Genomic DNA, 57,671 nt, shown 5'->3' on the forward strand with positions numbered 1-57,671 from the left:
AATTAGATAGCGATAATTCTGCTTCTCCTCAACCAGAGATAGTAGAAAATGACTATTCACGAACTGAGATAAATGAACAAGCGATCGCACCTTCTCATACTGGTACAGAATCAAACATTATTCAACCGAAAATAGATAGCGATAATTCTGCTTCTTCTCAACCAGAGATAGTAGAAAATGACTATTCACGAACTGAGATAAATGAACAAGCGATCGTACCTTCTAATAATGCTACAGAACCAAATATTATTCAAGCAAAAATAAATCACAGTGATTCTGGGTCTACTCAACCAAAGATAGAAGAAAGTGAAAACTCACGAACTGCGTTAAGTGAAAAAGCGATCGTACCTTCTAATAATGCTACAGAACCAAGTATTATTCAAGCAAAAATAAATAACAGTAATTCTGGTTCTACTCAACCAAAAATAGCAGAACTTGACCACTCGCTAAGTGTGTCAAATGAAGAAGCGATCGCAGCAAAAACAGACAGTGCTAATTCTGCGTCTCCTCAAACAGAAATACCAGAACTTGACCATTCACTAACTGAGTTAAGTGAAAAAGCCATCACACCTTCTAATACTTTTACAGCATCAACAGTTATTCAAACAAAAACAGATAGTGATAATTCTGCGTCTCCTCAAACAGAGATAGTAGAAATTGACTATTCACGAACTGAGTTAAACCCAACACCGATCGCAGCATCTAAAACTGGTACACCATCAAATATTATTCAACCAAAATTAGATAGTGATAATTCTGCTTCTCATCAAACAGAGATGGTAGAAATCGAACATTCTCAAACTACTTCAAATGAAAAGGCAATTTTACCACATAATCTTGTTACACAATCACCAGGTATTCAAGCCAAAATTGGCAATGATTCTGTCTATCATCAATCAGATAAAGTAGAAATTGAACATTTACAAACTAAGTTAAAACAACCAGCGATTGCACCATCTAATATTGATACACAATCAGTGATTATTCAATCAAAAATCAAGAGTGATAATTCTGTTTATCATCAACCAGAGATAGTAGAAACTGACGACTCACACATTGAGTTAAGTGAAGCAGCGATCGCACTACCTAATACTGCTACAAAATCAGACATTATTCAACCAAAAATAGATAGTAATAATTCTGTCTCTCCTCAACCAGAGGTAGTTGAAATTGACAACTCACAAACTGCGTTAAATGAAGAAGCGATCGCACCTTCTCATACTGCTACAGAATCAAACATTATTCAACCGAAAACAGCTAGTAATAATTATGCTTCTCCTCAACCAGAGATAGTAGAAATTGACCACTCACGAACTGAGTTAAATAAAAAAGCGATCGCACCTTCTAATGGTGTGTTAAGTGAAAAAGCGATCATACCTTCTAATACTGGTACAACATCACCAATTATTCAAGCAAAAATAGATAGTGATAATTCCGCTTTTCCTCAACCAAATAGTCAGGAAGCGATCGCACTATCTAATACTGGTATACAACCAAACATTATTCAAGCAAATTTAGGTAGTAGTAATTCTGTTTATCCTCAACCAGAGATAGTAGAAATTGACTACTCACGAAATGAGTTAAATGAAAAAGCGATCGCACCTTCCAATACTGGTACAGAATCAGAAATTATTCAATCGAAATTAGATAGCGATGATTCTGTCTCTCCTCAACCAAAGATGGTAGAAACTGACGAATCACACACTGCGTTAAATAAAAAAGCGATCATACCTTCTAATGGTGTTACAGAATCACCAGTTATTCAACCAAAATTAGATAGTAATAGTTCTGCTTCTTCTCAACCAGCGATAGTAGAAATTGACCACTCACGAACTGAGTTCAATGAAAAAGCGATCGCACCACCTAACAAAGTTACAGAATCAGATATTATTCAACCAAAATTAGATAGTAATAGTTCTGCTTCTTCTCAACCAGCGATAGTAGAAATTGACCACTCACGAACTGAGTTCAATGAAAAAGCGATCTCACCACCTAACAAGGTTACAGAATCAGAGATTATTCAAGCAAAATTAGATAGTAATAGTTCTGCTTCTTCTCAACCAGAGGTAACAGAAATTGACAACTCACGAACTGCGTTAAGTGAAAAAGCGATCGTACCTTTCAACAATGCTAAAGAATCATTAATTATTCAAGCAAAATTAGATAGTGATAATTCTGCTTCTTCTCAACCAGAGATATTAGAAACTGACCATTCACGAACTGAGTTCAATGAAAAAGCGATCGCACCTTCTAATACTGATACAGAATCAGATATTATTCAAGCAAAAATAGATAGTGATAATTCTGCTTATTCTCAACCAGATATAGTAGAAATTGACCACTCACAAACTGCATTAAATGAAAAAGCGATCGCACCTTTCAATACTGCTACAGAATCACCAGTTATTCAACCAAAATTATATAGTGATCATTCTGTCTCTTCTCAACCAGAGATAGCAGAAATTGATCATTCACTCACTGAGTTAAACGAAAAAGCGATCGCACCTTTCAATACTGCTACAGAATCACTAATTATTCAACCAAAAACAGATAGTGATAATTCGATATCTTCTCAATCAGTTGTCGAGGAAATTGAACACTCACTAACTGCATCAAATCAAAAACAGATTGCACCTGCAAATACTAGTACAGATTCAGAAATTATTCAGCCAAAAATAGATAGTAACTTAACAAATGATAATCTAAAAATTACATCGGCATCAGCAGAAAATATATTAAGTAAAACAGAAATTTCTCAATTGCCTAAAGCTTTAAAAAATATCTCAATTTTTTCTCCACTTTCTCAAATATCGAAATCTACATCATCTACGGCAAAGGATAAAACAAATTCACCAAAAGTTACTCAGACTCTTGCTCAATCTCATAATCCTACTTACAATATTCAAAGAAAATTAGCACAAGATATACCAAACTCATGGTCAAATATTGCTGAGTTATTTGATGAAATTCAAGTTAATAGTATTAGTCCACAAACTATTATACAAACGCTCAGAGAAAATAACCAATCTTACAATAAGCCAAAAGCTGTAAAACAAATTAGAAGTGTAGGTAATGATTTTCCTAACAATGAAAATTCTATGCAATTTATCCAAGCCAGTTATGAAACATTCAACTCAGCCGATTCTGTTCAACAAGATAATAGTAATTCATTAACTAACGAAGATTCTACTTCAGAAGATGAATCGAAAAACTTAGATACTCTTGCACACGAAATATACAAGATGCTGAAACAGCGTTTGGATATAGAAAGGGAACGCCGAGGAAATAATTATTCCGGGCGTTTACCTTGGTAAATTTATCTCATATCAGGAATCAATGTTTAATTCATAATGCTGACAAAGAGTTTTGAGTTTTTGCTTGAGGCGATCGCGCATCGGTTCAGGTGAGATAATTACACATTCATCCCAATAGCGTGCAACTTCCCGAATTAGCCAAAACTCGTTGACAACCCGCCGCACTACCTGACGCACATCTCCAATGATTTCATCTTCTAAGTCATCTTCTCTAAGCTGATAAGATTTTACCATCCAACCTCTAAAGTGTAAGTACACTTTTATGTAATCTAATCCCTCTTCTCGCCAATCACCGCTTGCGGGTACAATTGAACGGATTCTATCGAAGGTTAAATTACGGTTGTGCCAAAGTTCTGGCAAATCTGGAATCAAATTTTCTACATCCTCTGTTTCTTCACACCAAATCATCAAATAAAAGCGTCTATCAAAGAAGCGTGGTTCTGCGTAACGTACTGTATACAGTAGCTCTAGCCCTTGAGAATTTTCATAAAGCAGGTGAAAGGGCTGTTGATTTTGCCTGTATTCATTTATTCGCTCTTGCCATGCTTGCAAAAGTTTACTAGCCTGCTTCAATAAAGACTGGCGGATTGCTGGATCTAAATTTCCACGTTCTATCAAAAGTGCAATTACAGTTTGAGCTTCACCAATGCGACCAGCATCACTGAGGGCTTTGATGGCTTGTTGTAAGGCATTCGCTTGATTAGAGTCTAGCGTGAAAGGCTTTCCGAGTTCTACGGATTGTTGAGCGATCGCTACTATTAAGCCAGAAATACTAGGGTCTTTACCCCAATATATGTTGAGATTGCGAGCGATCGCTTCTAGTTTTTCCTTGGTTCCAGGCGGAATTGACAGTGTAATCGTTTCTTTTTTTCTCGGCATTCTCAAAAATGTACTTGCACTTTTAAAAGATTTGTGCCATATTGTTATTTGTAATTGTAAATCAGGATTTTACTCTAAAGTGCATAGACACAGCCAAAGTAACGATACTTATCACATGAAACTGTATTGACATTTCTGTGATGCTCTATCAATTTAGTTGTCGAAAACATGAAAAAAGCCAGAGTAAATCTCTGGCTGATCATCCCTGATAGGGATTAGTTGATGAAAATAAACCAACCCCTATGTATATATGTCACTATTTGCAATCCCTGTTAGGGATTAAGCAATTTTTGGGGCGTTATACAAGTATAACCCAAGATGACCCCAAACTGGAGGTTGGAAAATAAACATCAATGTTTATATGACACTAAACAAAAAAAATAAGCCTATACTTAGAGCAGGTAGATTTCGTTCAATCTGCAAAAGGCTATGGGTTATGAACTACTCAGTGGAATATATCGCTCACAAGATTGCTGAATGTCTGGTTCTGATTGACAAATATCAACGTGAAATCTGTCGATTAAGAAAGGTAATCGCAGATTTGAAATGTCAACCAGTAACTAACGACGAAGGCGAAGTTATAAGTTATAACGACTTTGAAAGCTAAATCTAGGTAGCAGTTAGCATTATATGATCAAGCGCAATAGGCTTTTAAACCGCCCTCCCAAAAGCCTGGAGGAGCGTTATTTCAGCGAAATCCGCCCCCAGCTATACGAAAATCACGCACATCATGATCAGTATGGGGTTAGGAAGGGAACAACCCTTGCAGAACATCTTGACTCCGCGTGTCAATTTATTTTGACAGTCAGTCAAATAGCAGGAGTAGCAGAAGATAAAAGACCTTTGCTATTAGCTGCGACGGCTGTTCATGACCTGAATAAATTAGATCCTCAAGAACGAAAAGTAAAAACTCTGGCTAGAGACAAGGACTTTTTAAGAGAACAGCTAGAAAAAGCTTGTGTATTAACTTTCGTGCAGACAGACGATGATTTTGAGTTAGTCAGAAAGCTAATTGAACGTCATTCTGGTCATAATGTCAGCGATGGAGCAAGATTTCTACCAGAAGATCCGAATATTGAACGTTGGGCGGCGATGCTGACTGCTGCTGACTTGTTTGATTTGGGTATTCCCGATGAAAAACGCTTTCGCAAACTGGAAACAGAATTAACCGTTGCTTTTGATAGAAGTTGCAAACTTTTCAGAGTAGGCCTTTCTGAAGATAAAGGTTATATTACAGCTTTATTACTGGGTGCGTGCGAAGAAGTTTTACAAAAGCATGGCTTACATTGTTTAGCTATCTTCCCTGATGGGGCATTATTTGAAGGCGAAGTTTTACCAAATGCAGATTTAACAAAAGAGATAGCTGCTGTTTGGCAAAGTAAAATTAACCAAGTTTTTGGTAATAACATAGAAAGACTTGTCAGACCTACAAAAGATGGTATTAAAGTTACTCAACAAGCTATCCAGCAAAATATTGATGAAGTGCTGGTAAATATAGAGGCTCTTTTAGAGAAGAAAAAAGCTGGTTATAAATCAGACAAGATTGCTAAAGATGTAACTAAGTGGGGTGAGGCTGCTGGTGCAGAAGCAATAAAACAAGCGGCTGAACTTGGTTTAATTCCCGTAAGTAATGACGAAGAATTTGCTATATCAGAAGGATTAAAAGCTGCTTATTTGAGCTACCGTGAGGCTGGATTAAGCCCTAAAGAAGTTTGGGATAAAATTGCTCATCATACTGGTATTTCTGAACATCAGCGCAGTGCAATTGAGCCATTGAATGGCCAATATGGACGACCTTTATTTGCTGCTAAGGCTGCTGTTAAAGGAATTGAGGGTATTAAAGAAGCTTTAAAAGAATCTTTCCAGTTAAGACAAACAAGTACACAAACCTCAGAGGAAGTAGAAATATCTGAGGAAATGGTTGCAGCCGTTAACAGAATGGTAAATTTACCTTTTGCTATTCAGTTAAATGGAGTCAATGATTTAAATGCTTATATAGAAGCTAATCCTAAACAAAGATGCTCTTTAGGTTATACATCTACTGATATAGATGAGCTAATTTCAGATAATATGCCTCCTGGGACAAAAGTACAAGCTTTTTCTAACCGCTTACCAGGTGGGATTAGTGCAGAACCTAAAAGACAAGCAGATTCAATTGCAGCTTTAGCTTATCAATTGATTACGGTTGGTGCAAATTTTCCGGCTGTTAAAAAACAAGATCCACTTTATTTACATTTCTCATTACCTAAAGGTTCTACACCAGAATTATTAAGGATTTGGCGTGAACTTCTGCAACAAATTGCTGCAACAAATGGTGAGGGTGGCACTGTCACCGTTGATGAATTGAAACTATATCGAGATAACAATCTTGAATTTAAAGCCAATAAAGTAGTTGGTGCAGCATTACCTAAACGTCCAGATTTTGTACATACAACAGTTATTATTCCTTTAGTTTGGGGAGATATTAATGCTTCGTTAGCTCTACTAAAATCGCTGAGACTAGGTTTAGAAATATCCTTATCTTTAGATATTGGCTTTCCCTTTACTCTGAGTAGCAACTTAGAAGTTGAGTTATTTGATGATGTTTATGGACGAGTAGAGGGAATACCTGCTGCACTACAAACTTTGCTCGGAAGTGGACAATATCAGCAGAGTGGAGATGCAGAAAAAATTCTAGAGAGACTGCGCTGCATTGGCGAATTAGCAATAACTGTTGCGAGTATTCAAAAAGCTGATGATTGTTTATATGATTTGGCGCGTGCTTGCGTTAGACCAATTGAAATTTATTTTGTTTTGCTACGTTGGATTTTACGAGAACAAGATGAACCAAATATAAGCATGATTTGGAGTCGGATTTGTGAGCCACTAAATACTTTATTGGAGAGCTTTATGCCAAATGAAAATTCGTTATTAACCAAGTATCTCAAAGAAGCTGCTCAAATTGCAGCAGAAGGAAAAATTTGGGGTAGTTCTTTTAAGAGAACTGCTCAAACAGAACCTTTCACAGCTTTTATAGCTGCAATTCGTTCTCAAAAATCTCATTTAGATTTAGAGATTATTTTCGCTGCTTTAGTACAGCAATATCATACTCGATTAGACCGTATTCGTGAACACGGTGTAGGTGCAACAAAGTTAGAACAAGTCAAGCGTTACTACGATGTTTTGCGAAAGCTATATGAGGAGATTTATTCAGCACGTCCTGAGAAGTTATTATCTGACCAAAAAACTTTAGAAGCTGCTTATTTATTCTTTCTTGAAGATGCACGTAAGCAACAAAAAAGCCAATCTGAAGATAATTCAAGCGAAACAACTACAACTGTGTAATTAATTAGGAGTTCATTATGTCAATTCAAAAGCTTTCCTCAGTTCTTGCAACTACTTATGAGAATTTCCCAAAAGGGCGTTTTGTTACCTTAGTTGTTTTAAGAACAACTCATTCTGAAACTATCTTTCGCACAGAAGGTTCTGGTGAACCGATGTGTAGTGAGTTTGTGCAAGCTGGTGTTACTAATGACAATATTATTCAACGTTTGGTAATGACTAAGCGTAAACAAATAGCACCGGAAAGACGCTACGGAAGAGAACATTTAAGAGCGCACGAGCTTTTATACACTAATATTAAAGATGGTTCTCTGTGTTCGTTAAATACTAATTCACCATGCGAAATGTGTGTAGATTGTTTTCTCTACGGTTTCGCTGCTGGTGGAGGTGGCGCACAAAAAAGCCGCATTTGGACTGAAGATGCTTTTAGTATTTTACCTGCTAGTGATGTTGTAGGCGATCGCACTATTAACGCCATCTATGAAAATGGCACAATGCGCGATGAAAAAGGTAATGCTTCCACCGCTTTAAATACTAGCGAATATATCAAACCAGGTGTACATTTTCTTGATGTTGTCACTTTAAAAGATGTCACGGCTGATGAACTGCGATACATCATCGGTAATATTCTGTTCACCAGTCGCTATGGTGCAGTTTCCAGCCGTGTGGGACGTATGGAAAACCAAATATTAGGCATATTTGGCAGTATTACAGAACTTCCTAGTTCTTTGGAACTTGTGCAAGCTACATACGATGTTTTAGGTAAGCCTTTAGAACACCCTCTGAATACTAACCAATTAATTACAGCCAGTAGACAAGTAATAGCTAATTGGCAAAACAAGAGAGGCGTATCTGTGTATTTATCTGAAGCAGAATTAGCAAACTTAATTACTGATGTAGAAACTCATTGGTCAGAAGCAGAACGTGATAATTTCCTGAAACGTTTAAGCCAATCTTATGAACCTTTCCGCCAAGTTGCGGCTGAGAAGAAAAAAGCTAAAGGTAAAGGCAAAAATACACCAGTTGAAGTAGAGAGTTAGATTATGTCAACAATTCCTTTTCAGCAGGCAAAACTTGTTGAATTACACTGTCTTGAACCAGTCTTTTTTGCCTCTAGGGAGTTGTCTGATACCTATTACACTGAGGGGTTAATTGGGAATTATGCTCTTACCTATGCTTTAGGTTTAGTTAATTCCCCCTATCGCCTCCAAGGTCAGGCTACAGGACGACCAACCTACAAAGAAGATTTACAACCAATAGCACAGAATGTTTATATTTTACCAGCTTCACCTATAGGTAGAGTAACATTCAGATTTGAACGTTTCAATGCTCTTTCTGATGCTTATTGGTATGCAATGACTAATAACCGAGTTGCTACGGCGCGAGAAGATTTACCGTTACAACGCCAAGGGAAAAAACCAAATTCATTTCGACCAAGTAATTTCCCGCAAACTGGAAGACTGCGAATGATTGAACGAGGGAATAAATTCCAAACTTTGGTATTTGGAAATCTTCAATTACCTGCTTATATTCGTCTTGGTAAATTCATGAGTAAAGTCAAAGTAAATGTACTCAATGAATTACCAGTAACTTTACTACCAGAAGGTGAATATCAAACGCAACATTATCTAAATGTTGCTGATATACCACAGCAAATAGAGACATTAGCTTTCGATTTAATTTCTATTCCTCCTGCACCTATTATTAAAAATCTGCGTTTTCGCGGTGCTGCTTGGCAGGTTGGAGAAATGATTGTACCAGCAGGATTACATTTTTGCGGTAGAGCAAGTAGCAATGAGTAATCAAAAATTAGTTATCAGGTTAGAACCTCGTAGTATTTCAGCTTGTGCATCACCAGATAAAATATCTTTTATTAGTAATGCACTTCAACATCAAATAGATGTATTTGAGCAATCTAAGGATGCTGACATTATCCTGGATTTAGCACCAACTGGCACAGGTAAAACTAAAGCTGGATTAGCAGTATTAAAACATCAGCCTAATAAAAGTGCTGTTTATATTGCTCCAACTAATGCTTTAATTGAACAACAAACAGAAGCAGCAAAACAGTTTGTACGAGATGCTAATTTACCTCATGTTGTGAAAGCGGCTTCAGCTAAAGATGTGAAAAACTGGACTAACGATAAAGTTGGCAGACGTTCAGGAGAAAAACTATATAATATTTTGCGAAATCCGGCGACAGTTTTTGATGATGTGGGAGCAAATACACCAATTATCTTAGTGACAAATCCTGATACTTTCTACTATGCAACTTTCTTTGCATATAACAAGCTAGATAGAGGAAATATTGCTGCTGGCTTTTACACAAAATTTTCTACAGTCATTTTTGATGAGTTTCATCTCTACGATGCGAAACAGCTTGTAGGATTACTGTTTTATCTTGCCTATTCTCATGTTTTTCGCTTTTTTCAAAATGGACGCAAGGTTGTATTACTGACAGCAACACCAGAGTCAGCTTGTGAATTAGCATTGAAAAATTTAAAACAGGCTGGTGTGAAAATAGCAATAATTAATGGAGAATCAGGTAATACCAATCTGTTGCCATCACAAACAGCAGTTAATTTAGAATTAAGACCAAAACCAGAAAGTAAAGAAGATTGGTTAGCAGAATTAGCAGCAGAAGTTGTAAATCGTTTCCGAGAAAGACCAAGTGAAAATGGTGCTGTAATTTTAGATTCTCTCGATAATATTAATCGTCTATCAGATTTGCTGCGACAGCAAGGACTCGGTGATGATATAGGACGGATAACTGGCCCTGCACCTAAAAAAGATAGACAAAGGGCTATGCAGCGTCAAATAATTTTAGCAACTAGCACTGTAGATGTCGGATTTAACTTTGAAAGACATCCTCAACCGACGCGACAAAATTTAGATTGGTTGATTTTTTCAGCACGCGATCGCGCCGCATTTTGGCAGAGAATTGGTAGAGTTGGGCGTGTTTTAGGTAAATCTGAAACTAACATTGATTCAGAGGCTATTGCTTACTTACCTGCTGATGCTTGGAAGGAAGGTTTAATTAATCTTGATACTACTGGAGGACGTACAGCATTGAAAGAAATGCTGGATAACCTTTCCTGTTTGGATAAACCTTTTTTAACAGCTTACTGGCGTTCAGAAGCTTCTCTAGAAATTGCGCGTCCTTTGTTAGAACTGGAAGAAGTATTTGAAAATTTACCAGATGCAGAATTAATTCCCAAACTGTTTAATACTTTAAAATCTGTTTTGGATACTAAACGTAGTTGGGAAGATTATCGGCATAGAATGAAAGTTTTACGAGGTGCGGAAAACATTGCTAAAGAATCTTTGGATAAGTTAAAGACAGGCTGGAAATTTCTTAAAGGTGGTCAAGCTTTTGTCAAAACTTTTATCAAGGTAACATCCCCTGAAGAGTGGGATGATTTACAAGCTGGACGCACGAAATTAGACGCATACGAGAAGGTTTTTAAAGAACATAATGATTTAGTGGCTGACCTAAAAGAATTTGCTGAGGTTTTTAGTACAAGCTATGCACCATTATTTAGTTTTCGTTACAGTTTGTTTGAAAGTCTTCCCATTCGTGACCCTTATAATTTAGTCACAGATGAATCTGAAGAAACTCAATTAGATCCCTTTCATCTGTTGCGCTATTACGAATTTGCTCAAAATGGTGATTTAATCGAAATCAAAAGTCGTGCTACTGAAACCTATAAACTGAGTTTTAGAATGCGCTATTGTGGTAGCCGACAGGAGTTTGCTAGTACAGAGATAAATAAGTTAACGGCTTTTAAAAATTGTACCGTTGTCCGCAGTATTGGCGAAGCAATACGACCTACACCTGAATTACAAGCATTATCAAAACATCTGTTACCAGGAGTTATTATTTGTCCTCGAACTAATGCTACTGCTCTTTTTCAATTACGAAAACAAGGAATTGTTTCTTATCCTATAAATATTGTTGGTCATGATGGTGAAAGACTATACGAGTTTCTAGCAGGCTTATCAGGAATTTTAACAATGGCTATGAAGTATAAACAGCTACGTCTCCCAGATGATGAAGTTTTTATTGCGTGATAGGTAATGAAATTCTTGCGCCAATGGTGCGAGAATTTATCGGAAGTTAATTTATAAGTATTATTTCTCTCACACACCTGTGAAACACTACCAACAACAACCAAACGCCTTCCCCAGCGAATACCTCAATAACTTGTGGGGAGAAATTCACGCTTGTCCTTATTTTGCTGTCAACAACCTCAACCGCGATTTTGTCGGTACTAAGGGATTTTCTGTAGTGTTTAGGCGATCGCACATCTCCACAGTAGAGCAAAAATTCCCCTATTTCAAACCTTACCTCGATTTAGCTCTCCAGCCTAACTGTAACGCTTTTTACCTCAACCCCTTACTCCTCAAAGAAGGTTCTCGCGTCGATCCGCATATAGATCGTTCTCTGCGTTCCTACTGCAAAACCGTTGAACCGCCTACCTTTGTTAGCGTTCTCTATGTGCGTATACCAGAAAATATGGAAGGTGGTGAACTGGTACTCAAATCACACAAACGCCAACTCGGACAAATTAAGCCGCAGATGAATACGTTACTTTACTTTCAAGGTGATTTGACTCATTCTGTCAATGCTGTGAAAACTTCTGGAAGTCGCCTCAGTTTAGTGTGCGAACAGTATACTTTAAGCGATGCTGAACTCGTAGACATACCAGAGTTTACAGTAGAGTCTAGAGTTGCTCAAAATACAACAAAGAAACGCAAGTAAGCTTTTTGACTTTTGACTTTTAAAGTATGCCGCACAGCCTAGTTCTTAACCTACTACCTCAGTCGCCGATTCCATCGCAATATCTCACCGGGAGACATTTACACGCTTTATTTTTAACCCTGGTTAGTTCTGTAGATCGCACATTAGGCGATCGCTTACATGATTCTACCGCAGACAAAGCCTTTACCCTCTCTCCTCTCCAAATTAGTAATGCTAATTCCCCCCTTTTGAAGGCGGGTAAGGGGGGATCTAAACTGCGCTGGGAACATCAACAAGCAATTTCCGCCGGAACTCCCTGCTGGTGGCGCGTTTCCTTGTTAGATGACACCCTATTTAGTCAACTAACGCAACTATGGCTAAATCTCAATCCTAGTCACCCTTGGCATCTTGGCCCGGCTGACTTGTATATTACCAGCATTCAAGGCACACCCCAATCAACGCAACCTTGGGCAAATGCTTGCACCTACACTCAATTGTATGAGGAAGCCAGTGATAGCGATCGCTCTCTTAATTTGAGCTTTGCCACACCTACCGCCTTCCGTCAAGGACATTTCGATACTACCCTTCCTACCAGAGAATGTGTTTTTAATTCCCTACTTTCGCGGTGGAATAAATATAGTGGAATAGAATTATCTGGAATTTCTCTGGAGTCAATATTTCCTTCTTTTATTAATATCCACACAGAAATATTAGCCGACTCCCGCAGTAAATTTATTGGCGTTATTGGTGAAATTAATTATCGCATATTAGGCGAAGCTGAACCAATTCAAATTAAACAACTTAACACCTTGGCTAACTTTGCTTTATATGCAGGTGTGGGACGGAAAACAACAATGGGAATGGGGATGGTAAGAAGGTTATAGGTTATAGGTAACAGGTTACAGGGGATAGGGGATAGGTTATGGGTTACAGGGGATAGGAGATATAAGAAGGGAAGAAGAGATAGCTGAAGGTCACGGACGCAGTAGTAGCAAACATGATTATGCTCATTTTCTTGCAATATCTAAAGGCTCATTAATGGAAACAAAAACTTTATTGATGTTAACAATAAAGCTCAATTATCTTTCTTCTGAAGAAGCTAATTCAACATTATCTTTGATTACAGAAATCAGCAAAATGCTCACCACTCTTCGCCACCGTATATTAAAAAGCTAATGAATAATCAAAACATCACTAATATTCTTTCATCTGAAACCTCCAATCTGTCACCTGTCACCTATCACCTGTCACCTGATGAATATATTCCGATCGCAGCATTAAATCAATATGCCTACTGTTCGCATCGCTGCTGGCGGATGTTTTGTGCGGGGGAATTTGTTGACAACCAATACACAATTGAAGGTACGACATTACACGATCGCGTCCATACTGTAGGAGAAGGACAACGTGAAGAAATTTGGCAGATACGAGCCATTTGGTTGAAGTCTGATCAGTACAAGCTGATTGGCAAAGCAGATTTAATTGAATTAGAAAATGGCGAATACTATCCCATCGAATATAAACGTGGACGCAAAGGTGAATGGGATAACGATGAATTACAAGTTTGCGCTCAAGCTTTGTGTTTAGAAGAAATGACGGGTAAATCTATCAACACTGGCTATATTTATTATGCCCATTCCCACCAACGCCAATTAGTGGAGATTTCTGAAGAGTTAAGGCAAAGTGCGATCGCCACAATTGAAGCTGTGCAAATGCTATTATTTACAGGCGCAATGCCTAAAGCTATCAAAACAAAACGCTGTGATGGATGCAGTTTATCTCCTCAATGTTTGCCTCAAACTGCTGACAAAGTAAAACGTTATCAGGAAGCAGCATAAATAATTTGGTGTTGCTGAGAATATTTTTGAAAAGCTCACGCAAAGGCGCAAAGGCGCAAAGAAGAAGAGATACATTAATCTGCGTTACAAAAATAAGCTCTCTTAAATAAAGGAAACAATCATGGGTACAGTTTACATTTCCCAGGAAGATGCTTTCATTGGCAAAATTGATGAACGTCTTAGCGTCAAGTTTGAGAAAAAGATAATTTTAGATGTCCCACTCATCAAAATAGAAGGTGTAGTAGTTTTAGGACGTGCTACTGTTTCGCCGGCTGTGATTTCGGAACTTTTAGAACGCAGTATTCCTCTCACATTCCTCACGGAAAATGGTCGTTATTTAGGACGCATAGAACCAGAGGTGACTAAAAATATATTTGTTAGGAAAGCTCAATGGCAAGCCGCCGGAGAATCACCCCAAGCAATTCATGTTGTACAAGGATTTGTGCGTGGTAAATTGAAAAATTATCGCCAAATTCTTACCCGTCGTCAGCGCGAATCTTCAGATATAGATTTATCTAAAAAGATAACCCAATTGGAACAAGCGATCGCACCAATCGACACCACACACAATATCAACTCACTGCGCGGTTTAGAAGGTGCGGGTAGTGCAGCTTATTTTGGTTGTTTTAATCAACTAATTCGCAATGCAGAATTTCAATTTTCTCACCGCCTACGCCGTCCGCCAACAGATCCGGTAAATTCTTTACTCAGTTTTGGTTACTCGTTATTACGTCATGATGTGCAGGGGGCGATTAATATAGTTGGTTTTGATCCATATTTAGGATATCTGCATTGCGATCGCTATGGTAGACCTTCTCTCGCATTAGACTTAATGGAGGAATTTCGCCCCCTGGTGGTAGACGCGGTTGTGTTATCTACCTTAAACAAGCAACTGCTAACACCCGCAGATTTTATCACCGAACCCTTAAGCGGTGCAGTTTCCCTCACACCAGAAGGACGCAAAACATTCTTGCGCTTATACGCACAGAAAAAACAATCGGAATTTAAGCATCCGGTTATGGGGCGCAAATGCACTTATCAAGAAGCCTTTGAACTCCAAGCGCGACTGTTAGCGAAATACCTCATGGGTGAAACGGAGAAGTATCCGCCATTGGTTTTGAAATAGGTGACAGGTGAGAGGTTACAGGTGACAGAGGGAGATGTTTGAGTGAAAGACGAATTAAAAAAGAAAGTGGTTGTATCTTACGATGTTCCAGAAGATAAACGCCGTACCAAAATCCATAAAATTTTAAAGTCTTATGGACAGTGGGTGCAGTACAGTGTGTTTGAGTGCCAGTTGACTGAGACTCAATATGCCAAATTGCGATCGCGTTTGCACAAACTCATTAAACCAGATACCGACAGCATCCGCTTTTACTTTCTCTGCGCCTGCTGTTTTGATAAAATCGAACGCATCGGTGGCGAACAACCCCGCGACGAAAGCATTTTCTTTGCCTAATGCGCGGATGGGTAGGTGTAAAAAATTAGCCTTGAGGAAAAATGGCTGTCTCCCTTTCAGCACAAGCTTTTGCCGAAAAATTCAATTAAAATCACCCGCGCACCTTATACAGCAACGGTTTCAGCCATTTTCCTCAAATCAACTGACTTTTGATACTGTTATAATCAACCCATCCGCGAAACAGAACCTTGAAAACCACATATATATTAGCTTTCCGGCTTCCGCAGTTGAAATTTCAATTAATCCCTATTAGGGATTGAAACCTAAAATATATTGAGCATAGTAAATTTTTAAAGGGGTTGAAATTTCAATTAATCCCTATTAGGGATTGAAACGGAATGGGATGAATGGGAAGCAGCAAACTCAGACGTTGAAATTTCAATTAATCCCTATTAGGGATTGAAACAATCAAGCAATGGTTCATTACTGGGGCAACCAGCGTAGTTGAAATTTCAATTAATCCCTATTAGGGATTGAAACAGGGATTGGGTAATCTGCGCCGAGGTTTAACTTTGTTGAAATTTCAATTAATCCCTATTAGGGATTGAAACACGTCGAATTGCGCCGTTACCGTGGCGGTAAAAATTGTTGAAATTTCAATTAATCCCTATTAGGGATTGAAACCACAGGTGCTTGGGGTAGTGTTGCGCTACAGACTTACGTTGAAATTTCAATTAATCCCTATTAGGGATTGAAACACTCTTGCCCCCGGTTGGTATTATCAAGACAATGTTCTTTAGTTGAAATTTCAATTAATCCCTATTAGGGATTGAAACTACGTATTCAATAAACCTTAAATCTTTTAATCTAGGGTTGAAATTTCAATTAATCCCTATTAGGGATTGAAACCTGTGGGATAGATGCACCGGAGATTAAACATGGCAAGTTGAAATTTCAATTAATCCCTATTAGGGATTGAAACCATGAGTCCTGCCCAAAATTTTGGGAACAAAGTTGAAATTTGTTGAAATTTCAATTAATCCCTATTAGGGATTGAAACAGCTCTTCTGTTAAAGCTAGTGGTGGATTCTGCTGCACGTTGAAATTTCAATTAATCCCTATTAGGGATTTAAAACATTGCATTGTTGATGTACAGATAATAAAGTACATTCCCAAACTAAACGCGGTTGGGCATAAACTAAAAGTGCCTTACGTGCTTGTTCTAGCTGATTAATAATTCCTGGTTGATGCCATTTTTGCCAATAAGAATGTTGCAGGTAATCAATTAACCATAGTTGTGATTCTGTATCTAAATCTTTATCAATTGTTTTAGCTAATTCTAAAGCGTGGCGGGCAGATTTTGGGGCTGCGGTGAGGTGTGTGAGTAACTCAGAGGGGATAACTTGTAATTGTTCATAACAGGCGATCGCATTTCCCGGACTGCCCGCCGCTATACTCAACACAGCCGGATGCTGCAAAATTTCTGGATGATTGGTTTGCTGCAATACTTGAGTTAAAGCTGCACTATCCAAGCAATAAAAAGGAATCTTTTGACAGCGCGAAACCAGAGTTGGCAAAACCGACTCCGGCGCAGGTGCAATTAAAATAATCGTTGCTTGTCCTGGTTCTTCTAAAGTTTTGAGTAGTGCATTTGCGGCTGGTTCAGCCATTGTTTGTGCTTCTTCCAACACCACCACATTTCTTGGTGCTTCCAAAGCCGGACGACTGAGAAACTCTGTAATTTCCCGAATTTGTTCTAACCGAATTAAAGGCGGTGCTTTGCGCTTGAGTTTCTTTTCGGCTGCTTCGGCGGCTGTTAATCTTTGCCCTTGATATTGATATGTTGGCTGTACCCACAACAAATCAGGATGATTCCCTTGACGCACCCGATTCTGCACAGATGCAACCAAATGTGTTTCCACAACACTAGAAAATAATAACTCGACAAAACACCGAGCCGCTAAACTTCTGCCTACACCATCTGTTCCCACAAACAAATAAGCTGGTGCAACTCGATTTTGTCTCACAGCCTCAGTCAATAATTCTATAGCTTGCTGTTGTCCAACAAGTTGTGCAAATGGATTGTTAGTCATGAGTCAATTGTAGATTGAGCCAGCTTGCTGTGATGGACACACCAAAACCTTTCAACCCCACCCCCACAAAGCTGTGCTTCGTCTCTCCTCCTCGTGAACCTACGGTGTACAAACAAATCTGGGTTGAGTCCCACCTCAAAATTTATTCCGAGTCTCATAGCGCAAGTCCTCTAAAGAGGACTCAAAAAGAAGTTCATTCCAGTCCACTTGAGTGGACTTTAGCTATGAGCCTGGAACTAAAGTTCCAGGCGGGATGAGGTTTAATACAGCAAATTTTCGACTTGTGTGTATCTGGTAAGGTCACGAAAAGAGGTTGAAGTTCAATAATTTGGGCTATTTTTCTGTAATGGGGTGTGGGTGTGCATCACCTGTTTAAACTTGCAAACGCTGACGCAAAATTTCTTGAATAAAACTGCTAACAGTTTCTTTACTCAAACTACCATCAACACGCACAATACGGGACGGGTGCGCCGCAGCTAACTGGCTATATCCTTGTTGAACGCGGCGATGAAAAGCGATGGTTTCTTGTTCAATGCGGTCTAAACCTGCTGCGTCTTTGTGTTTACGGCTAAATCCCACTTCAACATCCACATCTAACCAAATCGTCAAATCACTAGTTAAGCCAGATGTGGCAATATCATTGAGTTTTTCAATTAAACTCATATTCAAACCCCGACCGTAACCTTGATAAGCAACGGTAGAATCAGTGTAGCGATCGCACAATATATATTTTCCGGAGGCTAAATTGGGTTTGAGTTCTTGTTCAACATGCTGGGCGCGATCGGCGGCGTATAATAATAATTCAGTAACATCTGCAACTGGTTTATCCTCCGACTTCTCCAACAATAAACGCCGCAAATGTACACCCAACTCTGTTCCCCCAGGTTCACGAGTGACAATGACTGAAATACCCAAACTTTCTAACCACTGACAACAAAGCTGCATTTGCGTCGTTTTACCGCAGCCTTCTACCCCTTCAAATACAATTAATTTGCCACTCATATTAGTTTACCGAAAATATGGGTTTAAGGTTCCTCGCCCTTTCAAGGCCACTTTGTTTAATTTAGGGGAAATCTGGGAATTTTAGCCTTGAATTTTTTTGTAAAAGGAGACATACTTCCACCGAACTGTACTAGTAAAAAAATTGCCCATCTCAAGAGTTGATGTCCACTCTCATAAAGTTCACTTAGGAGTGCATTATGCCGCGCAAATTCGGAGAAATTGCTTTTACACCAGAAGTTCAAGCCGCACAGCTACAAAGAGGTTCACGGCAAACTTACGAACGCTACATTGCCAATGGCCCAGCTAATGATTCAATTACCCCACAAATTGCAGAATTTATTGCTCATCTTGATGGATTTTATTTAGGAACAGTCAGTTCTAATGGCTATCCATATATCCAGTTTCGTGGCGGAGCGCCTGGCTTTCTCAAACTTATAAATGACAAAACCTTGGGCTTTGCTGACTTTTCTGGAAACGTGCAGTATATCACAGTCGGTAACTTATCAGGAGAGTCCAAAGCATTTCTATTTTTAATGGATTACCGCCATCGAAAACGCATTAAAATCTGGGGAACAGCCGAATATATTGAAGATGATGCTGTTTTAATTGAGCAACTCCGAATCCCCGACTACCCCGCAGAAATTGAAAGAGCAATTTTGTTTCATGTCGAAGCCATCAGTGAGAATTGTCCCCAGCATATTCCCATTCGCTATTCTATGACTGAAGTTGAAGCAATGATGGCTCCTTTACAAGCGCGAATTTCCGAATTAGAGCAGTTGTTAAAGGAAAAGAATTCTCCATCCGATTGACGAAGAAACTCTCAGAAGTTGTTTGAAAAGTGATTGCCTTCTGCTATAGCAGTCCTAAATCATTTGTTAAATTTCTGGGTGCTTATCTTGGCGCTCTTGGCGACTTGGCGGTTCGATATTTTTTAACAAACCGCAAAGAGCGCATAGACGCGATAGCGGCTTCCCGCAGGGTAGGACACAAAGAAAGAGAAAGAGGAAAAGAAAGAGAATTTCACAAATGATTTAGGATGGCTATATAAGTTGCATAATTTTAAATTTTTCTGCCAATATGAAAAGCCGAAATGAATGAAAGTTGCAAATTCCCATCAAAATCATGATCAATTCTTTGACTTAACTCAGCAAATAAAGCTTTTTTAATTTCTGGCTCTAACTTAATGTAAGGAGAATAGGTATTGAGCAAAGTTAAATATTCATCAGTGCTGTAAACTACCTCAGATTCCACTTGCCCAAACTGAATATCTTGAAATTTACCTGAATCAATTAATATATTGCCAAATTCTTGAAATACTTTTTGTTGAGCTTCCCAATCTTCATAACGGTCAAGAGAAGGAGCATATTTTTGATAAACTGCCGACAAGCTTAGGTAAACCTCATAACTAGGTTGTAATTCCTTATTCCAGAATAAAAGTAAATGACCATTTTCTTTTAAAGCACTTGCCGCTTTGGGATATCCTATATCTGGAGGTATCCAATGAAAAGAACTAGCAGCTAAAACGGCATCAAACTGTTCAGGTTGCAAACTCCATTCTTCAAAAGATGTATTTTGAATTTCCACATTTGAATAAGACCGACAATTCTGTTTAGCTAACTCGCAAAAATCGGGATTTGGTTCTAAACAAAGCATTGAATAACCTAATTGAGCGAAAGAAATTGTAGCTGTCCCAGGGCCACATCCTACTTCCAAAATTCTGGAACCTGGAGATAATTGAGAAAGCTGAATAACTTGCTCAATAAAATTTTTGGGATAACGCGGTCTAGCTTTGTTATATGCCTCGGCTGCTGGCGAGTACCAATTTTTTCGCACTTCCAAATCTTTTTGAGAGAAACTGGCTATTTTTTGTTTGAGGTCTTCCATAATTTATTTAATATGAATATAAGCAATTGAAGTTATTAACTATACAACAATCTATTAAATCTATTGCTGAAATTTCGCTAAAAACTTGAGTATAGCTTGAGTAACTGCTGCTGTTGATTCAATCAAAAAACCATGACCACCATTTTCAATTACTTGCAGTTCAGCTTGAGGAATATTTTGAGCCAGTTGTTCTGAAAAGGCTACAGGTGTGAGAATATCTTGTTTACCAACTATGACTAAAGTTGGACAATGAATATTTTTAATTCTATCTGTTGTGTCATGATTAATAATGGCTCGGCTTTGATGGTATATTCCCTGTGTTGTCGGTGCAAAAGGATAGTTAATTGCCCATTCAATGAGTTGGTCGATCATTTCGGGAATAGCGTAGAAATCATCCGTAAATATCCAAGGCAATATCAGCTTTTCATATAACATTAAATCTATTTTTCCAGCAAGATTACCCCAGGTTTCAATTACGCTATTAAAGCGTTCATTGCCTTTAGCTAAAGAAGACATTAAAACTAAACTTTTAACTTTTTCAGGATATAAAAAAGCTAATTCTTGGGCGATTTGACCACCCATTGAATGACCAATTATATGTGCTTGTTTGATACCAAGAATATCTAGTAGGGCGGCGGCATCTTCCGCCATTTTCTGAGTGCTATAAGGACTGTTGGGAATAGAACTTTGCCCGATACCTCGGTTATCAAAACGAATAACTTGATACTGAGAAACTAAGTGTGGTTGTAATAGCGACCAATAAGTGCGATCGCACATAAACCCAGCAATCAACAATACAGGTTCACCAGTACCTTTAACTTCGTAAAATATGTCAATTCCATTAACCTGAACTTTGGGCATTACTAATTCATCATAATCGGGTTCACAGCAGCTTCAAGAACTTGAAATCTGCTTTAAGTTATTTTCCCAGATAATTGCATCACATCAAATCAGAAAATCAATAATATTCCCGAATTCACACCCATAAACCCAGAGGATGTATAAGATTTATCATCAAACGAAAACACGTACTTTTCCTCAAATTTGTTTAATTTCAAAAAATATAAATCTTAATTTTATCAACCTTCCGCATAAATAATGAAAACATTCAATTGCGGGATTTTACGGAAGACTTACCTAGAAAAATCAGGATAGGTTAATAAAAAAAGTAAGTAATATCAACAACTTACAATTCAGCGTTTAGCCCAGGTAAATCGGATTGTGCAGAATACAAAAACCACAGCCAAATAAATAGCTAGGCTAAGTTTTTGTTGACCAATTTTCCTAATTTATTAAAAAGGAGGTAATAGTTATCAAAACCGTTGAATATTCTCCCCTCAAACCTTACCTGGCATCTAACATTAATGCTGACTTAGATGCACAAAGCATTTTAACTTATCCCATCTCGCAAAAAACCTTGGCAATTGAAGCCAATAGTTATTACTTTGGGCATCCTGAATGGGCAAAAAACTACTTTGAAGCTTGTCACCGTAGTGATATATTCAAATCTCGCTGGCAAGCTGCCACAGGTAGTTGGGATGACAAAATTGTAGTAGATATCGGTTGTGGCCCTGGTAATCTCTTTGCCACACTTGGCGGTAAACCAAAATTACTCATTGGTGTGGACGTGAGTTATGGCGGACTGGAAATGGCGCAAAGTCTTGGCTATACTCCAGTGTTAGCAGATGCTCATAACTTGCCGTTTGTCTCTGGTTTTGCTGATATTGTGGCGGTGAATGCCACTTTACATCATTGTGATCAGATGGATGTGGTTTTAGCAGAAGCCGCGCGTTTAGTTCGTCCTGGGGGAATTTTAATCACAGACCATGATCCTCATCGCAGTGCTTGGAATTTCCAAGGCTTGGGTATGTGGTTATGGCAATTTCGTTTAGGACTTTATCGATTAATTAAACGCGGTGGTCATGCTTCCGCCGCAGAACAAAGCTGGGGACTAGCAACTGAAGTTCATCACCGTCCGGGGGATGGAGTCACAGCAGAAATGTTTCACAGAACTTTAGAACCGCTTGGGTTTACTGTGAAAACTTACCCTCATAATCATCAGTTGGGTGCAGAAACTTTTGAGGGTAATTATGGCCAGTCTGAATGGAAGTATCGCTTTGCTCAATTTTTGTCGGGGATCAATCCCAATTCACCACAAGCAGCCCTATCGCTGATGTGTGTTGCTACCCGGCGTGCTGAGTAAGAATATTAACCCCTAACCTCTGCTTCAGCTTTGCCTTTGGTAAATAACCAAGTTGCAAGTAAGGCGAGGACAATTCCGGCAATGATAAAACAAGGTATATAGCCAAAATTATCTACCACCCTCCCAAATACAGCTGCACCAATTCCCTGACCAATAAATAAGTTAAAGGCAAACAACGAAACTGCTGTACCCCGCGCTTCTGGTGCGAGTTCGGTGGCTTGGGTTTGCAGGGTGCTGTGCATCATATAAAAAGCTAATCCCATTAGGGCGCAGAAGGGAATAAATAATAGCCAATTGTGTAATAATGCGATCGCTAAAAAGCAAATGCACATTAACCAGCCACCAACTCCCATCAGTCCAATTTCCCCTAGTCGCTGCACTAACCACTTGACGCTGCGGCTATAAATTAAGCCACCCAAACCAAAACTACTCAACATAAACCCAATGGTTACATAAGGTAAGCCGTATCTATCGCGGAGAAATGCACCACAGTAAGCAAATGCTCCCATTAAGCAAAAGCCTTCAATAAATACGGCGATAATTACCGTCCGGGCAGTGGGTTGGGTGAGTAATTGGTAATATGGCTTGAATGTTGCTAGACTAAATCGCTCTGTAGAACGATTGCCATCTCGAAAATTACGTGTTCCTCGCCATAGTAAACCAGCGATCGCTAAAGAAACAATCCCAAATAATAAAAAGATATCGCGCCAGCTAATATACTCGCCAAATATTCCGCCTAAACTACCGCCGAGAATTTGACCCAATACCAATGCACTCAAATATTTACCAATGGCGGCTTGACGTTCTGTGTAGGGAAAATTATCCCCAATATAAGCCAAGGTAACAGGAATAATCCCGGCGGCAAACACCCCTGTGAGAAACCGCAGTAAGGTAAGTAGGGCAATATTAGATACAAACGCACAAAGGGCTGTCCCTACAGCAAAGGCTGTTAATGCGGCTGTAATAACTTTTAATTTACCGATGCGATCGCCCAACGGCCCGTAAACTAACTGAAACAAACCGTAGGGAATGGTATACGCTGAAACAATCACCGCCGCACTACCCACACCAACATTAAATTCTTTGGCAATAATATGCAGCAGAGGGTCAATCACCCGCACATCGGCAATCACCATAAAAGCAGCAGCACCCAACAGCCCTAAAGAGACAGGTGTTTTATCTGTGTGTCCTACTAACCTACCCACTTAGTTCTCCTGTGTAAAGTGCTGAGTGCTGAGACGGGTGTAAAGGTTTGAAAGTGATACCCAATATATAATAATTAGCCTGCGGAGGCAGGCTTTGTTTGTATAGCCCCAGACTTCCAGTCTGAGGGGTTTGTATACGGACACCCCTAACCCCTCAATTATTTAATTTGCAACTGTCTTGGCTGATTGGTTAAACAACAAACTGCGGGATTTTTCTACATCTAATGCCTGATTTTTGAAAGCTTCAGCTTTCTCGTAGGCGCGAATTGTGGCTGGACGAGCTTTAATAGTTTCAAACCAGCGTTGGATATTGGGGAAATCTTCTAGTTTTTGACCTTGCCGTTCATAAGGCACAATCCAAGGATAAGCGGCGATATCTGCAATGGAATAATCACCAGCGATAAATTCTTTATCTGCTAGTTGCTTATTTAACACTGCATATAACCGCCCCGTTTCGTTGACATAACGGTTAATTGCATACTCAATTTTTTCGGGAGCATAGCTGCTAAAGTGGTGATTCTGTCCAGCCATTGGCCCTAAACCTGCCATTTGCCAAAACAACCATTGCAGTACTTCTACGCGCTTTCTGAGATCAGCAGGAATTAATTTCCCGGTTTTTTCTGCTAGATACAGCAAAATTGCCCCAGATTCAAAAACTGAGACTGGCGCACCACCATCTGCTGGTTCATGGTCAACGATCGCCGGGATACGATTGTTAGGAGAAATCTTGAGAAAGTCTGGTTGAAACTGCTCCCCAGCGCCGATATTGATAGGCACAATTTTATAAGGTATTTCCGCTTCTTCCAGAAACATCGTGATTTTATGACCGTTGGGCGTTGTCCAATAGTAAAGCTCAATCATGATTTGATTCCCCATTTGAGTGCTGAGTGCTGAGTGCTGTACACTGAGCGCAGTCGAAGTGTGAGTGCTGAGTCAGAATTCTACCCCTACACCCACACACCCTTATTCCCACACCCCCTACAACCCCCACACCCTTGCACCCTTAATTTTTACCCTTGATATGGATTACCAACTCTATCTACAAACACGTTGTAAGAAAATGGTAAGCGGCCTGGATTTAAGCGAGGCTCTGCGGCATAACCTACAGGAACGATAACAGCGATCGCTAAATTTGGATCATCTGTTGCACCAATTACTTCTTTTACTTTGTCTTCAATCCAGCCATTCATAAAGCAGGTGGATAATCCCAAGCTTTCGGCGGCTAATACTAAATGAGTAGAAGCAATAATCGCATCTTTGATGGCATATTCCCGGCGCTTGTCTCCTAAACCAGCTTGAAATTGCGGAATGGAATTTCTAAAGTAGTTGACTGTACCTTCATTCCAAGCACCTGTTTGCAATCCCTGGTCTAAAATTGGAGTCAAATCTCGTTCACCAGCCGTAACATCAGCCGCAAACACAAAAGTTACAGGTGCTTCAATAACTTGCTTTTGATTCCAAGATGCAGCAGCTAAAGCTTGTTTTTGTGCTTCATCTTGCACCAAAATAATTCGCCAGTCTTGAATGTTAAAGCTACTGGGTGCGGCTACAGTTAACTCTACCAGTTGCTTTAGTAGTTCTGGTGCAATGGGATCTGTTTTAAAAGTTTTGATCGAACGACGCTGAAGAATAGCGGTAGGTACATCTAAAGCTTTTGTTTGAGCGATTTGATTCATGAGATTTTCCCCTGAAAGATAGGTTACAGGCATTATATATTTGGCTACCTGCTGACTGGCAGATTTAACTATTGATAAATATTTACCTATTGGACTTAAATATCTATCGACAGAAGAAGACAGCAGTAAATTAGGACTTACGCAAGAACCCTCTCAAACTCTTATAACTTCGTGTCCTACCCTTCGGGAAGCCACTTCGTGTCTATGCGCCCTTTGCGGTACCCTTCGGGAAGCCGCTTGCGCGTCTACGTTTTTTCATGATTTTGCGTCATCCTAATATTTTTACTTTTATCTTCTCTAATCTCTAACCTCTATTTTCCAACTCGTTAAATAATTGACCGAATGACACCACCATCAACCCGCACAGCCGCACCATTCGTAGCCGAAGCTAAAGGACTGGAAAGGTAAGCTACGAGTGTGGCGACTTCTTCGTTAGTTGCAAAGCGTTGGATAAGAGAACTGGGACGTACTTTTTGAAAAAATTCCGCCTCAACTTCCTTGGCGCTGATTCCCTTTTCTTTTCCCATCTGGGTAATAAATTCCTCAACACCTTCTGAACGTGTAGGCCCTGGTAGTACAGAATTTACTGTCACGGCTGTACCAACGGTCAGTTCTGCTAAACCCCTGGCGAGAGAAATTTGAGCCGTTTTCGTTACACCGTAGTGAATCATTTCTACAGGAATTTGAACACCAGACTCGCTGGAGATAAAAATCACTCGTCCCCAGTTTTTTTCCAACATTTTTTGCAGATATTTGCGACTTAAGCGCACTCCGCTAAGTACGTTCACTTCCAATATATGCAGCCAATCTTCGTCAGTAATCTCAAAAAATGCTTTCGGTTCGTAAATTCCCAGATTATTAATCAGGATATCAACTTGCGGAAATTGAGCAAAAACTTGCTCGACTCCAACTGGTGTTGCTAAATCGGCAACAATGCCTGTAACTTTTGCATCAGGAGTGGTTTGCTTAATCTTGTCAATCGCCTGGGTGACTCGTTGTTCACTGCGACCATTGACAATTACTGCTGCACCTTCTTGTGCTAAAGTTTGGGCGATTGCAAAACCAATACCTGTGGTAGAACCACTAACCAACGCTGATTTATTATCTAATTTCAAATCCATATTGCTTCCCCTCTACAGGTGAAGTGCTTTTCGTACACTGAGCGAAGTGGGAGTAATGAGTGATGAGTAACGTACACCCATACACCCCTACACCCACACCCATACACACCCCTAAATCACCACACTCCTGCCTCTTATTCCTGCGGAATATGCTGTGCTAAAGTCTTAGTTAATGTAGATTTCGGCACTGCACCAACTACCGTATCTACTTGTCGCCCATCCTTAAAAATCATGAGTGTGGGTATGGTGCGAATACCGTAATGACTGGCAATAGTAGGATTTTGATCGGTGTTCACCTTCACTACTTTTACCTGTCCTTCGTATTCATTGGCAACTTCATCGACTACTGGCGCAACCATCCGACAAGGGCCACACCAAGGAGCCCAAAAATCTACTAAAACTGGAACCTCACTTTCTAAAACTTCTGGCTTGAACGTGGCTTCTGTGACATTTGTAACGGATGACATAGTTGCCTTCCTGTTTTAATTCGTTTATTCGATTTTATCGAATAATTAAAATATACGCTAGTTTAAGAGATAATACAAGTATGAGATTTTTATATCACCCAGACAGAAAAGATATATCGTTACCGGCGGTGTTGTATGCCTTGGGCGACCCAGTGCGGCTAGAGATTGTGAGATTATTAGCGAGTAAAGGGGAGCAATGCTGCGCGGATTTTGATTTTGCGATCGCCAAGTCTACCATGTCCAACCACTTCAAAATTCTGAGAGAGTCAGGAGTAGTTCTGACCCATAAAGAAGGAACCCAGCACATCAATCAGTTGCGGCGCGAAGACTTAGAATTGTTATTTCCTGGTTTATTAGAAGCAGTATTGCGATCGGCTCAACCATTATTGTCTCAAAAATCAATGGTCAAGAGTCAATAGTCATTTGTCCTTGGTCATTCCCCACACTCCCCACACTTCCCACACTTCCCACACTTCCCACACTTCCCACACTCCCTTTCACCCTATGTCATCATAGTTAAGGTTGAACAATTCTGGAGATAAGACCACGGTTTACGCACGTCCCCTAGCACGGTTAATTGAGCAGTTGCAACGCCTACCAGGAGTTGGCCCCAAATCAGCCCAGCGACTGGCTCTGCACATTTTAAAGCGCCCAGAAGCAGAAGTAGAAGCTCTGGCGCAGGCTTTGGTTGATGCCAAAAAGCAGGTAGGCTTATGTTCAGTCTGCTTTCACTTATCTGCGGAACCAGTTTGTGAAATTTGCCGCAACCCCAACCGCGACAATCAAACTATCTGTGTTGTAGCTGATTCCCGCGATGTAATTGCGCTGGAAAAAACCCGCGAATACAAAGGTAAATATCATGTTTTGGGCGGAGTAATTTCGCCGATGGATGGAATTGGCCCAGAACAGCTAAATCTCCAACCCTTAGTGCGGCGGGTAAGTCAGCAAAAACCCCAGGAAGTGATTTTAGCAATTAGTCCCAGTGTAGAAGGGGAAACCACCACACTATATATAGGTCAACTACTGAAACCTTTTACAAAAGTGACACGCATTGCCTTTGGCCTACCTGTAGGCGGAGATTTAGAATACGCCGACGAAGTAACCTTAGCCAGAGCCTTAGAAGGACGACGGGAGTTAGATTGATGGGTGTACTGATTCAAAACCTCTATAATCACATCTTGCACCAAGCGACTGAAGTCGCGGCTACACGAACAAAACCCGCCTGCGCGGGTTCAAAACCCTTGACTTTACATTAGTCCGCGTAGGCGGACTTCGTTTTTATAGCCGCGAATTCCATTCGTCGGGGCTAGGTTGCAAGATATGTGTATACCGTTCGGCTGACGCTCACGGCGAAGCCCTATACCCTTACACCCACACACCCACTCTTAACATACAATCTTTGTGCATAAATCCTGAACTATTGACTATTAGCCAAAAGTTGATTCCAAGCTTTAATGACTTGCTGTAAATCTTGAGGCAAGTTGCTTTGAGAAATATCATTATACTGCACAGTACCCTGTCTGCTGGTAAGAGTATAGGTAATAAAATCTGCTGCACCTGTGGGTGCGGGATAACTGCGGTTGTTAAATTCCTTGCGGGTACGTTGGAGTAATTGTTGAAATTGTCGCAGTTGTTGGCGCGAAGTTCTCTTGACACTGCGTTCAGAATCATTCGCATCACCAATACGCACTCGAATCACGCGACCATCATTGAGTAATACTGTTTGGTAGGTTCTTCCAGCAAAACCACCGCTAGAAATCTGGCGGAAGACTACACCTTGATCTAAAGGTGGCGGTAATTCATTGGTAGGAATGGGAATTGATTTGGCTGTGTTAGTTTGGTTTTCACCTGAAGCCAACTTGACGCGCGAACCATCGTTATCGGATAAAAACACCCAACGCTGATTTGCTGCACCTACGGTTACTTGCCAACCAGTAACCGATATGGGATCACAAGGATAAGGAGGGGTGGAGCGATCGCAACCATCTGCCCAATTTTTGGCTGTAAAATTGAGGATAGATAGCGATCGCACTGATAATCCTGAAACTGCTTGCGCTTCTTGTAAAACTCCATCCCGCACTTTTTTCGGCAATTTTTTCTGTGATGAATTAGTTGCTGAAGCTAAACGCAAAGAACGCCCATTATTATTAGTGTGATAAGTCCATTTCTGCTCACCATTTGATACCACAACTAACCAACCAGGAACTAATGCTTGAGTACAGAATTCATTCGGTTGTGCTAATTCCAAACAACCATTACGCCAAGTCTTACGGCTATAGTTAACAATTTGTAGTTCTCTCTTCGATACGCCATTTCTGCTCACCACATCTTGAAAAACTGCATTAGTAACTAACGTGGGTAAGCCATTAGATTTATTTTTATTGGCGTAAACTTCATTTGTAGTTGTTGCCGAAAAACTAGCTGGATTTGCTGTGGCACTTTTAATCAATGTTAGTCCACTACCAACAGACAAAATACTAGTCAAAACTAAGGCGGTTAAAATTCTCGCTTGATTGACAATATGTTGATTTTTTCGCATTTTTTCCTAAATAGAATGCCTTTATTGTGAATATTTAAGGCATTAAAAACCAATATTTTAGTAATTAATGACAACAAAATACTCAGTTTCCGAATTATAAGTAGAAGCACTAAATTAAACCTAACTTGAGATTACCAAGTTCAACAATTCGGCAAAGCTCAGTGAGCAATATGATTAACCTTATTCTCATCAGCTTATTGAGCATTGAGCGAAGTCGAAATGCGAATTTTATCCACCTACTTATAAACTCGGAATTTTTGAAAGGTCTGTCATCAAAAGCAGACATAGGCAAGAGACGCAGGGATAGTGATACTTTGTTCCTTAATCTTTATCCAAATTTTACAAAATGAAAAACACTTCGATTACCTGTATAAATTATGGCGTTGCTGATTAGCACGATGTTTTTTGTTTCGCGCAAAAATGCAAACAATCTTTACTGCAATTAAATTGCAAGATTTTATACTGTAGCTAAGGTTGTCGATGTTTAGCATAAGTATAGTATAAGAATCTTAAAACGTATTTTTTAACATCAGTACTGTTGGGTAGTTAATAAAATTTTCCTTTTTTAAGCTGATATTAGCCAATGTAAATATTTATTGCGGAATCCTTTGATACCAATTTTTAGTAAGTAATATTGTCGTTTTATCCCCTGCTATCCAAGGGTAATTACTTAGATAAAGCTGACATAATAAGCATCCATTTTTATTATTTTATCGGAGATAAATATCAATAGCTATTCAAGCTAATTCAGAACTGGTAACAGACAAAGAAAATGACTGCGAACAACAATTGAGTAAGCATTTTCATTCTTCCTGGTAACACTCGTCATAGTGGCATTAATATGGCAAAAATAGGATTACTAATCGGTGTTGATGAATACGAACCTGGATTAAATCCTCTTCCAGCAGCAGGGAAAGATATTGAAGCATTACGTCGAGTTTTACAAGATCCTGAGATGGGAGATTTTCATGAGCTAAAAAGCTTAAAAAATCCTGATCCTCAGATCATGCAATATGAAATTGAAGCACTTTTTTCAGAGCGAACGAGAGAAGATTTAATCCTTTTGTATTTTTCCGGTCATGGGATTAAAGATGATGCAGGTAACTTATATTTTGCAACCCGCGCAACCAAGAAAAACTCAAAAGGAGAATTAGTTAGGTCTACAGCAGTCCCCGCTAATTTTATTCATGAAGTCATGAAACGCAGTCGCGCTAAACGTCAAGTAATTATCTTAGACTGCTGTTTTAGTGGCGCATTCGACCCAATTTTATATGCAAAAAATGATAACTCTATTGATTTACAAGGACAACTAGGTTCAGAAGGACGTGTGGTTCTCGCATCTTCGAGTTCTACTGAATATTCTTTTGAACAAGAAGGGTCAGAACTATCTGTTTATACTCGTTATTTAATAGAAGGTATTGAAACAGGAGCCGGAGATTTAAATAGAGATGGACAAATTTCTATTTTAGAACTGCATGAATATGCTAGTGGTAAGATACAAGAATTATTACCGAATCTCAACCCTAAAATTATTGTTTTGCGAGATAAGGGTTTTGAAATTATCTTAGCCAAAGCCAAATTTCATCCACCCAATATTTTAGAAACTACTCATAGTAAAATTAATATTGGAGAAATTAAATTAGAGTACTCTAGTAAACTAAATAATGATAGGTACTATAATCCTATCCCCAGTCTATTACAACCTTTTGAATCATTTATTAGTAGGTTAATTACCAAATTAAACGAATTTTCGGAAAGATTTTTATTTAAATATAAAGAAGAAACCATTGCAATTCAAAATTCTATTCTAGAAATCATCAGATTAACTTCCGATGCAGACCTAGTTTTTGTTATGAGTCGTGCTAACCACCAAAATGTTTGGGATATTAAAGCACAGAGTAACTTTAGTGAAGTTATTGATGATGATGATTATGCTGAGATTATTAAAAATAAAATTTTGGCTAATATTCCCATTAACTCTATATTTACTCCAGATCATCATGGAATTTATAGAAGCCATTATGATGAACAAGCATCAGTATCTAAAGCTTTTATTCTCATACCCTTAGATACATTAGATAATGAGTTTATTTTAGTTTGTGGTTTATTGCGAGATTCTTACCTAATCAGTGATGCTTACTGTACGATTATCTCTAGTTTCTACTTATCTAGTCAGAAATTTTATCTCCAATCAGCCAGAGTAGAAGCATCTATTTTGGATAACTTAAAAAAAGTATATGGTTTTGTGCCAATTTCTTTTTATGAGAAAAGATTTAGTCTTTTCTGCGATCGTCTTACTAAAATTATTATCTATTTTGAGCCAATTCTTGATTTAGATACATTTTCAATTAGTGGCTGGGAAGCTTTAGCGCGTGACCCCGATAGCCTAACCGCGCCTGTAGATTTATTCTATGCTGCTGAGTTATGGGGACGAAAATTTACCATAGAATTAGATAAATTTCTCCTCAAGTTAGCGGCTAATAGCTACAGAAAAGCATTGATAGAAGCAAAACAAAATCGAGCCTATGAAATACTTCCTCTGTCTGTGAATGTATATCCAGAATCTTTGATGCGAACAGCGTATTTTGAAACTGTGCGTGAAATTGTCAAGGAAGGAAAAAGCAATCAAATTCCAGCCAGAAAACTAATTTTAGAAATTTCTGAAAAAGCTGATTTACCTATGTATCAAGATGGAATCAAACTACTATCGCCATTAGATACCTTTAAATTGAGATTGTCTAAATATGTTCAAGAATTAAAAGTTAAGTTTGGGATTGATGATTTTGGTGTAGGTTATGCTTCAGTCTCTCGATTAGCTGGACTTAACCCGCCTTATGTCAAAATTGATAGGGAAATTCTGCATCGTGAACCAGTAAGTGTTATTATCAATTTTGTCCAACAAATAGTTTCATCAACAAATCCACTCAATCCAGCCAGCATCATTGTTGAGGGATTAGATAAAACTTCACCAGTAAAATTATGTCAATTGAGAAAGTTAGATATTAGCTATGTACAAGGTCATTTAATTGGCAAAGCTGAACCAGGAATTTATCGTTTATCTCAGGAAAAAAGTGAGTTTTTGCGAGAACAAATTTTTTCGGAATAACTGATGTAATACTCAGCTTTTTACGCCCATAAAACTTGATTTTCAACTAATTTAGGGTTATCAACATCAAACCTAATAGTAGTAGCCGCCCAGTTTTTTAAATCTGGTGCTAACCAAACTAGCTGACTGAGAACTTCATCGTTAACCCACAGCACTACGGGGAAATGCAGATTTTTGCGAAACTCATCGCGCATGAGATTAGTGCTAATTAGCAGTTGTGGAATTGCTACGACTGACTCTAAACCATGCACTATCAAAGCTTGAGGATGAGGAAGACCAATATTATTAGTGATTGTCGTATAAAGTGTTTCATCTGTAGGTGACAAGATGAGTTCTTGGATGGCTACCGATGACAATTCTTTTAAAAATTTCAGTATCTGCTGTCGTTGAGAAATAGAGTCACAACAAACGAGTATCAAAGAAAATTCCCCAGCAGCAACCTTAATTGCTCTTGCTAACCTCTCTGCTGCGGCTGCATTATTTCCTACGCTTTCTGGGAAATTACTGCTAGTATTCATTCCATACCCTGCATTTGATATTCAAAATAGCTAGTTTTTATAGTGAACTTACTTAATTTAAGGTTATTTATATTACCTTAATGAAGTTGGAAATTGACAGAGATTCTTTCTGATAATAAATAGCATAATCCTAAATGTCCAAGAGTAGGGAAAAAAATTAAGATTTGTATACAGATGATAAATGTGGGTTTGTGTAACTATAGTTACAATGTCATGAAAGCCAGACAGAACTAATATTGTGTTTGGTGAAAGACTTATTATTCAATTAGAGACAGGGAAGACAAGGGAGACAAGGGAGACAAGGGAGACAAGGGAGACAAGGGAGAGAGAGATTTACCTTGTTTTTTATTCCCGTTCACATTCAGAATTTTGTACTTTGCTTGAGCAGGTGAGCAAGCAACTTCTGTTGAGGTATACCAGTCAATTGTCCATGTTTTCTGTTGTTTGTAACCAAAGATGAAAAGATTTCTCAAGCGGTGTGTTGAGGTAGTTGTTTGGAATTTGGGTCAAAGTCGCAAACAGGCTTTCTTTGGCATTATGGTTGTTCTCAGTGCGATCGCTACACTCCTACTTTCATTTCCCATTGCAGCACAAAATTTGCCAGCGAATTCAGAATTAAGGGGAGTATGGTTAACTAATATTGATAGTGATGTGTTGTTTGAGCGCAACCGCCTCAAGAATGCACTGCAAAAGCTCGATGAATTAAACTTCAATACTGTTTATCCGGCGGTGTGGAATTGGGGATATACATTATATCCCAGCAAAGTAGCTGCGAAAGTTATTGGGCGATCGCTTGATCCCACACCAGGGTTGCAAGGGCGCGATATGCTCAAAGAAATTGTTGATACAGGACATAAACAAGGGTTAACGGTGATTCCTTGGTTTGAATTTGGCTTTATGGCTCCTGCTGATTCTTTATTAGCCAAAAACCGTCCCCAGTGGCTAACAAGTCGCAGCAACGGTACAAAAATTGTCAAAGAAGGTATACACGATAGAGTTTGGCTAAATCCCTTCCACCCAGATGTTCAGAAATTTATTCAAGATTTAATCGTGGAAATTGTTCGCAATTACGACATTGACGGGATTCAATTTGATGACCATTTTGGCTTGCCTTCAGAATTAGGCTACGATGCTTATACAGTGGCACTTTATAAAAAAGAACACGGTGGTAAAGCACCCTCGAAAAATTCCCAAGATTTAGAATGGGTGCGTTGGCGAGCAAATAAGATCACCGACTTTATGAAGCGGGTATTTACAGCGATTAAAACCACGAAAAAGAACTGTTTAGTTTCCGTTGCACCAAATCCTCAGCGTTTTTCTTACGAATACTTTTTAGCCGACTGGCAAAAATGGGAACGTTTGGGACTGGTGGAAGAATTGGTGTTGCAGATATATCGGGATGACTTGAATGTATTTATCAAAGAATTAGAGTATCCAGAAGTGAAAGCGGCACGTAGTCATATCCCTGTGAGTATAGGAATTATAGCTGGTTTGAAGAACAAAAATGTACCCATTGACCAAATTCAAACCCAGGTGCAGAAAGTACGCGATCGCAACTTTGCTGGTGTCTCTTTCTTTTTCTATGAAACTCTGTGGAACTTAAGCAAAGAATCAGCCTCAGTGCGTCAAGCTGGCTTACAGAAAATTTTCCCCACCCCAGCAAATTATCCAAACTTATTGGCAGGTTGGAATAAGGCTGTTAAAGCTCAATAATCATTATTTTCACACCCTTCATCATGAGGCTTGATATCAAACTCCATCAAAAGTAGGTGGATAAACAACCTTTCCCGTATACTTTGGCTGATAGTTTTGCAGTGGTTTAACCATAAAAACATCATCTGGTACGGGAAAAGGCGACTCAATTTGATAAATCACAGAAGGCTGAAAACCAAAGCGATTATAGAAGTGGGGATGACCTAATACAATTACTAAAACTTCTCCTTTGTCATTGGCTATTTTTAACCCTACTTCTGCTAAGGCGCTGCCAATACCTTGTTTTTGAAATTGGGGATGAACAGCCAAAGGTGCTAAACCAATTACCTGGAGAGTCTCTGTATTTACTAGATCAATATAGCTAAATAAAATGTGACCAACTATGAGATTATCTATTTCAGCAACTAATGAAAGTTCTGGAATATAGCGGTCTGAACGGCGAATTTTATCTATTAGGTTAGCCTCGTTTGCTTGCCCAAAGGCTAAATTATTCACTTCTGCTATTGCTGAATAGTCTGCTAAAGTTTCACAGCGAATATTGACCATTTTAAAATTAATACTCAAAAATTTAGTTATCAGGAAGCTGAAATACAGAGTTGAATCAAAGCTATACTTAGGATAGTGCAAGTATTTGATGTTAATTTATAAAAATTCTGCAATTATTATGACTGGACAAACTCAGACAGAGAAAGACAAATTACAAGCAAGCACTAATGTAGAAATAAATCCAGAAATGGAAGCAGAAAAAATTCTCTGTCCTCATTGTTTGCGTACCGCTACGAATGGGATTAAATGTAAAGGAATTTGTGTCGCTGACAGTGATTATTAAGGTATACCGCTCATACCTCTTGAAGTGAGCATTTCCCAAAAAGACTGATAACGTTTAACGCCAGGAATATGATTACTAAATAACCAAGCTTCCCATTCTTGATTATGAGTAATTTGAGGGTTAAGTAAAATAACTTCACCATCCAACGCATCACTAATTTGTAGGGTTGTTTGTAGATACTCTACACGTATATCTTGCTCTAAATTTTTTCCATATATCAAGTATTGCTCATCAGATATAGGTGGTAAATTTCTCAGGCTTTCTGTCCGGATGTCAATCCAGTTCTGATGCTCAACATAAAACCAGTCTAGTTCTTTAGCCATCCGTAACCTTAGAACTCCTGGATATCCATGCCAGCCATTTGTAACCTTTAAAAATTCCCGGTAAGATAGGGGTAATTTTGTCCTCAAACGAGATTCAGTAGCCGTAATTTCTTTTTCTGATGCTCTTGGTAAACCTAACCATTCTGATTGAATCGCTTCATCTGGAAAATCTACGACTGTCCAATATATTTCACCATTTTCGTAATTATAAAGTACTTTTTGACTCTCTTTTTTCAGGAAAGAATACCAATTAGAATTATTCATAATTTGGCGTTACTTAAGAAATCTCTTGTTAGCAGGACTTACGCAAAATCAAGAAACTAACCGCAAATGACACGAAGGATAACTTTAGAGTGTTATTGCGTAAATGCTAGTTAGTTTACTAAATTTTTTAGCGAAGAGGAATCAAGTGGTAAATGCGAAGTTTTCAGTGGCGTGGGCTAATTAATAGAGTTCACGCCACTAATAATTTGAATTAATTACCCAATACCTAAACGCCCAGCTAAACCGGGGGTTAAGGGCAGAAGAGTGGCAATCATTAAGAATAGTGCCAATAGACCTAACGCGGCTCTAGCATCATCGGGTTCGGTGATTTCGTTTAAGCTGGGGCGTTCTAAATCTCGTTGTAATAAAAGAATGACAATTGCCCAATACATTGCCAAGGTGTTACCGAGAGAAACTAACGCCAGCAAAACTAAAGTGGCAAATGTGGCTCTTTTCGCAGTTGTGCGCCCATAAATTGCTTGCACGATACGTCCACCATCTAAAGCACCAGCAGGCATAAGGTTTAAAGCGGTGATGACTAAACCCAGCCAACCAATAATTACTAAGGGATGGACGTTAACTAAGGATGATTGTAAGGCGGAACCGAGGACGACTCGCGCCAAGCTGCCGACTAAAATGGAGCCTTGGAAAAATTGATTGGGTAATTGAAATAAACTGCCTGGGTGGGAAAGCAGTAACCCAACAATTAACATGACTAAAGAGACGATACCGCCAGCGGCCGGCCCTGCCAAACTAATATCAAATAATGCTGTGCGGTTGGGTAAGAGAGATTCAAAGCGGGTAATTGAACCAAAGGAACCAATTTGTACAGCAGGTAAAAAGAAAGGCCAGCCAAGACGGACTTGATAACGCCGCGCCAGTACCCAATGACCAATTTCGTGGGCGATTAAAATTATAAAAATGCCGAGGCCGATAGGTAAGGCTTGGGTGAACTTGGCTGGGTTGGCAAATAAATCAAAGTTGAGGAGTAACCCGGCAGTTTCTAAACAGGTAGCAATGGTAGCGATGAGCAAAATCCCGGCAAAGGCTTTCTGTCCTGCGGTGGTGGGACGAGGATCGTTACGGCTAGGCAGTACAATTACTACAGGTTTACCGTCTGTATTTTCTACTAAAAACAGGCGATATTGCTCACCCAGACGTTCTTTTAAGTTGGCGCTGAGGCGGTTGTGAACTTCTTGGGGTTCGCCGCGTAAATTACCTTTAAAGATAGCGCCTTCTTGGTAGGCGATCGTTTCTGTGGCGAAAAATGTATCCAGGCCAAAAATGCCTTTAATCGCATTTAAATCAGCTTCGGGAATTGATAATACTTCAATTTTGAGTTCGGCGGTGACTGGTGATGGTGTATTACCTTCTGGTGCGGTATCAGCAGCCAGCCTTTCTGTTGCCCGTTGCTTCAGGATGGCATCTTGTCCAGCTGCCCGTAATTGTCTGCCAAGGTAGATATACAACCCGGCAGAAGCTACTATCAAGAACAATATGCCGACGATGTTGAGATAAACGCCAGCAGCAAACAAACCAAAAAATAACAGCCAGGGAGTCATCAAAACCACTGACTGCAACCAGGCTAAGATTCCCAGTTTTCCAAAAGGTCTGGCGCGATAAAAGCCCCAACCTAAAATTCCGAAAGCTACTAATACAATGGCTGCAATTATAGGAGTCTCTGAGGAAGCAAACATTTCCAAACCCTTCGCTGTGAAAGACCAAGCCTAGTTGGTCAGGTGTGAGAAGCAGGAGGCACTCCGGCTTTGCCGGAGAAGTCAAAAGTAAAAAACCAAAAGTCAAAAGTATTCTTGATTTTTGACTTTTACCTTTTGACTTGCCGCTACGCGGTTGAGGCAGGAGGAGCTACGCTCACCAACCGAGGTGGGAGGTAGTACCTTCTGTCTGAAGCTCTATGCTTTTATTAATGTATAACGCCACCTGTTTTTCGCTCAAATCAATCGAAGGGACAAGAGAGACAAGGGGGACAAAGGGGACAAGGGAGACAGGGGGAGTTTGGCTGTCTCGCCTTTGTTTTTATAGCCCCAGACTTCCAGTCTGAGGAGATAATTGGATTTACTTTTAAGACTCTCTGCCTGATGTCCAGGTGTCGCGCCATTTGACTGTGCCTTCTTTGGCGACTACCCAACGGCGGGGTGTGGTGTTTTCTCGCAGGGGCGATCGCCCTTCACGCCACATGGCATATTTATAACTAATTAATTTGCCCGCGCTTTCATCAAAGGGAATCTCGGCAAACCAAGTATTGGTGTTGATGTATTCTAGGGGATAAGCTTTGCTAATATCCCAATTGCCTAATTCTGGGCAGTCACCCGTGACGACAATTGTTTCCCCAGGCTGGGTTTGTACGCCATTGAGTTGTACCCGAATAATAGTTTGGCCTTTGATGCGTTCGCCTACGTGGCTGAAGACAATTACTCCCCGTTCTTCTAGGTGCAGGTCGGAAATTTTGCCGTCTTTGACTTCGTATTTATTGCGGGTGATGACACAAGTATGTTCGCCGTCGGGTAGTTCTGTCTCGATTTCTGGTAAGGTGACTTCGCCGCCGCGGTTGAGGGCAACAAAGCACAGGGAATCACGATAACGACGCACGTAGCAGTAAACATCGGGGGTGATGTATTTTTGCCAATGACTACCCATTGAAATGGCTGGGTTGAGCCGCCGCAAACCGGAAAGTAAGCGGAGGTAACGATAAATTTCGGTGTCATTGTCCCATTTTTCCATCATGGGGCGGTTGTAGGGATCGTTACCGCCGTCGGTGTCGTTATGCAAATACTGTTCTGTACCGTAATAAATGCAGGGAATACCACGGGATGTCATAATTAGGGCGATCGCAACTCTCAACATTGCTGGGTCAGGGTTCAGCGATTGAAAGCGTGGCATATCGTGGTTATCGATGAAGGTAATTAACTCGGTTGCGCCGTTGTAGCGGTAGTCTTCATCAAAAATGTATTGAATGGTGTGAAATCCGTTTTCGGAACCTTGGGCGAGGGCGGCGCGAATGGCAACACACAAGCCAAAGTCTAGCATCGTCATCCCGGAATTATTGGCAAATTCCAAAGAGCGATCGTCCTGTGGCCCACTATAAATCCATTCGCCAAAAATAAATACATCTGGTCTGTGATTGTACATATCACCTGTAAATTCTTGCCAAAACCAGATGGGCATGTGTTTTACAGTGTCTACCCGCAAGGCATCTACGCCTCTATCTAGCCATTGTTTAATTGCAGATTTAATATATTCCCGATATTCGCTGTTGTTTTCATTAAAGGTGGCTAAACCAGCTAATTCACAGTTTTGAACTTGCCATTCATCTTCCCAATTCTGCACTTCACCGTAATGGTGATACCAGTTATTTACATCATCATTGAAGTCGGCAATTTTTACGCCGTCATCATACAATTCACCTTTACTACCACTGGTATCAGGGGTACTGTGGTTACAAACAATATCTAATACTAACTTCATATTCCGCTTATGCAACTCATCAATTAAGCGGTCAAAGGTAGTATTTCTAGTTTCTTGGGTTTCATTTAACGAAGGATTTTCATCTTTACCAATATATCTGGGATTGATGCGTTTAAAATCTTTTGTCCAATAGCCATGTATGGCTGCATTGCCCACAAATAATTCTTCTACTTGCTCAAATAAAGGAGTTAACCAAACAGCAGTAACTCCCATATTTTTGAGATAGTCTAATTTGTCAATTACACCTTGCAAGTCGCCGCCCCAATATTTACCCCAGTCCTGCCCGGTGGGGTCATACAATTCTGGGTTAATACCTTCGCTATTTTCGGGGTCGCCGTCATGAAAGCGATCGACAACGATAAAGTAAATGGTTTCTTGGCGAAATTCAATATCCCTGGTGTAAAGAAATTCTAAATTAAGTTCTGTATCTGATGGTGGGGTTTGGATGAGAGCTTCGACTTCGGCTGTGGCTGAATCGACTTTGTACTGCTCTGGTGAGAATTGGGATGGAGGTGTTTGCACCATAAAAGTTTGAATTTAAAGATTTACCATGTGTTGCTTTGCACTTCGGTATTATGCCATCCTGCTCTTGATAAAGAAAATCTATCAAGAGCTAGTTTATATTTCTATCGTGAGACATATTTCCCTTGCTAGAGGTTGAAAAATCGTTGTTCTAGCAGTTCTTTCGTCATCAATATTAAATTAATCATAAGAATTTGGCTTTGAGCAAAATATTATGTAGTTAATCTTGTCAAGATTATGAGATACAAAGCACTCAAAATTTGAGTGTTTTTATTTTTAGGCAGATAAATAAAATTTTAGGTTTTCTCAGTTTTATCTAATGATGAGAGAGTTTATAGAACTGTTAAAAAAAATTATAAGTTGCTTTTTTATGGTAATCATTAGCAGTAGATGAATGAGGAAATTGAGAAATTTGGCAGGACTTAAGCACGAGTTACGGAATAATGAACCACAGAGGCGCAGAGGACACAGAGAAATGAGAGTTTGAGCATTTTTATGGGTGAGTTTTATTAGAATAAGAGATTATTTAGTAATATTTTTGTAAACGTATTGCTAATTATTATTTGGATGTTTCATTCGGAGGATGAAGAAAGGTAAGAGAATTTTATACAAATAAATTTTAATAGTGAGGATTTGAAGAGAAAATTCAGGCGATCGCACATTTTTAACCAAGCTAGTAAGCAAGCAAAAGAGGTAACATTTATGACTAAATATGATAAGGTTTTTAACTCACAAAAAACACTAGCAGAATCTTTAACACCAGAAGAAGCTGTCGCTGCAATTGCTGTGGTAACTGCACTTGCTGATGCTTCGGTGGAAGAAATAGATCCTGAAGGGTTAGCTGGGATTTTGTGGCAATTTGAAGTTTTTGAAGAATACTCTGAAGATGAGTTATTAGAAATTGTTAACAAACTCATTGATATTGCAGAATCACAAGGGCTAAGTCCGTTGTTTAATACTGCTAATGAATCGCTTACAGAAGAAGTCGTATTAGATGGTTTTGCGGCTGGGGTAGTGACACTTTTAGATGACGAAGAATTCACTATTCCCAAAAGTAAAGAACCTTTCTTGAAAAAGTTACAGGAAGCTTTGGAACTGGAAGATGAAGAAGCTGATGAAATTACTAAGGAAATAATTGCAGCTTTTCAAGCAGGAGAAAATGCCGAATATTTGGAGGAGGAAGAAGGGATATTAACTGAGGTTGAATATATCGAAGATGTTTATGAATCGCCTTTAGGGAATTTTACAGTTCCAATTCCGGTTGATGCAGAACAAGGAGGGAGAATTCAAACGCAAGAAGGTGTGGTAGGTTTTTCTGATGACTTCGGCACTTTGCTCAGAATTGATTATTACCCCATACCACCAGAACAGTTAGAAGAATTAGAATCGGAAGGGCAGGAAGAATATTTAAAAAATATTATAGTAGATAAATATGTGCCACAGGCAATTTTTGCACATCTACCAGCTTCGGAAATCAGGTATGGCGAATATTTAGAAGATATTTTTGCTGGCGCATATTACGCCTTAGTTGATATGCCAAAAGGTTCAACAATGTCTCAACAAGAAAATAACGGTAGTTCTACTAGATTAGATGCCTACCGTGGATTGCTGGCATTTATTAATGGCGAGTTTTTATATATAGTTAGTAGCCAACGCAGCTTTTTAAATGGCGAAACACCAAATGCGATCGCAGAAGAAGCTGAGTACATTAAAGATAATATTTTGTCCTTTGTGGAGACGATGGAGTTTAGTTAATCTCCCCTAGTTTATTCATCGGCTAACATCTGGAGTAACTGTGCCTCTGTTAACTGAGTAATTCCTAAAGACTGGGCTTTAGTTAATTTAGAACCAGCATCTTCTCCTACTACCAAATAATCAGTTTTTTTGCTGACGGAATCAGTCACTTTACCGCCAGCTTTTTGGATGAGTGCTTTAGCTTCATCTCGCTTTAGGGTGGGTAATGTGCCTGTCACCACAAAAGTTTTGCCAATAAAGTTTTGATTACTTTCATTCACAGTTGCAGTTTCTTCGGCAGCTAATTGTAAACCTGTATTTCTCAACCTTGCAATTAAAGCTTGATTAGCATCAATATGAAACCACTGATAAACAGATTGGGCGATTTCTGCACCAATGCCATAAATACCCTCAATGTCTGATTGCTTGGCTGCTTCTAATTTCTCGACGGCGGGATATTTTTCGGTGATGAGTTGGGCATTCACACTGCCAACATGACGGATGCCTAAACCATACAATACCCTATGCCAAGGTTGATTTTTTGATTGGGCGATCGCATCTACTAATTTCTGTGCCGATTTTTCCCCCATTCTTTCTAAACTCAGCAATTGTGCTTCTGTCAAATCATACAAATCAGCTACAGAATGCACCAAACCTTTATCTACCAGTTGATGCACTAATTTTTCCCCCACACCTTTAATATCTAAAGCATCCCGGCTAACCCAATGTTCAATGGAACCTTTGAGAATAGCTGCACAAGAAGCATTGACGCAACGAGTTACAGCTTCTCCTGATTCTCGCACCACTTCCTGACCGCAAACAGGGCAATGGCTAGGCATAACAAATGGTACAGTATCAGCCGGACGCAATTCTTTAATTACCCGCACCACTTCGGGAATAATTTCGCCAGCTTTGCGAACAATCACAGTATCACCGATGCGGATGTCTAATTGGGTGATGCGATCGCTATTATGTAAGGTAGCGCGAGAAACTGTTGTCCCCGCCAATTGTACCGGACGCATCTCTGCTAACGGTGTTAACGCCCCTGTTCTACCCACATTCACCGCAATATTTTCCACACGGGTGGGTGCTTCCTCGGCTGGATACTTCAACGCCACCGCCCAACGCGGGAATTTTTGGGTAAACCCTAACTGTTCTTGCAGTTTAAAAGCATTCAGTTTGACTACTACACCATCGGTCATGTAGGGTAAATTCAATCTTTCCGTATCCCAGTATTTGTAATATTCTGCCACTTCAGCCAAAGACTCACACAGCTGATGATTGGGATTTACTCTAAAACCCATTTTTTGCAATAATTCCAAGGCTTCCCATTGGGTATTGGCAATACTCGCATCATCCATCCCTGGAATATGCAGTGTATAGGCAAAGAAATCTAACCGTCGCCGCGCTACAATACGCGAGTCTAACTGTCTGAGTGTACCTGCGGCGGCGTTGCGGGGGTTGGCAAATAACTGTTCGCCTGCTTTTTGCCGTTCTTCGTTGATTTGTTTAAACACTTCCAACGGTAAAAATGCTTCACCGCGCACCTCTATTCTTTCTATTGGTTCTATCCCATCAAAGTTTAAACGCAAGGGAATAGAACGAATTGTTCGCACATTTTGGGTAATTTCTTCACCCGTAACCCCATCACCTCTAGTTGCACCCCTGACTAACACCCCATCTTGGTAAGTCAGCGCCAAAGCCGAACCATCAATTTTCAACTCCGAGACATATTTTACCGCGTCCGTTGTCGGGAGTTGTCGCCGCCAACGTTGATCCCAAGCTTGCAACTCATCAATATTAAAAGCATTCTCCAGACTGTACAAGGGGATATTATGCCGCACTGAGGTGAAATGAGTCGCCGGTCTTTCACCCACGCGCTGAGTTGGACTGTCAGGCGTTACTAATTCAGGATACTGCGTTTCCAACTGTTGCAATTCGCGGTATAGCTGGTCATAGACTGCATCTTCCATGATGGGTGCGTCTAAAACATAATAGGCGTAACTCGCTTGTTGCAAAAGCTGGCGTAATTCTTCTATGCGCTTGAGTTGAGGCTGAGTCTGAATCATTATACTTATAGAACGATACTGAGCAAATATAATTTTATTTGTTGGGATGATTCTAAGTTAATTGTCTTGGGTATCAAAAGGTATGAACAACAGGTAATAAGCGATCGCATCCCGTCTCCCAATATTAACATTTGTTAAAAAAAAGCCCATCAATATATAGACCTGTTGCATAAATCCTGATTCTGCCAACTGAACAAATAACTTTGCTGTAACCCTTTGCGTCTTCGCTTACTGAGCGCAGTCGAAGTATGCGTCTTTGCGCGAAATAAACAATTCTTGTCTTCCACCACACATACAATCATCCTCATGAATAAAAAACCAATCATTATTGCTCATCGTGGCGCAAGTGGCTATCGCCCAGAACATACTTTAGCCGCTTACGAATTAGCAATTAATTTTGGTGCAGACTACATTGAACCAGATTTAGTTTCCACTCAAGATGGTGTTTTAATTGCGCGTCACGAAAACGAAATTTCAGAAACCACTAACGTTGCGAAGCATTCCGAATTTGCTCAACGACGCACGACTAAAATCATCGATGGCGAAATCAAAACAGGCTGGTTTACAGAAGACTTTACCCTAGCCGAAATCAAGACATTACGCGCCAAAGAAAGGATACCTCAATTACGTCAGCAAAATACTTTTTATGATGATTGGTGGGAAATTCCCACACTCCAAGAAATTATTGATTTAGCCAAAAATTATAGTAAGCAATTGGGTCGCAAGATTGGGATTTATCCTGAAACAAAACATCCCACTTATTTTAAGTCTATCAACTTAAGTTTAGAAGAACCTTTACTCCAAACCTTACAAGCAAACGGTTATCACGAAAAAACTGCACCAATTTTTATTCAATCTTTTGAAGTGAGTAACTTACAATATTTAGCCCAAAAAACTCATTTACCTTTAGTCCAGTTAATCAATATTACTGGTCAACCTTATGATTTTGTTGTTAGTGGTGATATTCGCACATATAGCGACTTGGTAACAAAACCAGGGTTAGAGGAGATTGCTAAATACGCTCAAGCAATTGGTATTCATAAAGATATTTTAGTCCCTAGAGATAATCAAAATCAATTGCGATCGCCCACATCTGTGGTACAAAATGCTCATGCTACTAACTTGCAAGTACACGCTTGGACTTTTCGCAACGAAGACTACTTTCTACCTCTAGACTTCCAAGGTAATCCCCAAGGAGAATATGAACTATTTTTTAGTTTAGGGATTGATGGCGTATTTAGTGACTTTTCTGATACTGCTTTAAGTGTGCGCGATCGCAGCCAATCACTTGATATTTCTTAATAATTGCTCTGCCAAGTTAAAAAACTAAAATTATACTTAAGACTACTTTTAAAAGTATGCGAAATATCCTAAATCAATAATTATCTGGTCTTATTTCCTTCATCCCAACCTCTATCACCATAGAGAATTTCACAACAACTGACTAGTGCATACCAAAATAAAGGTAGTTATGGTAACTAAATTAGACGCATTTAAATCACCTCGATTTATAGGTAAACCTCTTTTAGCAGACATTGATTTTTTTGACTCACTAGAAAAAGTTGATCGATTTGCGACTGATGCAGGTATTAAAATTTATGTCACTAGTTCTACCCGTTTACAAGGTGGTGTAGTGTCAGGTGCAATTGTCCGTCCTGCAAGTCGTTCAAATCATTTAGTCGGTCATAGCATTGATATGAATGTGATGCTAGGGGATAAGCTATTTAACAGCAATGCTCTTGATAAAAGCAACTTAAAAAATCTACCACAAAGCATTCAAAACTTTATTCAAAGCATACGTAATGACCCGATGTTGCGCTGGGGAGGAGATTTTACACCAGCAGATTCAGTTCATATTGATGATGGCTTAAATGTCAGAGATCCTGCTACTTGGGATGCAAAATTTCCCATTATCCAAGCAGAAATGCGAGCTTTATCCCAACCTAATTCTGTTTCTGGACAGCCAAGACTGTTATTTTTGACTGACCCACCAATGCGAGGAGATGATGTACTTGCTGTACAAAACGCTCTTAACCAAAAAGGCTTTAATCTCAAAGCCGATGGTATATTTGGCGCAGCTACCGATGATGCTGTAACAGCATTTCAACAAAAGCAAGGTTTAACAGCAGATGGTATTGTCGGGCCAGGTACGCGCAAAGCATTAGGATTGTGATATTGGGAGAAGGCAGGAGGCAGGAGGTAAAATTACACAATATCCTAATTTTTCTGTAAAAAACAAGATACCCGACTTCTTTAAGAAGTCGGGTATCTGAGCTTATTTGTATTTACAAATCAACCTTAATAAGCAAATTTATTTGCTGCTGCAAATCGGTTGTTAATCTCATCCCAATTAACAACATTCCACCATGCTGTTAAATAATCAGCGCGGCGGTTTTGATAGTTGAGATAATAGGCATGTTCCCAAACATCATTGCCGAGAATGGGATATTTACCTTCACTAATGGGATTATCTTGATTAGCTGTAGTTGTGATTTCTAACTTGCCATTTTTGTTACGCACAAGCCAAACCCAACCACTACCAAAACGTGCAGCACCAGCTTCATTAAATTGCTTTTTAAAAGCGGCAAAATTACCAAAGTTTTGATTAATTGCAGTGGCGATTTCTCCGGTTGGTTCTCCGCCTCCCTCTGGCTTCATAATTTTCCAAAACATCGAGTGGTTAATATGACCACCGCCGTTATTGCGAACTGTGGTGCGGATATCTGCGGGAACTTTGCCAAGTTTACGTAACAGTTCTTCAACAGATTTGTTTTTCAGTTCTGGGTGTTTTTCTAATGCAGCATTCAAGTTTTTCACATAAGCCGCATGGTGCTTATCGTGATGGAACTGCATTGTTTTCGCATCAATGTGTGGTTCTAATGCTTCGTAAGCATAAGGTAAAGGTGGTAGTTCAATTACGCCTGTGGTGCTGGTGCTTGGTGCTTGACTAAGAGGTGATTTGTCAGCCAACGCCAAAGAATCTAATGCAAAAGTACCTGCACCTGCACCCAGTAAAAATAAGAAATGTCTGCGGTTAAGAGTCATAAGAATTTTTTACAGCAAATCTACGCAATTTGTTGTCAATTTTTATTGTCATAGATTTAGGCTACAAAAAATCACCTTTATGGCTTAAATATCAAAATAAATATGGTTAAGTTTAATATGCGTAGGGTGTGTTAGGCATAAGCCGTAACGCACAAAAACTTTGCGGTAGATGCGTTACGCTGTCGCTAACACATCCTACATACATTTCAAAAATTAAAGATGAATCTTATAGTTAAATTTAGGTTAAATACTATCAGGATCTACACCCAAAGCTTTTAATCTCTCTGCTAGTAATTGGGCGCGTTGTTCTGCTTGTTGTGCGCGTTGTTCTGCTTGTTGTGCGCGTTCGTCACCAGTCAGTAAAATACTACCTGCTTGGTCACACCAGCGCAACCAAGTATCATTTCTCCCTTCAAATTCTCCAGTCCACAAGGTAACGCCTAAACCAATGTCTTCTAACCAATTATTTGTAGTTTCTATATAACGCCTACCCTTAATTGTATAAATTCTTAAAACTTGCTCTCCTAAATTTTGATGTGGGTCATAGACAATATAATAAGCAACTCGCATTTTTTCATAAATTTGGAGTTTCTCATCTAATTCATTGCCTTTTTTATTGGAGACAATTTCAATTACTAATTCTGGCGACTTACCAAATTTCCAAACGAGGTAACAGCGATTTTCTTTTTCCCACCAATTCTCTGGTGTTTGAACATCAAAACTTACAAACACATCAGGAACAATCGCAGGTTCAGTATATGTATGGTAAACACCAACATTAGCTTCAGCTAAAAAAACTTGATTTTGTAAAGAACTATAAAGAGAACTAACTAAAAGGCGTTGTTGTTTGGCAGATGCAAGGTTATCCACTGGCGTATCATCTTCAGTTATTAGTAGGTTAGCATCTGGTATGTCACAATTATCAATATCTTTGATTAAAAGTTGCTCACCCATGATTTTATCCACTACTGAAGGGTTGTATTTATTATAAGTAAAATTCTCACTGCTCTCAACCTGACTTAACCTAATAATTCATTTACGTCAACATTAAAACCTATAAGTACATTTTGAGTTTTGACGATTTCACCTGCAATAAATACCAGTCGCTGATTTTTAGTAATTACAATAATCCAACTGTTTTCAGGAAATACTAACCAAACTTCTTCACTACCAGATTGCAAATATTCTTGAGATTTTGCAATCATATCTTCTGCTAAATCTGTGGGGGAAATAATCTCAGCTATTAAAGGAAAACTTTGCGGTAAAACCGCAGGTTCACCAAATTGCTGCATTAGTTCTGGGGTAAGATAAGCCACATCAGGACGACGACCTTGTTTGTTCGTCAGACAAGGTGCTTCTGTATAAACTTCCCCGCCTTGTCCACTAGTGTCTTTGTAATTTCTCCAGTAAGTAGCTACTTTCGCCTGTATACGGCTGTGTTTCAATGTCACTTCTTCTTTCTCCAGCAGTTCCCCATTTACCAATTCTGTACCTTCGGGGGGACTTTGCAGCCAATCTTCTAGCGAATAGTCTGTTGAAGTCGTGTCTTTAATTGGTGTGATTACCATAATTATCTATTCTTATGAGCAAGATATTATTAATATTATGACTTAGAGGTTAATGAAAATGACACAAGAATTAACCGACCTCAGAAATAGTATTTTACAAGGACGTTACGAAGATGCTTTGGCGATTGTTGATGAGTTAGAGGGGATGAGTAGACAGGCAATACTGAGAAATATTCAATCTTATTTAAAGATTTTATTAATTCATTTAATAAAAAACCAAGTAGAAAAGCGACTAATAAATTCTTGGTCTGCTTCTATTCGTAACTCTGTACGAGAAATTCAAAAACTTAATATTAAAGACAATAAAAAATCTTATTATGTCAATCAAGATGAATGGGAAAGCTTAATAGAAGAAGAAGTAATTGAAGATGCGATCGCAGATGCTAGTTTAGAAGTTATGAACGGTACATATAACCAATTTCAACTAGCTGATGTAGTCAATCGGCAAGAATTAACACAGCAGGCTGTAGAATTTTTGCTCTTGACTTATACTTATTCACCAAAAGAATTACCCAGGATTGTTGCAGAAAAATTGATTCAATTATCTGGTGCTGAAGATTAGCAAGTTTAAATCATTAATTCTTTTAGGATGGGGTTCTCCCATCCTAAAAGAATTAACGGCAATTAACCGAAATGTTGAATAATTGCGTCGGCAAATTCAGAACATTTGAGAGGTTCTACAGGTGGTTCCATTAACCTTGCTAAATCGTAGGTGACTTGACCATTAGCGATCGCATCCCCTAAACCTTTCTTAACTAAGTCGGCGGCTTCTTGCCAACCCAGATATTCCAACATCATCACGCCAGACAAAATCACTGAACCAGGATTAATTTTGTCTAAACCAGCGTGTTTGGGTGCTGTACCGTGAGTAGCTTCAAAAACGGCGCAAGCATCGCCAATATTTGCCCCAGGCCCCATACCCAAACCACCAACAATGGCTGCGGCTGCATCCGACAAATAATCGCCGTTGAGGTTCATTGTAGCCAGAATCGAATATTCATCTGGTCTGGTTTGGATTTGTTGAAAAATACTATCAGCAATTCGGTCATTGACCATGACTTTATCTTTCCACTTGCCGTTACCGTGGCTATCCCAAATTGAGTTAAGAACTGTTTCCACTTCCTTGACAATTTGCGATTTTTTCTCCTGGGTAAGAGCATCAAAACCAGGGTCAATTTGACGGGCGTTGTCTTCTAGGGAAATGTTAGGATTTTTTTCTTTGTTGCTTAAAATCCAAGATTCCCGTTCAGTGACAGTTTCTTGACGAAATTCGCTGGTGGCTAATTCATAACCCCAATCACGAAACGCGCCTTCGGTGTACTTCATGATGTTACCCTTATGCACCAGCGTGACTTGTTGCTTGTGTTTGGGCAAAGTTAAGGCGTGTTTGATGGCGCGACGTACTAGACGCTGGGAACCAGTTTTGCTGATGGGTTTAATCCCGATCCCCGCATCGAGGGGGATTTGCTTTTTACCGTGTTCTGGGGTGGCGGGGATCAGTTCTTTGTTGAGGATGGAAATTAAGCGTGAACCAATTTCACTACCTTGTTTCCATTCGATTCCCAAATATATATCTTCAGTATTTTCCCGATAAACAATGACATCTAGCTTTTCAGGGTTTTTGTGGGGTGAAGGCGTACCAGCATAGTAACGGCAAGGACGCACGCAAGCATACAAGTCAAAAATTTGCCGCAATGCCACGTTTAAAGAACGAATCCCACCGCCTATAGGAGTGGTCAAAGGCCCTTTAATTGCCACACCATATTCTTTAATCGCGGTGAGAGTATCTTCGGGTAAATACTGATAAGTGCCGTATAAATCACAAGCCTCATCACCAGCATAAATTTTAAACCAACTGATTTGGCGTTTACCCTGATACGCCTTAGCTACCGCAGCATCTAGTACCTTTTGGGTAGCAGGCCAGATATCAATACCTGTGCCATCGCCCCGAATAAACGGGATAATTGGATTGTCAGGCACAACTGGCTCACCATTCTTAAAGGTGATTTTTGATCCACTAGTCGGGGGGGTAATCTTTTCGTACATAGTTCAAACACTCCAGAAAATATTTTGATATTGGGTACTGGACAATGGCATTCAGAAATCCTTTCTAGCCTCTAGTCCCTAGCCCCTAGCCCCTAATTATGCAGATTTTCCCCCTATTTCCCTTTTACAGCATTTGGGGATTAAGTGAAACTGACGCAATTTTGTACGATCAAAAATAGTAAACTACTTTTCGCTATCAGTGTTTCATCATCAAGAATCCACGATAGCGATCGCTTGTTCACTGACCGCTAACACGAGTAATGGCATGACAGACCCAATGATTGTATCAGGCACTGCTAATGACATCGACTCCCTCAGACAACGCTTAATCGCTGGGTCTCTTCAAGTCCAACAACAGATCATCCCACAGTTAGCCGAATTAGGTAATGAGGGATTGGAAGTGTTGAGGGAATTTTTATTGAAACGTCGTGAGTCCCCAGCAACTTGGATTGATGGTAAAGCTTACCAAGTCCTTTACAACTCTGATGCACCAAACGCCAGAGAATTTCTCCAAACAAATTTTCCTGAAGGCATTGTACCTCTAAAATCAGACGTAGGGATCAATTACAAACCTTTACAACAGCTACTTGCTGCTCAAGACTTCCAAGCCGCCGATCGTATGACTATTGAGAAAATGTGTGAAGTAGCAGGGCCAACGGCTGTCAAACGCAAATGGCTGTATTTTACAGAAGTTGACAATATCCCTGTAACTGACTTACACACCATTAATAATTTGTGGTTAGTTCATTCGGAAGGAAAATTTGGCTTTTCGGTACAGCGAGAAATTTGGTTAAGCCTCGGCAAAAATTGGGATAATTTCTGGACGAAAATCGCCTGGAAAAATGGTAATACTTGGACACGTTATCCTAATAGCTTTATTTGGGATTTGAGTGCGCCAAAAGGTCATTTACCTTTATCCAATCAACTGCGAGGTGTGCGCGTTATTGCGTCTTTATTTGCTCATCCGGCGTGGAAATAGTCAATTGTCAATGGTCATTAATCCTTTGTTATAAAAATATAGGACAAATGACAAATAACAAATGACAAATAACAAATGACAAAGGACAAAATTAAATAATGGCAAAAGTACGTCTCGAAGAAATTAAACGTCGGTTTAATAACGTCACCGCCATCGAAGATATTAGCTTTGAAATTCCCGATGGCGAGTTTTGGGTGTTAGTCGGGCCTTCTGGTTGTGGGAAATCGACAATTTTAAGGACGATCGCGGGTTTAGAAACTGCCACTTCTGGCAAGCTATTTATAGGCGATCGCTTAATGAATAACATCCCAGCTAGACAGCGCGATGTGGCGATGGTATTTCAAAACTATGCCCTTTATCCGCACATGACGGTGGCGGAAAATATCGCCTTTGGTTTGCAGATGCGAAAGGTGGACACGAAACTCATTCAAGAACGAGTGGGGACGGTGGCGCGATCGCTTTCGTTGGAACATTTGTTAGATCGCAAACCCAAACAGCTTTCTGGTGGACAGCAACAACGGGTAGCATTAGGAAGAGCGATCGCCCGTGAACCTCAAGTATTTTTATTAGATGAACCTTTATCTAATTTAGATGCTCAATTGCGCGATGATACCAGAGCCGAATTAAAACAACTCCATCAAGAGTTAGGAATTACTACGGTTTATGTAACTCACGACCAAGTTGAGGCAATGACCTTGGCTGATAAAATTGTCGTGCTGAATCGTGGGAGAATCCAACAAATTGGCGAACCTCAAAGCATTTACGCGCTTCCAAATAATCTAATGGTGGCAACTTTTTTAGGCAATCCACCAATGAATATTTTGTCAGCAAAATATACCAATGATGGCTTTGATGTGGGTGAGCAATTAATTGCAGTTCCCGAAGTTGTGAAGGAAAAATTACAACTGCGTCCAGGACAGAATTATGATTTGGGTATTCGTCCAGAACATATTTCTATTAACAATAACTCAGCACTTGGTGTACAGAACTCAGCACTTTCCGTAGAAGTGAAGGTGGTTGAGCCTTTGGGGAGAGAAACTTTAATTCGTGCGAGTTTACCTGGTTCGACAGTGTTATTGAATGTGCAACTTGGTGGGAATGTGCGTGTGAATGTAGGCGATCGCTTGTCTTTACAATTAGATTTAACTCAGTTATTTATCTTTGATTCTATTACTGGAGATAGGATATGGCCTGAGTCATAAAATTAAGAATTAGGGTAAATTACGCTGCTGCCACTTGTCAGTTTCACAAGCAGCTTGATCATGCCAAATTCTACAACTAATTACAGGATATAAATAGAGAAATGCTACTCCAATAATCACAAAAGCCCAAGCAAAACGAATAGCTCAGGTTTTTAGGTTAAATGGTTTTTTATACATGAATACCCTAGATTAGTTTCACATATTTGATCATCTATAGCAATCCTAAATGATTTATAAACATCCCTCTCCCTTGTCTCCTCTGTCTCCTTGTCTTTATTGTTCACATATCAACTAAAACTGCTATGTATCTTTTACTGAGTCAAAACTTCCATCTTGGTAATGATTGATTCTTTTTTAGTTTTGCCGCATGGTTCAGCACTTTGACAATCACTTACCGATTCAATTGTGTAAGATGCACGGACTTTTTTGTTTAAAAATTTCGCTGATTCTGCACAAATTTCAAAAGATGCGCCTACTGGACGTTCAACTCCTTGCTCATCAATTAATGTGGCATAACACAATAAATCACCGTTGACTAGTTCTTTGACTGTACCAATAGTTGGTAAATCTTTTGTTGATGTTTCTGGGTTTTCTGATGGCGAAACATCGGTTGTGGGAGTTGGTTCAGGAGATGTAGTCACTTCAGTAATTTGTCTAGGACTTTGGGGAATTTTAGATTTAGTTGTCGGGTTTTCTTGGCTAACTTCTGTAGAAGAATTAGCACAACCGCTAATCCAAATTAGACAAATAATTAATCCAGTGATGAAGCTAGGTTTGTTCATAGTTAGAGTCTATTTATAAATTACAAGTAGGTTGTGTTACAGGTGTGCAAGGATTTGGTAATGTTCAATAATTAATTTTGAAAGCCAGAATGCCCACAATAGTAATATTCTTACCTCCTGCCTCGGTTGGTGAGCGTACTTGTACTGAGCGCAGTCGAAGTAGCCGAACCACTGCCTCCTGCCTCTAAGGTGTTAAAACTAAACTTCCTGATTCCACAACTCCTAGTGCATTGGGTTTATCAAAGCGCCAGTGTTGTTGATATTTATTGAGAAAGTTTTGTCCAATAATACCTTCTACACCAGGAAGCTTAAGAATATTGCTCTCTTCAACAATAACAGCATCAATTTCAGTTACTTGATGTTGCTGAATTTGCAGCTTATTTAATTTAATTTTTTTGACTGTTTCCCGTCCTCCTAACCCGAAAACTTCTGTGGTTTGGGCGTTACGCGTGTCAATTCCTAATTTTTGCGCGATAGATTTAGAAATTGCAATTGTATAGGAACCTGTATCTAAAACAAAGTTAAACGGCCCTTCACCATTAATGTAAACTTGAGTAGTTAAAATCCCAAAACGTCCCTTTAAAGGAATAGCACCCGTAATAGGTTCAGAAGGCGGTAATAGTTGTAATTGTTGTTTTTTGGGATTGAGTACAACATCGAATTTACTGAGAAAATCTAATCCTAAAACTCCAGATATATCCTGTGGTAATGCTGGTGTAGGTAATTCTAAGCCATAAAGACCAGAAACAGTTGCAGAATTTACACCTAAAGCTGGTAAGAGATGAGTCTTAACTTCCAGTTTTTTGAAGTTATTACCAACAACGGGTTTATATTCTAAAAGTCCATTAGGAATAGGTTTACTATTCAGACCTAATTGTTGAGCAATTCTAGTATTAATAATTGTTTGACCACTGCCAGTATCTAAAATAAAAGTTTGAGTTTGTCTGCCAATGCGGACGGGAATTCTAAACACAGAACTCTCACTATCTAATTGTAATTTGATGTTGGCTTGTCCTTGACTAGTTGATTGCGGGAGTTTCACACCAACTGCTTCCATAAAAGCGGTGACACGCTCAATAGCATCAGGGCGAAACTCTCCATTTGAACCTAAAGTGAGAATTTGTAAAGCACATTTCGTCACAATAGTTTCTGATTCTGCTTGTTGAGCGGCAATTTTAGCCTCAGCACATTTTGAGACTTCTTGTAAAAGTTGCTGTCCAAGATTAACTTGACCAGCCGCAGGTGTCGGTAACAAAGAAACTAGACTGCTGAAAAAAACGCCTGCCGTAAATAAATGAGAAAGCAGGCTTTTGCTTCGGTGGGAATGTTGATTTGTTGGAGTCTGGTATTTTTTCTGCCGAGGCTGAATAGCAATTTGCATAAAAACAGTGATGATAGTTAGTTAACACACTGTTTTAACTGGTACTTTGCTAAATCACCAGGTGCAAATGCTCCATTTTCTGTAATGATGGCTGTGATTAACTCGGCTGGGGTGACATCAAAAGCTGGGTTGTAAAAATCTACACCTTCTGGGGTGAGTCTGGTGTCCCCAACTTGATAAATTTCTTCTGGGTGACGTTCTTCTATGGGGATTTGACTACCATTAGATAAGCCAAAATCAACGGTAGAAAAAGGTGCGGCGATAAAGAAGGGTACATTGTGAGCTTTAGCAACGATCGCTAAACTATAGGTACCAATTTTATTAGCTGTGTCACCATTCGCCGCAATCCTATCAGCGCCAACAACAACAGCATGAATTAAACCCCTCTGCATACAATGGGCGGCCATGTTATCGGTAATTACCGTCACGGGAATTTTTTCCTGCACACATTCCCACGCTGTGAGTTTTGCACCTTGCAACCGGGGGCGGGTTTCGTCAGCAAACAACTTTTCTAAACGCCCTTCGCGCCAAGCAGAACGTACAACTCCCAAAGCAGTACCATAACCCGCAGTTGCTAAAGCCCCAGCATTGCAGTGAGTCAGTAAAGTTAGCTTTGCGGGTGTTTTCGGCAATACAGTTAAACCATGATCACCCATCGCCTGACAAGTTTGCAAATCTTCTTTATTAATAGCTTGGGCGGTTTGGAATAAAACTTGTTTGATATCTTCGACGCTTCCCTCAGTGGCGTGGGCAGTTTTTAACATCCGATTAATTGCCCAGAATAAGTTTACCGCCGTGGGACGAGTAGAGCGTAATAATTGCGCGACGCTTTCTAGTTGGGTTAAAAACTCAGTGCGATCGCTTGTTGTAATTTCTCGCGCCCCAAGGTACATTCCATAAGCCGCCGCCACCCCAATAGCCGGCGCACCCCGCACAATCATCGTTTTAATCGCCCGCGCCATGTCTTGACTACTATGAATTTCCACAAAGGCGTATTCATTGGGTAAACGGGTTTGGTCAATTAGTGATACGGAATCGTTGTGCCAAATGACTGGATAAACTTGGTTTGCGGAGTTTGTCATAAAAATTGCTAGGTATGATGAATTGTTTACACAAGGAAGGACTAGGGATGCTCCTCACTCCATCTTCCTCTATCAGTCCTACTATTAAAAAAGTGCCTCTTGAATACTAACTCCCGCTACCCATGCCTTTATCGCGCATAGTAACGCTAATTGTTGGTCTAATTGTCATTTTGGCCATGAGCCTATGGCTGATAGATTCCCTATCGCGCCTTTATTGGCAATTGTCTTATTCGCCATTACTCGGTAATTTGCTGCTTTTGCTGCTGGTGGTCTTGATTGGTGGATTAGTGGCGGCGTTTGTTTATTACGTTCTGGTGCTTCAGGCTGGAGAAAAAAGTTCTCGCCAAAAACGCAAGCGGGTGACACCAGCCCAAATCCCAGCAGCAAAATCGGATGCAGCTTCCTCCACACTCCAAGCTGTGCGCCAACAAGTATCACAAATTCAAGATGAAGTCGCTCGACAAGCGTTATTAAGTCGATCGCGGGAAATTGAAGCCAATTTAGCACGGGGTGAAATTCAAGTGGTGGTGTTCGGTACGGGAAGCGCAGGTAAAACTTCTCTGGTGAATGCAATTATGGGGCGGATGGTAGGTCAAGTTAATGCGCCAATGGGGACAACCACAGTCGGCGAAACTTATTGTCTGCGGTTAAAGGGATTAGAGCGCAAAATTTTAATTACCGACACACCGGGAATTTTAGAAGCAGGAGTCGCCGGTACAGAAAGAGAACAGTTAGCGAGAGAACTGGCAACAGCCGCAGATTTATTATTGTTTGTGGTGGATAATGACCTGCGGCGTTCAGAATATGAACCATTGCGGGGTTTAGCAGAAATTGGCAAGCGATCGCTGTTAATTCTGAATAAAACTGACCTTTATACCGATGAAAATAAAGAAGTGATTTTGGCGCGGTTGCGTGAACGAGTCCGGGGTTTTATTTCCGCTCACGATGTAGTGGCGATCGCAGCTAACCCCCAATCGGCAGAATTAGAAACAGGGGAACTTTATCAACCAGAACCAGATATTGTCCCACTGCTGCGGCGGATGGCAGCTGTACTGCGGGCTGAGGGCGAGGATTTAGTGGCGGATAACATTTTGCTGCAATCGTTACGCCTAGGTGAAGAAGCACGTAAACTCATCGATGCCCAGCGTCGCCGTCAAGCCGATAAAATTGTGGAGCGATTTCAATGGATTGGGGCGGGTGTGGTTTCCGTTACACCCTTACCAGTTGTAGATTTATTGGCGACAGCCGCCGTCAACGCCCAAATGGTTGTAGAAATTGGCAGAGTCTATGGCTGCGAGTTGAACATGGAACGGGGGCGGGAGTTAGCTTTATCTTTAGCG

Annotated in this window: 49 protein-coding genes, 1 pseudogene and 1 CRISPR repeat array (1 of these 51 running past the window's edge); of the genes and pseudogenes, 26 read left to right on the forward strand and 24 right to left on the reverse strand. The window is 39.8% G+C overall.

Annotated elements, in window-relative coordinates; translation table 11 throughout:
* The coding region (locus H6G75_RS16615; protein ID WP_190981133.1) for a hypothetical protein at positions 1–3,314 on the forward strand (3,314 nt) is incomplete at its 5' end.
* 12 nt (positions 3,315–3,326) lie between these two features.
* Here H6G75_RS16615 and H6G75_RS16620 read toward each other — a convergent pair.
* Entirely contained in the window at positions 3,327–4,193 is an 867-nt protein-coding gene (locus tag H6G75_RS16620; RefSeq protein ID WP_190981134.1) for a transcriptional regulator, read from the reverse strand.
* A gap of 436 nt (positions 4,194–4,629) precedes the next feature.
* On the opposite strand from H6G75_RS16620, the gene H6G75_RS16625 reads away from it, so the two are divergent.
* The 11 genes from H6G75_RS16625 (at position 4,630) to cas2 (ending at position 15,552) form a co-directional block, all read left to right on the forward strand.
* The gene (locus H6G75_RS16625; protein ID WP_190981135.1) at positions 4,630–4,800 is read left to right on the forward strand and encodes a hypothetical protein; all 171 of its coding nucleotides are present in this window, start codon (positions 4,630–4,632) and stop codon (positions 4,798–4,800) included.
* A gap of 23 nt (positions 4,801–4,823) precedes the next feature.
* Positions 4,824–7,517: a CRISPR-associated protein Csc3 gene (locus tag H6G75_RS16630; RefSeq protein ID WP_190981136.1), complete on the forward strand. Its 2,694-nt coding sequence runs from the start codon at positions 4,824–4,826 to the stop codon at positions 7,515–7,517.
* A 17-nt stretch (positions 7,518–7,534) separates the two neighbouring features.
* Positions 7,535–8,554: a type I-D CRISPR-associated protein Cas7/Csc2 gene (gene cas7d, locus H6G75_RS16635; RefSeq protein ID WP_190981137.1), complete on the forward strand. Its 1,020-nt coding sequence runs from the start codon at positions 7,535–7,537 to the stop codon at positions 8,552–8,554.
* Between the two features lie 3 nt (positions 8,555–8,557).
* Entirely contained in the window at positions 8,558–9,316 is a 759-nt protein-coding gene (gene cas5d / locus H6G75_RS16640) for a type I-D CRISPR-associated protein Cas5/Csc1 (protein WP_190981138.1), read from the forward strand.
* Positions 9,309–11,585, forward strand: coding sequence for a type I-D CRISPR-associated helicase Cas3' (gene cas3, locus H6G75_RS16645; RefSeq protein ID WP_190981139.1), 2,277 nt, complete (start codon positions 9,309–9,311; stop codon positions 11,583–11,585). Before cas5d ends, cas3 begins: the two co-directional genes overlap by 8 nt.
* 79 nt (positions 11,586–11,664) lie before the next feature.
* Entirely contained in the window at positions 11,665–12,276 is a 612-nt protein-coding gene (locus tag H6G75_RS16650) for a 2OG-Fe(II) oxygenase (RefSeq protein ID WP_190981140.1), read from the forward strand.
* A 26-nt stretch (positions 12,277–12,302) separates the two neighbouring features.
* Entirely contained in the window at positions 12,303–13,139 is an 837-nt protein-coding gene (cas6, locus tag H6G75_RS16655) for a CRISPR-associated endoribonuclease Cas6 (protein ID WP_190981141.1), read from the forward strand.
* Between the two features lie 79 nt (positions 13,140–13,218).
* Entirely contained in the window at positions 13,219–13,431 is a 213-nt protein-coding gene (locus H6G75_RS16660) for a four helix bundle protein (RefSeq protein ID WP_313934860.1), read from the forward strand.
* On the forward strand, positions 13,431–14,093 hold the full coding sequence (gene cas4 / locus H6G75_RS16665; RefSeq protein WP_242051553.1) for a CRISPR-associated protein Cas4: 663 nt from the start codon (positions 13,431–13,433) through the stop codon (positions 14,091–14,093). Before H6G75_RS16660 ends, cas4 begins: the two co-directional genes overlap by 1 nt.
* A 121-nt stretch (positions 14,094–14,214) precedes the next feature.
* The gene (cas1d, locus tag H6G75_RS16670; protein WP_190981142.1) at positions 14,215–15,219 is read left to right on the forward strand and encodes a type I-D CRISPR-associated endonuclease Cas1d; all 1,005 of its coding nucleotides are present in this window, start codon (positions 14,215–14,217) and stop codon (positions 15,217–15,219) included.
* A gap of 42 nt (positions 15,220–15,261) precedes the next feature.
* Positions 15,262–15,552: a CRISPR-associated endonuclease Cas2 gene (gene cas2 / locus H6G75_RS16675; RefSeq protein WP_190981143.1), complete on the forward strand. Its 291-nt coding sequence runs from the start codon at positions 15,262–15,264 to the stop codon at positions 15,550–15,552.
* 226 nt (positions 15,553–15,778) lie between these two features.
* Positions 15,779–16,627: a CRISPR direct-repeat array (repeat unit 37 nt; unit sequence GTTGAAATTTCAATTAATCCCTATTAGGGATTGAAAC).
* Between the two features lie 10 nt (positions 16,628–16,637).
* Here cas2 and holB read toward each other — a convergent pair.
* Positions 16,638–17,585: pseudogene (gene holB, locus H6G75_RS16680) on the reverse strand (DNA polymerase III subunit delta'); the annotation flags it as partial.
* 372 nt (positions 17,586–17,957) lie between these two features.
* Positions 17,958–18,587: a dTMP kinase gene (tmk, locus tag H6G75_RS16685; protein WP_190981144.1), complete on the reverse strand. Its 630-nt coding sequence runs from the start codon at positions 18,585–18,587 to the stop codon at positions 17,958–17,960.
* 197 nt (positions 18,588–18,784) lie between these two features.
* Here tmk and H6G75_RS16690 point away from each other — a divergent pair, with 197 nt between their 5' ends.
* The gene (locus tag H6G75_RS16690) at positions 18,785–19,396 is read left to right on the forward strand and encodes a pyridoxamine 5'-phosphate oxidase family protein (RefSeq protein WP_190981145.1); all 612 of its coding nucleotides are present in this window, start codon (positions 18,785–18,787) and stop codon (positions 19,394–19,396) included.
* A 250-nt stretch (positions 19,397–19,646) separates the two neighbouring features.
* Here H6G75_RS16690 and H6G75_RS16695 read toward each other — a convergent pair whose 3' ends face one another.
* Both H6G75_RS16695 and H6G75_RS16700 read right to left on the reverse strand, forming a co-directional pair.
* On the reverse strand, positions 19,647–20,471 hold the full coding sequence (locus tag H6G75_RS16695) for a bifunctional 2-polyprenyl-6-hydroxyphenol methylase/3-demethylubiquinol 3-O-methyltransferase UbiG (protein ID WP_190981146.1): 825 nt from the start codon (positions 20,469–20,471) through the stop codon (positions 19,647–19,649).
* A gap of 60 nt (positions 20,472–20,531) precedes the next feature.
* A complete protein-coding gene (locus H6G75_RS16700; RefSeq protein WP_190981147.1) occupies positions 20,532–21,332 on the reverse strand; it encodes an alpha/beta fold hydrolase in 801 nt (266 codons plus the stop codon).
* Positions 21,333–21,888: 556 nt separating this feature from the next.
* Between H6G75_RS16700 and H6G75_RS16705 the strand changes: the two genes are divergently transcribed.
* Positions 21,889–22,674, forward strand: a complete 786-nt coding sequence (locus H6G75_RS16705) for a class I SAM-dependent methyltransferase (protein WP_242051554.1) — start codon at positions 21,889–21,891, stop codon at positions 22,672–22,674.
* A 5-nt stretch (positions 22,675–22,679) separates the two neighbouring features.
* On the opposite strand, the gene H6G75_RS16710 is transcribed toward H6G75_RS16705, so the two are convergent.
* The 5 genes from H6G75_RS16710 to trxA all read right to left on the reverse strand — a co-directional run bounded on the left by H6G75_RS16710 (position 22,680) and on the right by trxA (position 27,143).
* Positions 22,680–23,879 (reverse strand): MFS transporter, encoded by a 1,200-nt coding sequence (locus H6G75_RS16710; protein WP_190981148.1) that lies wholly within the window; start codon positions 23,877–23,879, stop codon positions 22,680–22,682.
* Between the two features lie 162 nt (positions 23,880–24,041).
* Positions 24,042–24,740: a glutathione binding-like protein gene (locus H6G75_RS16715; RefSeq protein WP_190981149.1), complete on the reverse strand. Its 699-nt coding sequence runs from the start codon at positions 24,738–24,740 to the stop codon at positions 24,042–24,044.
* Between the two features lie 149 nt (positions 24,741–24,889).
* A complete protein-coding gene (locus H6G75_RS16720; RefSeq protein WP_190981150.1) occupies positions 24,890–25,555 on the reverse strand; it encodes a nitroreductase family protein in 666 nt (221 codons plus the stop codon).
* A gap of 326 nt (positions 25,556–25,881) precedes the next feature.
* Positions 25,882–26,676, reverse strand: coding sequence for an SDR family NAD(P)-dependent oxidoreductase (locus tag H6G75_RS16725; RefSeq protein WP_190981151.1), 795 nt, complete (start codon positions 26,674–26,676; stop codon positions 25,882–25,884).
* Between the two features lie 134 nt (positions 26,677–26,810).
* Complete coding sequence (gene trxA / locus H6G75_RS16730) at positions 26,811–27,143, reverse strand: thioredoxin (RefSeq protein WP_190981152.1); 333 nt, start codon at positions 27,141–27,143, stop codon at positions 26,811–26,813.
* 80 nt (positions 27,144–27,223) lie between these two features.
* Here trxA and H6G75_RS16735 point away from each other — a divergent pair, with 80 nt between their 5' ends.
* Both H6G75_RS16735 and recR read left to right on the forward strand, forming a co-directional pair.
* A complete protein-coding gene (locus tag H6G75_RS16735; protein WP_190676973.1) occupies positions 27,224–27,562 on the forward strand; it encodes a helix-turn-helix transcriptional regulator in 339 nt (112 codons plus the stop codon).
* A 166-nt stretch (positions 27,563–27,728) separates the two neighbouring features.
* Entirely contained in the window at positions 27,729–28,286 is a 558-nt protein-coding gene (gene recR, locus H6G75_RS16740; RefSeq protein WP_235526676.1) for a recombination mediator RecR, read from the forward strand.
* 274 nt (positions 28,287–28,560) lie between these two features.
* Here recR and H6G75_RS16745 read toward each other — a convergent pair whose 3' ends face one another.
* Positions 28,561–29,682, reverse strand: a complete 1,122-nt coding sequence (locus tag H6G75_RS16745; protein ID WP_190981154.1) for a hypothetical protein — start codon at positions 29,680–29,682, stop codon at positions 28,561–28,563.
* 841 nt (positions 29,683–30,523) lie between these two features.
* Between H6G75_RS16745 and H6G75_RS33010 the strand changes: the two genes are divergently transcribed.
* Positions 30,524–32,788 (forward strand): caspase, EACC1-associated type, encoded by a 2,265-nt coding sequence (locus H6G75_RS33010; RefSeq protein WP_242051555.1) that lies wholly within the window; start codon positions 30,524–30,526, stop codon positions 32,786–32,788.
* A 20-nt stretch (positions 32,789–32,808) separates the two neighbouring features.
* Here the strand turns inward: H6G75_RS33010 and H6G75_RS16760 are convergent, their stop codons facing one another.
* Positions 32,809–33,306, reverse strand: coding sequence for a hypothetical protein (locus tag H6G75_RS16760; protein WP_190981155.1), 498 nt, complete (start codon positions 33,304–33,306; stop codon positions 32,809–32,811).
* Between the two features lie 456 nt (positions 33,307–33,762).
* On the opposite strand from H6G75_RS16760, the gene H6G75_RS16765 reads away from it, so the two are divergent.
* On the forward strand, positions 33,763–35,019 hold the full coding sequence (locus tag H6G75_RS16765; protein WP_190981156.1) for a glycoside hydrolase family 10 protein: 1,257 nt from the start codon (positions 33,763–33,765) through the stop codon (positions 35,017–35,019).
* A gap of 36 nt (positions 35,020–35,055) precedes the next feature.
* On the opposite strand, the gene H6G75_RS16770 is transcribed toward H6G75_RS16765, so the two are convergent.
* A complete protein-coding gene (locus tag H6G75_RS16770) occupies positions 35,056–35,565 on the reverse strand; it encodes a GNAT family N-acetyltransferase (RefSeq protein ID WP_190981157.1) in 510 nt (169 codons plus the stop codon).
* A gap of 118 nt (positions 35,566–35,683) precedes the next feature.
* Between H6G75_RS16770 and H6G75_RS16775 the strand changes: the two genes are divergently transcribed.
* Positions 35,684–35,848: a hypothetical protein gene (locus H6G75_RS16775; protein ID WP_190981158.1), complete on the forward strand. Its 165-nt coding sequence runs from the start codon at positions 35,684–35,686 to the stop codon at positions 35,846–35,848.
* Here H6G75_RS16775 and H6G75_RS16780 read toward each other — a convergent pair.
* The 3 genes from H6G75_RS16780 to H6G75_RS16790 form a co-directional block, all read right to left on the reverse strand.
* The gene (locus H6G75_RS16780) at positions 35,845–36,435 is read right to left on the reverse strand and encodes an SMI1/KNR4 family protein (protein WP_190981159.1); all 591 of its coding nucleotides are present in this window, start codon (positions 36,433–36,435) and stop codon (positions 35,845–35,847) included. The two genes, H6G75_RS16775 and H6G75_RS16780, sit on opposite strands and share 4 nt — an antisense overlap.
* Before the next feature lie 215 nt (positions 36,436–36,650).
* The gene (locus tag H6G75_RS16785) at positions 36,651–38,132 is read right to left on the reverse strand and encodes a site-2 protease family protein (RefSeq protein WP_190981160.1); all 1,482 of its coding nucleotides are present in this window, start codon (positions 38,130–38,132) and stop codon (positions 36,651–36,653) included.
* Positions 38,133–38,517: 385 nt separating this feature from the next.
* Positions 38,518–40,446: an alpha-amylase family glycosyl hydrolase gene (locus H6G75_RS16790; protein ID WP_190981161.1), complete on the reverse strand. Its 1,929-nt coding sequence runs from the start codon at positions 40,444–40,446 to the stop codon at positions 38,518–38,520.
* A 699-nt stretch (positions 40,447–41,145) separates the two neighbouring features.
* Here H6G75_RS16790 and H6G75_RS16795 point away from each other — a divergent pair.
* Complete coding sequence (locus H6G75_RS16795) at positions 41,146–42,198, forward strand: hypothetical protein (protein WP_190981162.1); 1,053 nt, start codon at positions 41,146–41,148, stop codon at positions 42,196–42,198.
* An 11-nt stretch (positions 42,199–42,209) separates the two neighbouring features.
* Here H6G75_RS16795 and ligA read toward each other — a convergent pair whose 3' ends face one another.
* Positions 42,210–44,246, reverse strand: coding sequence for an NAD-dependent DNA ligase LigA (gene ligA / locus H6G75_RS16800; RefSeq protein WP_190981163.1), 2,037 nt, complete (start codon positions 44,244–44,246; stop codon positions 42,210–42,212).
* 306 nt (positions 44,247–44,552) lie between these two features.
* Between ligA and H6G75_RS16805 the strand changes: the two genes are divergently transcribed.
* Complete coding sequence (locus H6G75_RS16805) at positions 44,553–45,548, forward strand: glycerophosphodiester phosphodiesterase (protein WP_190981164.1); 996 nt, start codon at positions 44,553–44,555, stop codon at positions 45,546–45,548.
* Positions 45,549–45,717: 169 nt separating this feature from the next.
* Positions 45,718–46,419 carry a peptidoglycan-binding protein gene (locus H6G75_RS16810; RefSeq protein WP_190981165.1) on the forward strand — a complete coding sequence of 234 codons (702 nt, stop codon included), beginning with the start codon at positions 45,718–45,720 and terminating at the stop codon, positions 46,417–46,419.
* A 125-nt stretch (positions 46,420–46,544) separates the two neighbouring features.
* Here the strand turns inward: H6G75_RS16810 and H6G75_RS16815 are convergent, their stop codons facing one another.
* From H6G75_RS16815 to H6G75_RS16825, 3 genes are all read right to left on the reverse strand, one after another.
* On the reverse strand, positions 46,545–47,291 hold the full coding sequence (locus H6G75_RS16815; protein WP_242051556.1) for a superoxide dismutase: 747 nt from the start codon (positions 47,289–47,291) through the stop codon (positions 46,545–46,547).
* Between the two features lie 243 nt (positions 47,292–47,534).
* Positions 47,535–48,245 (reverse strand): Uma2 family endonuclease, encoded by a 711-nt coding sequence (locus H6G75_RS16820; protein WP_190981166.1) that lies wholly within the window; start codon positions 48,243–48,245, stop codon positions 47,535–47,537.
* A 65-nt stretch (positions 48,246–48,310) separates the two neighbouring features.
* On the reverse strand, positions 48,311–48,859 hold the full coding sequence (locus tag H6G75_RS16825; RefSeq protein ID WP_190981167.1) for a Uma2 family endonuclease: 549 nt from the start codon (positions 48,857–48,859) through the stop codon (positions 48,311–48,313).
* A 58-nt stretch (positions 48,860–48,917) separates the two neighbouring features.
* Between H6G75_RS16825 and H6G75_RS16830 the strand changes: the two genes are divergently transcribed.
* Positions 48,918–49,421, forward strand: a complete 504-nt coding sequence (locus H6G75_RS16830) for a DUF29 family protein (RefSeq protein WP_190981168.1) — start codon at positions 48,918–48,920, stop codon at positions 49,419–49,421.
* A 62-nt stretch (positions 49,422–49,483) separates the two neighbouring features.
* On the opposite strand, the gene H6G75_RS16835 is transcribed toward H6G75_RS16830, so the two are convergent.
* Entirely contained in the window at positions 49,484–50,905 is a 1,422-nt protein-coding gene (locus H6G75_RS16835; RefSeq protein WP_190981169.1) for an NADP-dependent isocitrate dehydrogenase, read from the reverse strand.
* Between the two features lie 265 nt (positions 50,906–51,170).
* Between H6G75_RS16835 and H6G75_RS16840 the strand changes: the two genes are divergently transcribed.
* Both H6G75_RS16840 and H6G75_RS16845 read left to right on the forward strand, forming a co-directional pair.
* Complete coding sequence (locus H6G75_RS16840) at positions 51,171–51,884, forward strand: GUN4 domain-containing protein (protein WP_190981206.1); 714 nt, start codon at positions 51,171–51,173, stop codon at positions 51,882–51,884.
* Between the two features lie 98 nt (positions 51,885–51,982).
* Positions 51,983–53,086 carry an ABC transporter ATP-binding protein gene (locus tag H6G75_RS16845; protein ID WP_190981170.1) on the forward strand — a complete coding sequence of 368 codons (1,104 nt, stop codon included), beginning with the start codon at positions 51,983–51,985 and terminating at the stop codon, positions 53,084–53,086.
* Positions 53,087–53,397: 311 nt separating this feature from the next.
* Here H6G75_RS16845 and H6G75_RS16850 read toward each other — a convergent pair whose 3' ends face one another.
* The 3 genes from H6G75_RS16850 to mtnA all read right to left on the reverse strand — a co-directional run bounded on the left by H6G75_RS16850 (position 53,398) and on the right by mtnA (position 56,331).
* A complete protein-coding gene (locus tag H6G75_RS16850; RefSeq protein WP_190981171.1) occupies positions 53,398–53,868 on the reverse strand; it encodes a hypothetical protein in 471 nt (156 codons plus the stop codon).
* Positions 53,869–54,052: 184 nt separating this feature from the next.
* Complete coding sequence (locus H6G75_RS16855) at positions 54,053–55,249, reverse strand: retropepsin-like aspartic protease (RefSeq protein WP_190981172.1); 1,197 nt, start codon at positions 55,247–55,249, stop codon at positions 54,053–54,055.
* Positions 55,250–55,266: 17 nt separating this feature from the next.
* On the reverse strand, positions 55,267–56,331 hold the full coding sequence (gene mtnA, locus H6G75_RS16860) for an S-methyl-5-thioribose-1-phosphate isomerase (protein ID WP_190981173.1): 1,065 nt from the start codon (positions 56,329–56,331) through the stop codon (positions 55,267–55,269).
* 122 nt (positions 56,332–56,453) lie between these two features.
* Here mtnA and H6G75_RS16865 point away from each other — a divergent pair, with 122 nt between their 5' ends.
* Positions 56,454–57,671, forward strand: partial view of a YcjF family protein gene (locus tag H6G75_RS16865; RefSeq protein WP_190981174.1) — the 5' portion only. The gene runs 333 nt beyond the window's last position; 1,218 of the gene's 1,551 nt are visible here — the first part of the coding sequence; the start codon lies at positions 56,454–56,456; its stop codon lies beyond the right edge, outside the window.

This window comes from Nostoc sp. FACHB-280, from assembly GCF_014697615.1.
In the GTDB taxonomy this organism is placed as follows: Bacteria; Cyanobacteriota; Cyanobacteriia; order Cyanobacteriales; family Nostocaceae; genus Nostoc_B.

What these genes read in the sequence shown, in the direction of transcription:
- H6G75_RS16620 (WP_190981134.1), bottom strand. Translation starts at nt 4,193, where the DNA reads ATGCCGAGAAAAAAAGAAACGATTACACTGTCAATTCCGCCTGGAACC.
- H6G75_RS16625 (WP_190981135.1), top strand. Translation starts at nt 4,630, where the DNA reads ATGAACTACTCAGTGGAATATATCGCTCACAAGATTGCTGAATGTCTG.
- H6G75_RS16630 (WP_190981136.1), top strand. Translation starts at nt 4,824, where the DNA reads ATGATCAAGCGCAATAGGCTTTTAAACCGCCCTCCCAAAAGCCTGGAG.
- cas7d (WP_190981137.1), top strand. Translation starts at nt 7,535, where the DNA reads ATGTCAATTCAAAAGCTTTCCTCAGTTCTTGCAACTACTTATGAGAAT.
- cas5d (WP_190981138.1), top strand. Translation starts at nt 8,558, where the DNA reads ATGTCAACAATTCCTTTTCAGCAGGCAAAACTTGTTGAATTACACTGT.
- cas3 (WP_190981139.1), top strand. Translation starts at nt 9,309, where the DNA reads ATGAGTAATCAAAAATTAGTTATCAGGTTAGAACCTCGTAGTATTTCA.
- cas6 (WP_190981141.1), top strand. Translation starts at nt 12,303, where the DNA reads ATGCCGCACAGCCTAGTTCTTAACCTACTACCTCAGTCGCCGATTCCA.
- cas4 (WP_242051553.1), top strand. Translation starts at nt 13,431, where the DNA reads ATGAATAATCAAAACATCACTAATATTCTTTCATCTGAAACCTCCAAT.
- cas1d (WP_190981142.1), top strand. Translation starts at nt 14,215, where the DNA reads ATGGGTACAGTTTACATTTCCCAGGAAGATGCTTTCATTGGCAAAATT.
- tmk (WP_190981144.1), bottom strand. Translation starts at nt 18,587, where the DNA reads ATGAGTGGCAAATTAATTGTATTTGAAGGGGTAGAAGGCTGCGGTAAA.
- H6G75_RS16690 (WP_190981145.1), top strand. Translation starts at nt 18,785, where the DNA reads ATGCCGCGCAAATTCGGAGAAATTGCTTTTACACCAGAAGTTCAAGCC.
- H6G75_RS16695 (WP_190981146.1), bottom strand. Translation starts at nt 20,471, where the DNA reads ATGGAAGACCTCAAACAAAAAATAGCCAGTTTCTCTCAAAAAGATTTG.
- H6G75_RS16700 (WP_190981147.1), bottom strand. Translation starts at nt 21,332, where the DNA reads ATGCCCAAAGTTCAGGTTAATGGAATTGACATATTTTACGAAGTTAAA.
- H6G75_RS16715 (WP_190981149.1), bottom strand. Translation starts at nt 24,740, where the DNA reads ATGATTGAGCTTTACTATTGGACAACGCCCAACGGTCATAAAATCACG.
- H6G75_RS16720 (WP_190981150.1), bottom strand. Translation starts at nt 25,555, where the DNA reads ATGAATCAAATCGCTCAAACAAAAGCTTTAGATGTACCTACCGCTATT.
- H6G75_RS16725 (WP_190981151.1), bottom strand. Translation starts at nt 26,676, where the DNA reads ATGGATTTGAAATTAGATAATAAATCAGCGTTGGTTAGTGGTTCTACC.
- trxA (WP_190981152.1), bottom strand. Translation starts at nt 27,143, where the DNA reads ATGTCATCCGTTACAAATGTCACAGAAGCCACGTTCAAGCCAGAAGTT.
- H6G75_RS16735 (WP_190676973.1), top strand. Translation starts at nt 27,224, where the DNA reads ATGAGATTTTTATATCACCCAGACAGAAAAGATATATCGTTACCGGCG.
- H6G75_RS16745 (WP_190981154.1), bottom strand. Translation starts at nt 29,682, where the DNA reads ATGCGAAAAAATCAACATATTGTCAATCAAGCGAGAATTTTAACCGCC.
- H6G75_RS33010 (WP_242051555.1), top strand. Translation starts at nt 30,524, where the DNA reads ATGGCAAAAATAGGATTACTAATCGGTGTTGATGAATACGAACCTGGA.
- H6G75_RS16760 (WP_190981155.1), bottom strand. Translation starts at nt 33,306, where the DNA reads ATGAATACTAGCAGTAATTTCCCAGAAAGCGTAGGAAATAATGCAGCC.
- H6G75_RS16765 (WP_190981156.1), top strand. Translation starts at nt 33,763, where the DNA reads ATGAAAAGATTTCTCAAGCGGTGTGTTGAGGTAGTTGTTTGGAATTTG.
- H6G75_RS16770 (WP_190981157.1), bottom strand. Translation starts at nt 35,565, where the DNA reads ATGGTCAATATTCGCTGTGAAACTTTAGCAGACTATTCAGCAATAGCA.
- H6G75_RS16775 (WP_190981158.1), top strand. Translation starts at nt 35,684, where the DNA reads ATGACTGGACAAACTCAGACAGAGAAAGACAAATTACAAGCAAGCACT.
- H6G75_RS16780 (WP_190981159.1), bottom strand. Translation starts at nt 36,435, where the DNA reads ATGAATAATTCTAATTGGTATTCTTTCCTGAAAAAAGAGAGTCAAAAA.
- H6G75_RS16785 (WP_190981160.1), bottom strand. Translation starts at nt 38,132, where the DNA reads ATGTTTGCTTCCTCAGAGACTCCTATAATTGCAGCCATTGTATTAGTA.
- H6G75_RS16790 (WP_190981161.1), bottom strand. Translation starts at nt 40,446, where the DNA reads ATGGTGCAAACACCTCCATCCCAATTCTCACCAGAGCAGTACAAAGTC.
- H6G75_RS16795 (WP_190981162.1), top strand. Translation starts at nt 41,146, where the DNA reads ATGACTAAATATGATAAGGTTTTTAACTCACAAAAAACACTAGCAGAA.
- ligA (WP_190981163.1), bottom strand. Translation starts at nt 44,246, where the DNA reads ATGATTCAGACTCAGCCTCAACTCAAGCGCATAGAAGAATTACGCCAG.
- H6G75_RS16805 (WP_190981164.1), top strand. Translation starts at nt 44,553, where the DNA reads ATGAATAAAAAACCAATCATTATTGCTCATCGTGGCGCAAGTGGCTAT.
- H6G75_RS16810 (WP_190981165.1), top strand. Translation starts at nt 45,718, where the DNA reads ATGGTAACTAAATTAGACGCATTTAAATCACCTCGATTTATAGGTAAA.
- H6G75_RS16815 (WP_242051556.1), bottom strand. Translation starts at nt 47,291, where the DNA reads ATGACTCTTAACCGCAGACATTTCTTATTTTTACTGGGTGCAGGTGCA.
- H6G75_RS16820 (WP_190981166.1), bottom strand. Translation starts at nt 48,245, where the DNA reads ATGGGTGAGCAACTTTTAATCAAAGATATTGATAATTGTGACATACCA.
- H6G75_RS16825 (WP_190981167.1), bottom strand. Translation starts at nt 48,859, where the DNA reads ATGGTAATCACACCAATTAAAGACACGACTTCAACAGACTATTCGCTA.
- H6G75_RS16830 (WP_190981168.1), top strand. Translation starts at nt 48,918, where the DNA reads ATGACACAAGAATTAACCGACCTCAGAAATAGTATTTTACAAGGACGT.
- H6G75_RS16835 (WP_190981169.1), bottom strand. Translation starts at nt 50,905, where the DNA reads ATGTACGAAAAGATTACCCCCCCGACTAGTGGATCAAAAATCACCTTT.
- H6G75_RS16840 (WP_190981206.1), top strand. Translation starts at nt 51,171, where the DNA reads ATGACAGACCCAATGATTGTATCAGGCACTGCTAATGACATCGACTCC.
- H6G75_RS16845 (WP_190981170.1), top strand. Translation starts at nt 51,983, where the DNA reads ATGGCAAAAGTACGTCTCGAAGAAATTAAACGTCGGTTTAATAACGTC.
- H6G75_RS16850 (WP_190981171.1), bottom strand. Translation starts at nt 53,868, where the DNA reads ATGAACAAACCTAGCTTCATCACTGGATTAATTATTTGTCTAATTTGG.
- H6G75_RS16855 (WP_190981172.1), bottom strand. Translation starts at nt 55,249, where the DNA reads ATGCAAATTGCTATTCAGCCTCGGCAGAAAAAATACCAGACTCCAACA.
- mtnA (WP_190981173.1), bottom strand. Translation starts at nt 56,331, where the DNA reads ATGACAAACTCCGCAAACCAAGTTTATCCAGTCATTTGGCACAACGAT.